Here is a 55,949-nt window from a genome sequence, read left to right on the forward strand (position 1 = left end):
GTGATGAAGTAAAATGGTTTTATTTCACGAATCCATGAGCGGAAATCATCTGAATGCTTGAGCGCATCCATCTCAGCATCGTCCAGCAGGTCGAAAAGCAGGGCTCTTTGACGGCCGCCGCTGGCGTGCTGAGCCTGACCCAGTCGGCCCTGAGCCACAGCATGAAGAAGCTCGAGCAGCAGTTGGGCACCGACGTCTGGCTGCGCGAAGGCCGCAGCCTGCGCCTGACGCAGGCCGGCCAATACCTGCTGGCGGTGGCCAACCGCGTGCTGCCGCAACTGGATCTGGCCGAAGAGCGGCTGGGCCAGTTCGCGCAGGGCGAGCGCGGCGCGCTGCGCATCGGCATGGAATGCCACCCTTGCTACCAGTGGCTGCTGAAAGTGGTTTCGCCTTATCTGGCCGCGTGGCCCGACGTGGATGTGGACGTCAAGCAGAAGTTCCAGTTCGGCGGCATCGGCGCGTTGTTCGGTTACGAGATCGACCTGCTGGTCACGCCGGACCCGCTGTTCAAGCCGGGCCTGAAGTTCGAGCCGGTGTTCGACTACGAGCAGGTGCTGGTGGTGGCCAAGGGCCATCCCCTGGCGTCGGCGGCCCATGTGAAGCCGCAGCAACTGACCCAGGAAGTGCTGATCAGCTATCCGGTGGATATCGAGCGCCTGGACATCTACAACCAGTTCCTGTTGCCCGCTGGCGTCACGCCCAGGCGCCACAAGGCCATCGAAACCACCGACATCATGGTGCAGATGGTGGCCAGCGGGCGCGGCGTGGCCGCTTTGCCGCGCTGGCTGGTCGAGGAGTACGCGGCCCGGATGGATGTGGTGCCGGTGCGGCTGGGCGCGCGCGGCATCGCCAAGCAGATCTTCCTGGGCGCGCGCGAGGCCGACACCGCGATCGACTACGTGCGGGCCTTCATCGACCTGGCCCGCCAGCCGGCCGCCGTGGCCGCCATTGCGCAATAAGTCTCCCCCCTGTCGTACGCAATCCGCTGGCCGGGCCGGTTGCGGGGTTCCTCATCGATGTCCTTGATTCATTCCCGCATGCTCCCGTCTCCCGGCAACATCACCGACGCCTGTTCGTTGGAGGTCGGCGCGAAGGACATTGCCGCGCTGGGCGCGGCGGCGTCGCGGCTGCCGCCCGGATCGACCCTTGCCATTCCCTACCTGCCGGGCCAGGACGACGAGGCGCGACTGGCCGCGGCGCGGGCCGTGCGTGGGCTGGGCTTCGAGCCCATGCCGCACCTTTCCGCGCGCCGTATCGCTTCGCTTGCCGAATTGGAGGCGTTCGTACGGCGCGCGGTTGCCGAAGCCGGCGTCGAGCGCTGTTTCGTGATCGCCGGAGACCCGTCGACGCCGAAAGGGCCGTTTGCCGACAGCGCCTCGCTGATCGAGACCGGCGTCTTCGAGCGCGCCGGCATCAAGGGGGTCGGCGTGGGCGGCCACCCGCAGGGCCACCCGGTCATGAGCGCGGCCGAGTGCTGGGAAGTGCTTGAACGCAAGTGCCAAGGCATTGCCATGCGCGGCATGGCGCCCTTGATCATCACGCAGTTCGGATTCGACGCCGACATCGTGCTGGCGTGGTTGCAAGCGCTGCGCGAGCGCGGCATCGATCATCCCGTGCGCGTCGGCGTGCCAGGCCCCGCGGGAATAGCGGTGCTGGCGCGCTATGCCGCCTTGTGCGGCGTCGGCGCCTGCGCTTCGATGTGGTCCAAGTACGGCATTTCGCTCGGCAAGCTGTTCGGCACGGCGGGGCCGGATGCGTTTGTGGATCGCCTGGCCGCGGGGTTGACGCAGGCGCATGGCGAGGTGAGCCTGCATGTCTTTCCGTTTGGAGGCATCGCGCAGTCGGCGGCATGGATCGAGCAATACCGCGCTCGGGACCCGGTGGGCATTGCGTTACCATCTTAGATCTCGCCATGTCCCCCTTTTACGCCAAAGCCGCTCGTACGCGGGGGCGAAGGGCAAGGCAGGCGTCCCTCACGCTGAATGAATCGAGAAGACGGAGAAACCGAATGCACGTAAAGGCGCTTGCACTGTGTTTGATGACGGGATTCGCGGCCACGGCCGCTGCCCAGGACAGTACCCAAACCCTGCAACAAGCCTTCAAGCAGATCCCCCAGCTTGTGCTGACGGCTCCGGATGCGATGCAGGTCGTCTTCATCGACGTCCAGGCCTGGCGTGGCCTGGAGCCAGCCGGACCGTCCGCCGACGGCATGCGCCGGCTGGCCATGGCGTCGTGGATCAGCCCGCTCGAAGCCATCGGCTATGGCCTGGAGCAATGGTCGACGAATGCAAAGGTGCCGTTCGACGAGCTTTCCTATTTCGCCGCGTTCGGCCGCGCGCCCGCCAATATCACGTATTGGGGGCTGAAGGACCCGCAAGCCGTGGGCCGGTTCGTCGACCGTCTCAAGCTGGCCGATTTTGCCGCGGTCGATGCCGGCGGCGTTGCCGGTGTGCTGGCCAACGGCGAGGCCCACAAGCAGGATCTGAAAAAGTCCAATCCACGCGATCCGTGGCGCGGCATGATGGGCAAGACCAGCTTCGTGATGCCGCTGGGTGCGGCGCTGATCCAGGCGCCGGCCCCCGATGGCATGAAGCTCCTGTCGCAACCCACGCCGTCGGTGGCCGACAGCGAGGTCGTCGCCGCGTCGATGGCGGGGTTGAAGCAGGCGGTGCCCGCGGACCGTGGCCGCATTGTGCAAGCGGCCCTTGTCTCGCCGGTCCTGGGCTTGTCGGCGGTCGACCCGGCGAAGGTCCTGCTGTCGCCGCGCGCGGATGCCGACACGGCCAAGCATAACTTCGAGGCGGCGGCCGCTTCCAGCGCGCGCGGTATTCCGCCTTACTTCGGCGGCTTGCTCGCGGACGTCCAGCTCGACCAGGCGCCAGCCGTGGTGATTTCTCTGTCGTACGCGGATTGCGCCACGGCCAGCCGGGCGGTGGATGGCATCGATGCGGCTTGGAAACAGAGCATGGCCGGCGCGGTGCAAGCCAAGTTCTCCGGGCGTACCGTCGAGGCCGGCAAGCTGTGCGCGGCGGTGGTCAGCCTGGTGTCGCCCACGGCCGAAAATGCCGGCAATCCAATCCTGTCGCAGGTGATGAGTCGCTATATGCGGCGCGAATTCACATTGCTGCAGATTGGCGCGGCGCGCTGACCGAGGTCGCGCCAGGCGGTTCTACAGAGGGCGTTTTGCCAGCGCCTCGGCGCCGGTGATCAGATCCAGCAGTTCGGACGTGATTTCGGTTTGGCGCGCTTGCTGCGCGTCCTTTTGCAAGCCGGCAAGCTTTTTCTCCAGATTGTCGTGCGCGGATTCCATGGCCGCGAAGCGGGCGGCGTTTTCGCTGGCGATGGACTCCACCGCGGCCTCCATGAGCCGCGCGAAGACCTGTTCGGCGATCAGCTTTTCCAGCAGGGGGCGCGGCGCCAGGTTATGCATGGGCGCCTGAGGCATGGGGTTGGCCGCGTGCCGGGAGGTATCGAGCGGAAGCAGCGCATGGCGTTCGATCGTGGTCGCGGCGCCTTGCCGATAGCGGCCGAACATGACGTCGACGCGCGCGACCTCGCCGCGGGCGATGCGGCCGTAAAGCTCGTTGGTCAGGCGGCTGACGGCGTCGGGAGCGCCGGTCAGGCGTGTCGCCATCGGTATGGTCCAGGCGACTTCGCGGCCGCGCTCGAAGGCGAGCGCGGCGCCGCGGCTGCCCAGCACGAACAGCAGGTCGGTGGGTTCGAGCGCGGCTGCGCCGGCCTCCAGCAGATGCTCGTTGAAGCCGCCAACGAAGCCATGTTCGGACGTGCACAGGATGAGCACGCGGCGCCCGCGGCCCGTTGCCGCGGCGCTGACCGGCATGAGCAGGAGCACGCCGCCGATGGCGTCGGCCATGGAATCGGCGTAGCGGCGAATGCCGGCAAGCGCGCGCTGGGATTCCTGCACGCGCACGCCGGCCAGCGAGCGCATCGCGCCCATGATGTCGCGCAATTCGCCCATGGCGGCCAGGTGGCGCTGGATTTGCGCGAGGCGTGTCACGCTGGGCTCTCTGGCGCGCTGACGGCGCCGACCGTTTGCGCCAGTTCGACGAGGCTCGCCGTCAGGCGCGCGCGCAGGGCGTCGGGCAGCGGCTTCGCGTCGTCGCCGAGAGCGAGGATTTCGGGGCATTGGTCCTTGAGCCACCCGGCAAGGGCGGCGCGAAAGGCGCCGATGCGATCCAGGGGCACGGGGTCGAGAACGCCATCGGCGACGGCGCACAGCAGCGCGACTTGTTCCCCCAGCGACAAGGGCGCGAACTGCTGCTGCGCCAGGACGGCGCGGATGCGCCGTCCATGTTCGATCAGCTTGCGGGTGCGCGCGTCGACCATGGTCCCGAAGCGCGTGAACACTTCCAATTCCAGGAATTGCGCATACTCGAGCCGCAGGCTTTCCGCAAGGACCTTGAGCACCGGCGCCTGGGCCTTGCCGCCCACGCGCGATACGCTCTTGCCGACATCGACGGCCGGCTTCTGGTTTTCATAGAAGAGGCGCGGGTCGAGATAGACTTGCCCGTCCGTGATCGAGATCAGGTTGGTGGGGATGAAGGCGCTGAGGTTGCCGGCCTGGGTTTCGGCGATGGGCAAGGCCGTGAGCGAGCCGCCGCCGCGTTCGGGCGCCAGTTTCGCCGCGCGCTCCAGCAGTCGCGAGTGCACATAGAAGATGTCCCCCGGATAGGCTTCCCGTCCGGGCGGACGGCGCAGCAGTAGCGAGACCTGACGGTAGCAGGCGGCATGTTTGGTCAGGTCATCGAGAACGAGCAGCACGTCGCGACCGCGCATCATGAAGTACTCCGCCATGGCGCAGGCGGAGTAGGGCGCGAGCCACTGCAGGCCGGGCGCGGCATCGGCCTCGCCGATGACAAAGATGCAGCGTTGCGGCGCGCCATGCGTGCGGATCGCGTCGATGGCGCGCGCGACCGATGAGGATTTCTGACCGATCGCTGCGTAGACGCAAATGGTGTCGCTGGATTTCTGGTTGATGATGGCGTCGATCGCGATGGCGGTCTTGCCGGTTTCGCGGTCGCCGATAATGAGTTCGCGTTGACCCCGGCCGAGCGGAATCATCGCATCGATGACCAGCAGCCCGGTGGCCAGCGGCTTGGCCACCAGCGCCCGGTCGACGATGATAGGCGCGGCCTGCTCCACCGGCGCGAGTTGCGTGGCGCCGGGCGCACCCTTGCCGTCGAGGGGCGCGCCGAGCGCGTCGACCACGCGGCCAAGCAAGCCTTCGCCGACCGGAACGCGCGCCACTTCGCCGGTGCTGAAAACCATGCTGCCGGCGGCAATGCCCTCGCTGCCGCCGAGCAGGACACAGCCGATCACCTCGTCGCCGAGGTCGACGGCAAGCCCGCGCACGCCGCCTTGAAAGATCAGCAACTCATCCAGGCGCGCTTGCGGCAGCCCCGCGACCATCGCGACGCCATCGCCAACCTGCACAACGCGACCGATATGCTCGAGCCGCGGCGCCATCGGCAGCGCGGTCAGGACCTGCCGGCGCTGTTGGGCCCAGCCCCTGAGTTCATCCACCAGGCGGGTCATCGGCAATTGCCTCGGTTCGCGCGGCCAGGAGCACGCTTTGCCAGGAGAAGCGCAGGATCGCGGTTGGAAAGTGCAGTTCGGCTCCTGCGATCAAGGCCGGATCGACTTCGAATGTCATGTCGGCCGACAGGCCGAGCGCTTGCTGCAGGCGGGTCTTCCATTGTGCGGCGGCGGCCGCGGGCAACGCGCAGGCGGTGACGATCTTCAGGTCAGCGTCGCCGGCGACCTGGCGGGCCAGGGCTTCGCGTTCGGCGGCAGGCAGGGTCTTCAGATGCGCTTCGATGTGTTCGATCCAGGCTTGGGCGCGGTATTGCGCCGGCATTTCGGCGAGCAATTTCTGGGCAAAGTCGGCGCCAAGATCGAGCGCGATCCGACGTGCCTCGTTCAAGGCCTCGGCGCGCTCGGACGCCAATGCCTCGCGCGTGGTGGAGATCAGCGCCTGCGCGTCGCGTTCGGCCTGCGTGCGGCGCGTTTCGGCCAGTTCCTGCGCCTGTTTCGCCGCGGCCTTGAGCGCCGCCTCGCGCTCGGCGGCGATGCCGGCGCGCTCGGCTTCGATGGCGGCCAGTTGGGCTTGGGCTTTCGCTTCGAGTTCGCGCGCGGCATCGAATTGCCGGCTCGCCTGGGCCTTGCGCGCGTCGATCAGCGAGAGCACCGGCTTGTACAGAAACCGGTGCAGCAACCAGACCAGGATGCCAAAGTTGATGGTCTGTAGAGCGATGGTCCACCAGTCGAGCGGCATCATTCAATGGGTGTATGGGTTGGCGAAGAGCAGCAAGAGCGCCACGACGAGACAGTAGATGGCCATTGTCTCGATCATGGCCAGGCCGACGAACAGCGTGCGCGAGATCGTTCCGGCGGCCTCGGGCTGGCGCGCGATGGCGTCCATGGCGGCCGCCACCGAGCGGCCCTCGGCCAACGCCGGTCCGATCGATCCGATCGAGACCGCGATGACCGCGCCGATGATGGATATGAGCTTGGGGTCCATGCAATCTCCTTATGCCTTGGCGGCGTCGCCGACCGCGGCGCCGATGAAGACGGTTGCGAGCACGGTGAAGATGTATGCCTGGACCAGGCTGACCAGGATCTCCAGCGCCATCAACGGAATCGGGACGAACAGCCCCGCCAACGCCACGACCAGGGCGATCACGAATTCGCCGCTCATCACGTTGCCGAACAACCGGACCATCAGTGAAAAAGTGCGCGTGATTTCCGAGAGCACGTTTAGCGGCAGCATGATCAGCCGGGGCTCGGCAAAGCTGGCGAGGTAGCCGCGTAGCCCGCGCGCCCGTATCCCGAAATAATGCACCGAGAAGAACACGATGAGCGCGAGTGCGGCGGGCGTCTCGATTTTGCTGGTGGGGGCCTGCACGCCTGGCAGCACACCGGAGAGGTTGGCGGCCACCAGGAAGATGAACAGCGTGCCGACCAGAGGCAGGAATGGCCGGGCGTCTTTGTGCATGACATCCTCGATCTGGCCGGCGATGCCCGTGACAATGCCTTCCAGCACGGCCTGCCGCCCATCGGGCTGCAAGGCCAGGCGGCGTGTGACGATCCGGCAGCCGAGCGTCAGGACCGCCATGATGACCCATGTCGTCACGACCGGGCGGGTGACGGCCACCGGGCCGATGTGGAAAAGCAGCGTGCTCGTGAGCGGCGAGGCTTGCATCAGAGGCCTCCTTTGTGCCGGCGCAATGTCAGCGTCCGCGCCGCCAGAAACCCGGCCGAGGCGGCCAAGAGCGACGCGGCGCCCTGTTGCGCCGCGAAGAACAGCAAGCCGGCGGCCGCGCCGATGCGTACCGATGCCAGCGCGACTGGCGCCAGCCAGCCTTTGCCGCCAACGATATGCGCCACGCCGCGCCTGAGCGCCGCGAAGTACGCCAGCCCGACTGCCAGGCCCGCGGCGACCATCACGATGGCAAGCGCCGGATGAGAGATCAGATCTGCCGTGGTCATTCGCTGTGCATCCTTTTCCAGGCAAGGTAGCAACCCGCGGCCAGGCCCGCCACGAGCAGGCCCAGTGTCCAGAAGATGCCGCTGTTGCAGATCCGGTCGAGCCAACGGCCGGCAAGGATGCCGAGCAGCGTTGGCGCGACGATGGTCCAGCCGAGCGCGCCGATCATGGCGATGTTCTGCCCCAATGAGCGCTCGCCCTCGCGCTGCCAGTGGTTGCGGCGCTCCCGGCGCGTCTGCACCGCCTGCCTGAGGCGGTCGTGATTGTCGGGCGCCGTCATGATTCGAGTCCGGCATGCGTCATCGGCCGGCCCAGGCGCTGAGCCGGGGCAGGGCGGTCGGTGCTCGACAAGCGGTAGATCTGCCGGATCGCCGCGAGATAAAGGCGTTGTGCGTCGGTACGCGCCGTGATCTCCGCTTCGTTGCGGCGCTGCAAGCTCGCCAGCACTTCGGTTTCGAGCCGCTGCAGATCGTCGCCGGCAATGGCTTCGCGGGTCGCGATGGTGATCGTGGCGCCGCCGCTCACCGACAGCATGCCGCCACGAACCGCCATGTGATGCTCGATTCCGTCCACGTCGCGCCAGCTCACCACGGAAATCGCCAGCGCGGTGAGGAAATCGGCATGGCCATGCAGAACGCCGAAGGCGCCCGTGTCGTCCTCCGCCCGCAGGTGCGTGACGTTGGCCACGTCGGCGATGATCGCCAGCGGCGTGGTGACGGTCAGGCGCATGAGTGCGGCGGGGTTCATACGCTTCCCCCCGCGGCGGCATGTTCTCGTGCCCTGGCCTCCTCGATGCCGCCGATCATATAGAGCGAACTTTCGGCCCATGTGTCCGCTTCGCCGTCCAGGATGGCGCAGCATCCGTCCAAGGTATCGGCAACCTCGACGGTTCGGCCCTCCTTGCCGGTAAACGCGACAGTCACCATGAACGGCTGGGTCAGGAATCGCATGAGTCGCCGGGCCCGCTGGACGGCCTGGCGGTCCGCGGCGCTCAGTTCTTCCACGCCGAGCAGCGCAATGATTTCCTGCAGCTCGCGGTAGTGCGCGATGGTCTGTCGCACGGACTGGGCCACGCGGTAGTGCCGTTCGCCGACCAGCCGCGGATCGAGCAGGGTCGAGGTCGACGCCAGCGGGTCGACAGCCGGATACATGGCCTCGCTGGCCATGTCGCGCGACAGCACGATCGACGCGTCCAGGTGGCTGAAGATCTCTGCGACCGCGGGGTCGGTGAAGTCGTCGGCCGGCACGTAGACGGCCTGGATCGACGTAATCGCCGCGCCGGCGACCGATGTGATGCGTTCTTCCAGTTCGGCGATTTCGCTGGCGAGCGTGGGTTGGTAGCCCACACGCGACGGCAGGCGCCCAAGCAGGCCGGAGACTTCGCCGCCGGCCTGGACCAGCCGATAGACGTTGTCGATCAGCAGCAGCACGTTTTCGTGCCTCTCGTCTCGAAAATGCTCGGCGATCGTCAGCGCCGTCAAGCCGGCGCGCCAGCGCGCGCCCGGCGGCTCATTCATTTGTCCGAAAACCAGGGCGGTGCGCGCCAAGACCCCCGAGGCTTTGAGTTCCAGCAGAAGCTCATGTCCTTCGCGGGAGCGCTCGCCGATACCGGCGAACACCGAGATGCCCGCATGGCGCTCGACCGTAGTGCGGATCAACTCCATGATCAGCACGGTCTTGCCAACCCCGGCGCCGCCGAACATGGCGGCTTTCCCGCCCTTGGTGAGCGGCGCAAGCAGGTCGATGACCTTGATGCCGGTATGGAATATTTCCTGGGCCGGGCCGACCCGCTCCAGTGCGGGCGCCGGCGCGTGTATCGGGCGATAGGGCGTGTCGGCGGGCAGGGGCTGGGCGCGATCGGCAGGCTCGCCGACCGCGTTCAACAAGCGGCCCAGCACGGCATCGCCGACCGGCACCCGGATCGGCGAACCCAGCGCCCGCGCCCTCGCGCCTCGGCACAGGCCCGCGCTGTTGCCCAATACGACGGCGCGCACAGTGGCGCAGTCCAGGTGCTGATGCACTTCCGCAAGCAGCGCCTGCCCGTCATCGCGCTCGATGGCGATACCTTCGTTGATCGCCGGCAGCGCGTCGGTGGCGAAGCGGATGTCGATGATCGAGCCATGGACCGCGGTCAACAGCCCAGGCGGCGTATCACGCGATTCGTGCGGCATGCGTGGCGCAAGGCGTTCGATCGATTTCAACATGCCTGCTTTCCAATACGAGTTACGATTGGCGCGTAACGTACGGCTCGGCGCTTAATGCAATTGATTCAAGCATGGGCGGGGCCTGCCGCAGTTGACTTGCGTCAAGGCTGCGCGATGTCGGCGGCGCCCTGCGGCAGGACGCTCGCGCCCCATCGATGACTCCCGTTGATCCCGTGACCGCCCTCTGATATGCCCCGTTCCTTCTACCGAGTCGCTCTTTGCGCCGTTGGCCTGCTCCCGGCCACCGGCGGCGCGGCGCCGATGGCGTGATGCCGCTGCTGGTGACCGCCGGCGCGGGGGCGGGCATGGCGTTCTTCGGGCGGCGACTGCTGCGGGTGCCGCGCGCCTGGCGCCGGGTCGCGCGCGCGCTCAAGGGACGCGCATGCAAGCAGATCCTGTCGGGTCACCTGACCGGTTTCGGGCCGGGCGAGCTGCCGGGCATCACTTATGTGTTCGGCGAACGGCGCGTGGATGTGGCGCTGCCATTCTGGAACGAAGCCACTGGCGATACCCGCGGCGGCGCCCGGCCGGCAGGCGCGATGAATCTTCAAGATGAAAAGGAGTGAGGCGTGTCCGAACCTACCGATGTCTCCGGCGAACCCGCGGGTTCGGTGACGCGCGATGGCCGTTTCCGGCTGGGCCTGACCGGGCCGGTCAGCCACGTGCTGGTCAGGCAGGCCGGGCGCGGGGACGTGATCCTCGGGCCTGCCGGCATGGACCGGAAGGCGGATCTGCGGGTGGCGCCTGATGACGCGATTCATTGGCCGGCGTTCGATCCGTTCGCCACGCCGGCCGGGTCGCCGTGGCCGCGCCACCTCTACTACCATGGCAATGACAGTGGCTTTCTGGGCTGGTCCGAACGGCGCCGCATCGAGCAGTTCACCTGGGCGCCGGCGTTTGCCGATGCGCGCCGCATCGACGCCCGCGCGGCCGATATCCAGACGCTGCAGATCCGGCTCGATGCGGTGGCGGGGCATCTGGACATCACGCTGCCCGGCGGCATGCGCCTGGGCCTGCTGGGCGATCTTTCCCGGATCGCCGTCACGGGGACGGCGCCGGACATGCTGTCGCTGCATCCCGCGTTCGGCCGGCGCGCCAGCCTGGCGCCGTATGTGCTGCCTGACCTGGGCATGCTGCGGACGGTGACGGCGCTGGCGCTGTATGGCGAGCCCTTGGCGCAGCCGATATCGTTGCGGGGGCTCGAGCGTTTTGCCGCATTGGAACACCTGTCGCTGTGGGGCGGATTTACCGACTGGGACGCGTTGGCCCGCCTGCCGCGCCTGAAGAGCCTGGAGATCCGCTTCGCGCCGGACCTGGCGGGCCTGCCGCCGCTGGACCACTGGCCGTCGTTGGAGCGCTTCATCGGTTTCAACGTCGAGGACGGCGCGGGCAAGCGGTTGAAGGCGCAACTGAAGGCGCGGGAAAAGGTCCGGGCGTGGGCGGACTACACCTCGGTCAGCAAGCTGCGCAAGCCGCAGTGGTGGCAAAGCGAGTATGGGCGGCCGTTTTCAGGGTGGAGCGGCCGCATGGCGAAGTCGGCCAACACGGCCTATGACATCGCCCTCGATGCCTTGCGGGGCGCTCGCCACGTCGATGCGGCGCAGGCCGCCATCCAGGCGTTCGCCGGCCATTTCAACGACATGAAGGGCATCGAGACCGCCGAACGCGAAGACATCGGCGAGGCCGTGTGGCAGCTCAGCCAGCTCGCGCGCGTGACCGAACTGGGCGTGACTGAAGATCACGCCCAGCGTTGGTTCGATGAAGTCCGGGACTATTGATGGCGCTGCCGCCTCGTGTCGGCCACGCCGGGGCCTCGTCGATGCGGGGCGCTTTGCCCCTCGAGGCGGGTTCCATGGCGTGTCCAGGTCTGGTACAACTGGATTCGTCAAATGGCGCCGGCGCGCCGTCGGGGTGGGCATCGATCTGAACGAATCTCTGGCGGGGAGCCGCGCGGTCTCCTGAGCCAGGCGTGCAAGGAGGAGCATGGACGCTGGGCGTGGCTGTAACCATGTATGGACCAGACTCTATACGTTCGTGGTAGAGCCCATGATTTGGCTGGCCGGCATGGCCGGCGTGCTGGCGATGCTGCTGGCCATGCGCTCACGGACCGAACCGGTCGCGGCGGTGCTGTTTATCGCGTTTTTCCTCTCGATCATCGTCCTTGTTCGCCGGTATGGCCGACGCTTGCGCTGGCGTTGCCGGAACCTGCCGCTGGCCAGGCCGCCTGAGGTCCTGCGCATACCCGACGCGCGCCTGGCGGCATGGGAGATGCTGGGCTGCGGCAGTTTCCTGGTTCTCGCGCTGCTGCTTGCGGCGGCTTTGCCCTTTATGAACGGTGCGGCCCGGGCCAACTGGGTGTGGCTCTTGATTGCGCCGGCGTCGGGGGCGCTCGCCTTGTGCTTCGTGGTGTGGGGCGCGCGTATGGCCTGGCGGCGCTGGCGCGGCCTCGACAAACCTTCCGACCTTGTCGCCGACGAACGCGGCCTGACGCTTCAAGGAGTCCGGCAGGTCTTCGTGCCTTGGTCGGCGATTCGGAAGATCGATCTTGTCAAGGTGAGGGTACGCAACTGGCATATCCCCGTACTGGCGTTGCAGGTCGAGCAGCCCGAACGCTACGGCCTTCAGGCCAGCGCCTTCCAGCGCCTTCTGTTGCGAGGCGCAGCGAGCGGGGGCGGCATGAATGTCGGCCTGGCCGACTTGTCGCAATACATGCCGGCGCCCGCGGACTCGGTGGCGGCATTGCGGGTCTATTGGTCGCGCGCCGTAACGTTGCGTTAGGTCAATAAGCGCGTCGAACCGGGGGGTAGAGTGAACACGGTGCCGCGCCGATGGCGCGATCGAGCCCTGTCATGACCCTGGAAGAACCATCATGAAAAAGACCACTATCGCGGCGGCGCTGGCCGCCCTGACGCTGAGCGCAGGTCCGTTGTTGGCCCAGCCGGCCAAGCCGGCCCCGGATTCGCCGCCGGCGCGTGCAAGTCAGGATAAGGATTCCGTTGCCGAATTCGACAAGCAGATGAGCGCGGCCGAAGCCAACATGCGGAAAATGCAGGACCAGATGGACGCGCTGCGTAAGACCCAGGACCCCGAAGCGCGCCAGCGTCTGCTGCAGGAGCACTGGGAAACCATGCAAGGCACGATGCGGCTGATGCAGTCGATCCGCGGCGCGGAAGATGGCGGCTGTTGTCTGTACGGACCGCGCCGTGGCGGCCCGATGATGGGCAATGGCCCGGGTAATGGTGGAGGTGGGCCGGGCAACCGGGGCAACATGCGGCGCTTTTATTCCGGCATGACGGACCGCCAGTTGAAGGAACACCAATACATGATGGACCAGTACATGGGCATGCAGCAGTCGCTGATGCAGCAGTTCATGTGGCATCAGATGATGCAGCGCGACCGGACGGGCGCTCCGGCGGCTGGCAACTGAACCGGGCCGCGCATGGGGCGCCTGGCGGGCGCCGCGCCGCCGCGCCCGGCGGGAGCGGCCAAAGGCGGCCATGATCCGCATGGCGCTGGCGTCGGTCGCGGTGTGGGCGGCGGGTCTGGGACGCGGCAGTGCCGCCGGCCATCCGCGGGATAATGGCGGACAAGGTCTTTCTCAATGCCGGGAGAACGCATGACCGCCGACAACCAGGCCGCCACGCTGGCTTTCCTGACCAGCCCGCACGTCCAGGGCGTGCCGGCGGATGACATCTCGACGGTGCGCACGCATCTGTCCACCATCGTGCTGGCAGGATCGCGCGCCTGCAAACTCAAGCGCGCGGTTCGCCTTCCCTATGTCGATCTGTCGACGCCGGCGTTGCGCCTGCGGGCCTGCGAGCGCGAGCTGGCCCTGAACCGCCGCACCGCGCCCGCCTTGTATCTGGCGGTGCGGCGCATCACCCGCCAGGACGATGGCGGATTGTCGTTCGACGGGCCGGGCGAATTGGTTGACGCGGTGGTGGAGATGCGGCGCTTCGCCGACGATGCGCTATTGGAAACCGTGGCGGCCCGCGATGGCCTGTCCCCGGCGCTGGCGGACCGCCTGGCGTGCGTGATCGCCGATTTCCATGACCGCGCGCAAGTGGCGCGGGAGGTGGACACCCGGGCGCAGTTGGCCGGCGTGGTCGACACCAATGCGCAGGTATTCGCCGGGCTGCCATCGCTGCCCGCCGACAAGACCGCCGCGCTGGAGGCGGCGTTGCGGCGCGAGCTGACGCATCACGCGCCGCTGTTGCGGGCGCGGGCAGGTGCCGGCAAAGTGCGGCATTGCCACGGCGACCTGCACCTGGCCAATATCTGCCTGATCGACGGCGAGCCCACCTTGTTCGACTGCCTGGAGTTCGACACGTCGCTGGCCACCATCGACGTGCTGTACGACCTGGCGTTCCTGCTGATGGACCTGTGGTGCAGGGGGCTGGCGCCGCAGGCCAACCAGGTGCTCAATCGTTACCTGGATCGGCGCGATGACGACGATGGCCTGCCGCTGATGCCGGCCTTCATGGCGTTGCGCGCGGCGATCCGCGCCCATGTCGTCGCCACCCAGGCCGCCGCCGCGACGGGGACGGCGCGTGCGCGCCTGCAAGCGCGGGCCCTGCGCTACCTGGACACCGGGCTGGCCTGCCTGGCGCCGCGTGCCGCGCGGCTGGTCGCGGTGGGCGGCCTGAGCGGCTCCGGCAAATCGGTGCTGGCCGCGGCGATCGCGCCCGCGGTCGGCGCGCCGCCGGGCGCGCGGGTACTGTCCAGCGATCGCATCCGCAAGGCGCTGCACGGCGTGGACGCGCAGGCGCGGCTGCCGGCGCGGGCCTATGGCGGGGATGTGTCGGAACAGGTCTATGCGGCGCAGGCCGAGCGCGCCCGTGGGCTATTGGCTGCCGGTTGTTGTGTGATTGCCGATGCCGTGTTCGACCGGCCGGGCGACCGCGAGCGCATCGCGCAGGCCGCCGCGCTGGCGCGGGCGGGCTTTGCCGGCTTCTGGTTGCAAGCGCCGCCCGCGACCCTGGTGGCGCGCGTCAAGGCTCGCATGAATGATCCGTCCGACGCCGATGAAACCATCGTGCAGAGGCAGTTGGCACGCTCGCCAGCCGCGCAAACCTGGCTGCAGGTGGATGCCGGCGGGACGGCACAGGCGACGGCGCAGCACGTGCTGCGGCAGTTGGATTTGGACTCCGCCGCCCGCGGCGCGGCCATGCCGGCGAGCGACCCGCCGCGCTGACCGCTGGCCGCGTTCCTGGGCCGCGGCGGCGACGGCTAGCTCCCGAGGCGATTTGTGCCGGGCCAGCTCGTCGTGCCCGGCGTGGCTGAGGCCGAATTCGATACCGGCCTGGCCATTTTGGGTATGCACCAGATCATCGAGACCAGCCATTGGACGTTCCTGATCTGCGCGGCTCGCAGGTGATTCCGGGGGCGCGCATTGGCTGCGCACAGTCCGATTTTGCTGTCCCACTCAAGGCCGCTTCGGGCGTTTACGGTGCGCCCCGGAACGGTGTGCCGGCGCAGTGAAAAGCGGTCGCCGCGCGGCAATGTTCCAACGGCCGCAACTGCACTCGCGGTTGCTGTCTCATTGTTGACATCGTCGGGCCGATTCACATAATCGAGAACGATTCTCGTGTTAATTGTGGGTTGTCTTCGAATGCTTGAACTCATGGCCATGCACGCGCAAGCGTCTTCTTTCATCCAGACGCGCCGGCTTCGGTCCGGCGAGGGCGGCCGACGCCGGGGAGCGGGACAGAACCGGACCTGTTCGTTTCTTTCCCATTCCCTGGAGCATTCCATGAAGAAGACCCTATACCTGGCTATCGCGGCCTTGTGCCTGTCGGCCACCGCGCAAGCCCATCAAGTCTGGATCGAGCAGCCGGGCGGCAAGTCCGCCATCGCGCGCTTCGGCGAATTCGCCGAGAACCTGCGCGAGGCGTCACCGGGCTACCTGGACGGTTTCGGGAGAATGTCGGCGACGCTGGTGACGGCCAAGGGCGAATCGCCAGTGACCGCCACCAAGGCCGCCGACGGCTTCAAGCTGTCGGGCAAGGCCAGCGGCAACGAAAGCCTGTTGGTGGAAAGCCCCATGGAGACCGTGCGCAAATTCAAGCACGGCGACGAAAGCATCAACGCCTGGTTTCACATGGGCGCGCGCTACGTGGCCAATCCGTCCGTGGCTGTGCCGCCCAAGCTGACGCTGGACATCGTGCCGACCGGGCAGGCCGGCGAATTCCAGGTGGTGCTGAAAGGACAACCCCTGCCCAAGGCCAAGCTCGTCGCCATGGTGGATTCCGGCTGGGAAAAGGTGGCCTACACCGATGACCAGGGCAAGGCCCGCTTCGATCTGCCTTGGAAGACGCAGTATGTCCTGCGTACCATGCACATCGACAAGACACCGGGCGAGCGGCCGGGCGCGGCGGGCCCCGAGCCGTACGACGCCATCGGGTATGTCGCGACTCTCGCTTTCGTCAAGCCCGACGGCGCGGCGCCGCTGCCCGCTGGCCCGGTGCGACCGCCCAACAAGCCGCCGGTCGCCGCGCCGTCTTCCCCGGCCGTCAAGTAGGCCGACAGCGTGGTGCGCGCCCGCGCCTGGCGCAGCCGCCGATGTGGCGCGGGCCGCGTTGACGAGACTGACCGCCGCGGGCTTCATTGATCGTTACCAGGAAGGACTGCCACATGGATATCGGGGAATTGGCCAAACGCAGCGGGCTGACCCCGTCGCGTATCCGCTTCTACGAGAGCGCCGGCTTGCTGCAGGCCGTGGCGCGCCGACCCAATGGTTACCGCAGCTATACCCCGGAGGCGGTCCTTGCGCTGGCTTTGATCACCACCGCGCAGCAGGTCGGGTTCCGCTTGGAGGAAATCCGGGGGCTGTTGCCTGCAGGCGCCGAGGATTGGAACCACGAGGCGTTGGTGGCGGCCCTGCGGCGCAAGGTGGTCGAAATCGAATCGCTGCAAGCGCGGCTGACCCGCAGCAAGACCCAGGTGATGGCCTTGATGCGCGACGTCGAGACCAGGCCCGACTACCTGCAGAGCGTGGCGGACGCCAAACGCGTGCTGTCGCGCGTGCTGAGCAATATCGAGTAGGCCGCGCGCCTCGTCGGCCGCGGCGGCCGGGCGCGCCTGCTATAGATCCATCACCATCTCGTGCCACGCCATGCCGCCATGGTCGGAAGGGGAGGGCCGCACGTAGCGGTAGCCAAGCTTGCGGTAGAGCTCGACGTGGCGTTCCTTGCACATCAGGTGGATGGTGCGCTTGCCCTGGCGGCGGCAGTCGTCGATGAAGCGGTGCATCAGGCGCGCGGCATGGCCTTTGCCCTGGTGGGCCGGATCGACCACTACCGACATGATCACCACGTTGGGCGCGGCCGGGTCATGCCCGACCAATTCCTTGAACGCCTCGTCGGCCATGGCAACCTGGTGCGCGCAGCCGCTGTTGATGAAGCCGACGATGACGCCATCGTCCTCCAGCAGTAAGAAACCTTGCGGATACTCGGCGATGCGGGTGGCGATCTTGGCGTGGGTGGCGGCTTCGTCGCCTTCGTAGGCGGCGCTTTCGATCTCGAAGCAGCGGTCGGCGTCGGCGGGCGTGGGGGAACGGAAAATCGGCAAGGACATGGCAAGGCGGCAGAGCCGGGTGTGACAACGAAGCCCGTATGGTAGCGGTTCCACGCGCGCTGCCGCGCTCAGGGCGCGCAAATCCGCCATACGCAATCGCGCAGCCAGCGGTGCGCGGGGTCGGCGTCCATGCGCGGATGCCACAGCATCGACACGGTGACGAGGGGCGGCTGGACCGGCAGCGTGAAGCTGTGCATGCCGGCGCGCAGGTTGGTGGTGTGGCGCTCGGGCACGCTGGCGATCAGGTCGGAAGCGCGCGCCAGGGCGATCGCGTCGGAAAAGCCGCTGACGATGACGGCGACCTGGCGTGTCATGCCGAGCGCTTGCAGTGCCTCGTCGATGGGGCCTTTGTCCAGGCCTCGCCGGGACACCAGCGCATGCTGGCCGGCGGCATAGCGCGCCGCGCTCATGCGCCCCTTGGCCAGCGGGTGGCCGGCGCGCACCACGCCGATGAAGCGGTCCCGAAACAAGGCGCGGGTACGGATCTCGGGACTGCTTGCGGCGCCGACCACGCCAATTTCCAGGTCGACGCTGCCCTCGCGCAGCGGCGTGCTGTCTTTGTCGGGTTTTTGCATGAAGCGTAGCCGCACGCCTGGCGCCTCATGGCCGGTGAGGGCGAGCAGCGCCGGGCCGAAGTATTCCACGAAGCCGTCACTGGCCCGCAGCGTGAAGCCGCGCGCCAACCGAGACGGGTCAAGCAGTTCGGCCGGGCGCAGCACGCCCTGGGCCTCTTGCACCAGGCGGCTGACTTGTTCGCGCAGTTCCTGGGCGCGCGGTGTCGGCACCAGGCCGCGGCCGGCGCGCACCAGCAGGGGATCGCCGGTGGTTTCGCGCAGGCGCGCCAGCGCCCGGCTCATGGCCGAAGGGCTCAGGTGCAGCCGGCGCGCGGCGCGCGCGACGTTGCCTTCGGTCAGCAGGACGTCGAGCGTGAGCAGCAGGTTCAGGTCAGGGCGGGACATCGGCCGACCTTATCACGGCCGCGTCGGTAATGGCGTTGTATGCACGAATAAAGTGCAAATGGTGCGTCTTCCGCCATGGTCGGCGCGGGCTTACGCTGGCATTGCCTCGGGCTTGGACGGCCCGGTGTCCGGGCACTGCGTGTATCGCCAGCGGCCCGGTTCCCGCTTCTCTTCGCTACGGACCATCATGTTTCCATCTTCGCCGAATGCCGCGCCAGCCTCTCGAGCGCCACTCAATCCCGCGCCACCCGACCCCGCGCCCGTTGCCACCGCCAATCGTCATGCTGCCTGGGGACTGGCTGCCCTGGCGCTGTCCATGCTGCTGTCGTCGCTGGGCACCAGCAGCGCCAATGTCGGCCTGCCGTCGCTGGCGCTGGCGTTGCACGCGCCGTTCTCGCAGGTGCAATGGATCGTGCTGGCGTATCTGCTGGCGATCACGTCCTGCGTGGTCGGGGCGGGGCGCCTGGGCGACATGGCGGGCCGGCGGCGCCTGCTGCTGGCCGGTATTGCCGTGTTCACGCTGGCGTCGGCCGCCTGCGGCATGGCCGCCACGCTGTCGCAACTGGTGGCGGCGCGGGTGGCGCAGGGGATGGGCGCGGCGGTCATGATGGCGTTGACGATGGCCTTCGTCGGCGATCTGCTGCCAAAGGACAGGGCCGGCAGCGCCATGGGATTGCTGGGCACGATGTCGGCGGTGGGCACGGCGCTCGGGCCGACGCTGGGCGGCGCCTTGATCGCCGGGCCGGGTTGGCGCGCCATTTTCCTGCTGAACCTGCCGCTGGGAATGATGGCGATGGGCCTGGCGTACCGTTATCTGCCGGCCGACCGGCCGCGCCCGTCACGGCCAGCGCCGTTCGATGTCGCCGGCACGGCGCTGCTGGCGGCGCTGTTGATGGCGTATGCGCTGGCCATGACGCTGGGGCGCGGCCATTTCGGCGCGCTCAATGCCGGCCTGCTGCTGGCTGCGGCCGCTGGCGGCTGGTTGTTCCTGCGGGTCGAGGCGCGGGCGGCGGCGCCGCTACTGCAACCGGCCTTGTTGCGGCGGCCGGACCTGCGCACCGGGTTGGCCACCAACGCGCTGGTGTCGACGGTCATCATGGCGACCTTCGTGGTGGGGCCTTTCTACCTGACGCAGGCGTTGGGGCTGGGGGCGGCGGCGGTCGGGCTGGTGATGTCGGCGGGGCCGGTGGTCAGCGCCGTGTGCGGCGTGCCGGCGGGCCGCTTGGTGGACCGCTTCGGTGCGGGCCGTGTCAGTCGCGCCGGATTGGCCGGCGTTGCCCTGGGCGCGGCACTGCTGGCGGCCGCGCCAGCCACGCTGGGCGTGGCCGGTTACGTCGGGCCGATCGTGCTGCTGACGGCCGGCTATGCCTCGTTCCAGGCCGCCAACAATACCGGCGTCATGGCCAGCATCGGCGCCGAGCAGCGCGGCCTGGTGGCGGGCATGCTCAACCTGTCGCGCAATCTTGGCCTGGTGACAGGAGCGTCGGTGCTGGGGGCGCTGTTTGTCCGGGGCGCGGGGGCGACGGATCTGGCCGCCGCCGCGCCCGCCGCGGTGGCGCGGGGCATGACCGCGACGTTCGCCGTGGCGGCGCTGTTGGGCGCGGGTGGATTCGTCATCGCATGGCGAAACCGTGGCGCCCATTGAACGGCCGGCTGTGGCGGGGCCGTAGTCGCGAAGGCTCAGATCGCGCCGGTCAGTCGCAGCCCCGCCCAGGCCAGGCCCAGCGCCACGGCCACCAGCACGATGCGGCGCAGGCTGCCGCTTTGCGGCACGGCGCCCGGGGCCGCGGCGTCCGTGTCGCGTGCGGCGGACGGCGGCGCCGCTTGACCGGTCGTGGCCGCATCGCGCACGTCGGGGCTTTCCGTTTCCATGACGAATTCGGGCCTGGCCGAAGCGTGGCGGCCGGCCGTTCCGGTTACCACGCGGGCGTCCACGCCGGCCTGCCGCAACAGGTTCACCAGACCGTCGCCGGACAGGCTCTCGCGCACCGCCTCGATGCGTTCGCGCTCGGCGCGCGGCACCGCATCCAGGCTGTCGTAGTGGCGACCGTTCACCGTGACCGCGCCGTTGTTGATCTCGACCGAGAAAGGGCCGTCTTCGTCGTCGGTTTCGTAGCGCCACTTCTCGCTGATGCCGATCAGGCTGTCGGTGGCGGCAGGGCGCGCCGTCGTGATCGCGTCAGGTTGGCCTGGCGTGCCGCGCGATACCGACCAGGTGCGGGTGGTGGCTTGCCATGTCTTGCTTGATTGCGTCATCGAATGGTTTCCATGGGTAACGTTTGTTATCGGGCGCGGTGAGGGCCGGCGGCGGCCGCAAGCATGCCTGCGCACTATACCGGCGTGGTCCGAAGCTGGCCTCTTCTGACAGAGTCCTTAATGCAAAAGTAAATCCCGAGTCAAGAAAATCGATCTGATACGGTCGGAAGGGCAGATCAGTTGGTCTGAAAAGCGCATAATGGGGGCCACCTTTCCTTATGTCCCTTTTCAAGGATCGGTCCGTTTTTCTGTAACCAAGAAGAGCGCGTTGTCACCAGGGCGCGGCCCGGCAGTTCGTGTTTCCAGGGGTGCATGTTCGGCCGTGCGCTAGGACGACTTGGAATTTTCACGGAGATGTCTATGACAGAAGACGCAAAGCCGCGCAGGCGGTTTCTGCAGGCGTTGGCCATCGTGCCAGCCTCGACGCTGGCGGTGGGCGTGGCCGCCACGGGCTGTAGCAATGGCGCCGACAGCGGCGCGGCGCGCGCGGCCAAGGCCTACACGCCCACCTATTTCACCCAACCCGAATGGAACTTCATCGTGGCCGCGGTCGATCACCTGATCCCTGCGGACCAGTACGGCCCCGGCGCCATCGAGGCCGGCGTGCCCGAGTTCATCGACCGCCAGATGGAAACGCCGTATGGCCATGGCAAGCTCTGGTACATGCAGGGGCCGTTCCATCCCGACGTGGCGCCCGAGCTGGGCTACCAGATCAACCAGAACCCGCGCGAGGTCTACCGCCACGGCATCGAGGCCTGTGACGCCTGGTGCAGGAAAACCCACGGCAAGGTCTACGCTGAACTGGACAAACCCTTGCAGGAACAGATCCTGAAGGACCTGCAGGGCGGCAAGATCGAGTTCGACACCGTGCCCGCCAGGACCTTCTTCAGTTTCCTGCTGGCCAACACCAAGGAGGGCTTCTTCGCCGACCCGATGTATGGCGGCAACAAGAACATGGTGGGCTGGAAGATGGTGGGGTTTCCGGGCGCGCGCGGCGACTTCATGGATTGGGCCGACCAGCCCAACGTCAAGTATCCCTACGGCCCCGTGTCGATTTCCGGCGAAAGGGGGTAGGCCATGGCGATCAAGAAAGACAAAGTCGATGCGGTGCTGGTGGGCTTCGGCTGGACCGGCGCCATCCTGGGCCAGGAGCTGACCGAGGCCGGCCTGCACGTGCTGGCGCTGGAGCGCGGCGCCATGCAGGACACCCCCAAGGAAGCGGAATATCCCAAGGTGCTGGACGAGCTGGCGTATTCGGTGCGCGGCAAGCTGTTCCAGGATCTGTCCAAGGAGACCGTGACGATCCGGCATGGCGTGGACGACGTGGCGGTGCCTTATCGCCAGAATGGCTCGTTCCTGCTGGGCACCGGCGTGGGCGGCGCGGGCTTTCACTGGAATGGCATGCACTATCGCGTGCTGCCCGAGGAACTGGAGCTGCGCACCCGCTACGAAACCCGCTACGGCAAGAGCTTCATCCCCGAAGGCATGACCATCCAGGACTTCGGCGTGACCTATGACGAACTGGAGCCCTGTTTCACCAAGTTCGAATACGTGTGCGGCACCTCGGGCAAGGCCGGCAACCTCGATGGCAAGATCGTCGAGGGCGGCAACCCGCTGGAAGGCAAGCGCAGCAAGGAATATCCTTTGCCGCCGCTGACCACCACCTACGGCGCGCAGCTGTTCGAGAAGGCCGCGCGCGAAGTGGGCTTTCATCCGTATCCGGCCCCCGCGGCCAATGCCTCCGCCCCTTATACCAACCCGTACGGCGTGCGCCTGGGCCCCTGTAATTTCTGCGGGTTCTGCGAGAACTACGGCTGCTACATGTATTCGAAGGCCTCGCCGCAGACCACCATCCTGCCGGTGCTGCTGAAAAAGCCCAACTTTGAATTGCGCACCCATTCGCACGTGATCAAGGTCAACCTCGATTCGACCGGCAAGAAGGCCGTCGGCGTGACCTATATCGACGCCCAGGGCCGCGAGATCGAGCAGCCCGCCGACCTGGTGATCCTGTCGGCCTACCAGATGCACAACGTGCGCCTGCTGCTGCTGTCGGGCATCGGCAAGCCCTACGATCCCAAGACCAACGAAGGCGTGGTCGGCAAGAACTACGCTTACCAGATGAATGGCGCCATCAACGTGCTGTTGCCCAAGGGCACGCAGCTCAATCCGTTCGTGGGCACGGGCGCCGGCGGCGTGAGCATGGACGATCTGAACGGCGACCAGTTCGACCACGGCCCGCTCGGCTTCATCGGCGGCGCCAGTATCCGCCACGTGCGCTATGGCGGCCGCCCCATCAAGCAGACGCCCACCACGCCGGGCACGCCCAGTTGGGGCACGGCCTGGAAGGCCGGGGTGCAGGATGCCTACCAGCGCTACATGACGATCGGCATGTCCGGTTCGGTCATGTCGTACCGCGACGCCTACCTGTCGCTCGACCCGACCTACAAGGACAGCTTCGGCCAACCGCTGCTGCGCATGACCTTCGATTGGCACGACAACGAATTCGACATGCTCGGCTACATGGGCAAGCGCATGGAGGACGTGGCCAAGGCCATGAAGCCCGAAAAGCACTTCGTGGCCGTGCGCAAGAAAGGCTCCCACTACGACACGCGGGTCTATCAGAGCACGCACAACACGGGCGGCGCCATCATGGGCTCCAATCCCAGGGAAAGCGTGGTCAACAAGTATCTGCAGAGCTGGGACGTGCCCAACGTGTTCGTGATGGGCGCCTGCGTGTTTCCGCAGAACATGGGCTACAACCCGACCGGACTGGTGGGGGCCCTGGCGTACTGGGCCGCGCAGGCGATCCGCGAGCAGTACCTGAAGAACCCGGGCCCGCTGGTGCAGGCATAAGGAGCCGACAATGATGAAAAAGACCATTGTTGCCGCGCTCTCGGTCCTGGCCTGGGGCAGTGCCTGGGCCGCCGACGGCACGCCCGCCGGCGCCGATGCGCAACTGATCAAGCAGGGCGAGTACCTGTCGCGCGCCGGCGACTGTATCGCCTGCCACACGGCCAAGGGCGGCAAGCCTTTTGCCGGCGGCCTGGGCATTGAGTCGCCGCTGGGCACGATCTATTCCACCAACATCACGCCCGACAAGGACACGGGCATCGGCAACTACACGCAGGAGGACTTCGACCGCGCCGTGCGCCATGGCGTGGCCAAGGACGGCCATTCGCTGTATCCGGCCATGCCGTACACCGCCTACGCCAAGGTCACGCCGGATGACGTCAAGGCCCTGTATGCCTACTTCATGCACGGCGTCGAGCCGGTCAAGCAGGCCAACAAGGACACCGACATCACCTGGCCGCTGTCGATGCGCTGGCCGCTGGGCGTGTGGCGCTGGATGTTCGCGCCCGACGTGGCCACCGCGCCGGTCACCGCCACCCCCGCCAACGACGCCGACAAGCAGGCGCTGCTGCGCGGCCAATACCTGGTCGAAGGGCTGGGCCACTGCAGCACCTGCCACACCCCGCGCGGCTTCGCGCTGCAGGAAAAGGCGCTGACCGACGCTGACGGCTCGGCCTTCCTGTCAGGCGGCGTGGTCGAAGGCTGGCTCGCCAAGAACCTGCGCGGCGACATGGCCGACGGCCTGGGCAGCTGGAGCAAGGAAGACATCGCCGCTTTCCTCAAGTCCGGCCGCAACGGCCATTCGGCCGCGTTCGGCGGCATGGCGCAGGTGGTGCAGGACAGCACCCAGCACCTGACCGACGCCGACGTCAACGCCATCGCGGTCTACCTGAAGAGCCTGCCGCCGGTGAACAAGGACGCGACCAGGCCGCTCGCCTACAACGACACCGTGGCGCAGGCCCTGCGCAGCGGCAAGGATACGAGCGACGGCGCGATGACGTTCCTGAACAACTGCGCGGCCTGCCACCGCAGCACCGGCAAGGGCTACGCGGAGACCTTCCCGCAGTTGGCGCTGAGTTCCACGGTGAACTCGGCCGATCCCGCGTCGCTGATCCACATCGTGCTCAAGGGCGCGCAGATGCCGGGCACCACGGCGGCGCCCACCGCCTATGCGATGCCGGGCTTCGATTGGCGCCTGACGGACAAGGAAGTCGCCGACGTGGTGACCTTCGTACGCTCCAGTTGGGGTAACGAAGGCGCGGCGGTCAGCGCGTCGGACGTGGCCAAGGTGCGCAAGGACGTGGGCGCGGCCAAGGCGCCGGCGCGATAATCGCGCTGCCGCGGGCTGGCCGGCCCGCGGCGCCCCGATGGGATTCGCCCGCTTCGTCGGGCGAATTTTTTTGGCCTGGGGGAAGGGCGGGCGCGTTGGCGCGACGGTCCGTGCCCCGCGCGTCGCGTGCTGGCGTTATAGCGTAGACTCCAGGCCGCACCATTGGCCATGCCGGCGCCGCGAATTTGTCCGACGTCGCCGGGGGTGGCGAACCTTTACACCTCCTGGAGAATTTCCCACCATGATGCGTCCTCTGCTCTTGGCGGCATCGCTGGCCGTGGCCGGCAGCGCCACGGCGGCACCTTCCTTCAACTGCGCCAAGGCCGCCACGCCGGTCGAGAAAGCGATTTGCGCCAACCCGGCGCTGGCGGACCAGGATGCGGCGATCGCGCGGCAATACAAGGATGTGCGGGACAAGCTGGATGCCGAAGCGGCCAAGTCGCTGACCGCCGATCAACGCTATTTCCTGGGCATGCGGGACAGGGTCTATGAGCAGCCTTTCACGCACAGCACGCCCGCCAAGGAAATGGCCACCTTCATGCGGGCGCGCCTGGCTTTGTTGAAGGCCATCGATCCGCATCCGGCCGCCGGCTTCGTCGGCAAGTGGCGCAACATCGAGGGCGAGATCGAGATCACGCAGGGCGCCAACGGCGAGCTGGCCGTGGCGGTCAATTCGTGGATGCCTTACTACGGCAACTGGGTCTGCGACCTGAGCGGCAATGCGGTGGTTGATGGCGACAGCCTGAAAGTGACCTACCAGGACGGTCCGCCCTGGGTCGTGACGCTGACGCGGCGCGGCGCCGTGCTGGTGGCGCGCCAAACGGCGCCTGCTGGCACCCCCGACGACGGCTCGGGTCCGCCTTTCTGCGGCCGCAATGGCGGCGTGGCCGGCGACTGGTTCGCGGCGCGCTGACGCGCCCCGCCAGGCTCACTGGCGATTGATCAGGTTCTGCGTGTCCTGGATGAACCAGGGCAGGTTCAGGCGTTCTCCCTCGCCGGTCTGGATGTTCAGGCGTTGGCCCGGGGCGCTGGTCGCGCCCTGCGTGGCCGCGGGCGGGCGGCTGCGATAGTCCAGGTCCGTGCCGCGCGCCGGCGGATTGGCGCAGGCGGCGAGCGATGCGCACGTGATCGCGGCCAGGATCGGGCGCAGTGCCAGGCGAAGGGTAGTCATGATGCGGGTTCCTGCGAGTGGCACGGGCCGGCGTGCCGGACGATGAAGGCCTCTGGGGCATACCTTACTCGCAAACCGCGCGGCATGTGGTTACACCGGCCGCTCGTAGCGGCGCGCCTGCACCTCGATACCGCCGATCCGGTCGCTTTCGGTGCCGGTGTTGCGCCAGCCTTGCCGCTCGTAGAAGTCGATGGCGCGGGTGTTGCCTTCGAGCGCGTACAGATACAGCCGCGCTGCGCCGCGGGCGCGGGCCCAGGCCTCGGCGCGCGCCACCATCAGCTTGCCGGCGCCGGTGCCCTGGTAGGGCGGCAGCACGTGCAGGTTGTCCAGCAGCACCTCGCCGGGATGGTCGCGTTCCTGCTTGACACAGACAAAGCCGATCGGCTGGCCGTCCTGCTCGGCGATGAACACGGCCTGCGCATCGGTGTCGGCGTCGCGCATCCGGTCCTGCCAGTGGATCATGCGGTCGTCGGCCAGGCCGGCGTCGAGAAAGCCGTCGGGCAACAGGCCGCGATAGGTGACGGCCCAACTGGCCGCGTGCATGGCGGCGATGGCGTCGGCATCGCGGGCGGCGGCCTGGCGCAGGGTGACGGGAGGGCGGGACATGGTTCCTTTGCCGCGGCAGTGTGGGAGGCGGCCCGGCGCCGCGACAAATCGTTCGCCGCAGTTTGACAGGTTTGGCGCCGTCCAGCATCATCGTGCCATGAACCGGCCGCAGCGCTCTTTCGCCCTGATTATTACCCCCGTTGGGACCACGGTGGGTTAGCGCGCGTCGGATCATCGCGACATCAACCCGCCACTGGCGGGTTTTTTGTTGGCCCGCCGGCTGGCTCTTTCCCGAGGCAGCCCAATGCAATCGCACCCGTCCAACCCACCCCCCTTTCCCCCGCCGCTGCTGCACTTCCTGTGCGGCAAGATCGGCGCCGGCAAATCCACCCTGGCGGCCCGGCTGGCCGCGCAACCCGGCACGCTGCTGATCAGCGAGGATGCCTGGCTGGCGGCGCTGTATCCGGGCGAGATCCGCGAGGTGGCGGACTACGCGCGCTGCGCCGCACGCTTGCGCGATGCCATGGGCGCGCACGTCGCCGCGCTGGTCGGGGCGGGGCTGTCGGTGGTGCTGGACTTTCCGGCCAACACCCGCGCCAGCCGCGCCTGGCTGCGCCAGCTGGCCGAGGCCGCCGGCTGCCGCCACCAATTGCATTTCCTGGACCTGCCCGACGCGGTATGCAAGGCGCGGCTGCGCGCCCGCAACGAATCCGGCGCCCATCCGTTCACCACCAGCGACGCGCAGTACGACGCCATCACGGCGTACTTCGTGGCGCCGCAGGACGATGAGGGCTTCGAGATCGTGCGCCACGGATAGGTACTTGCCGAGGCTTCCACAGGCGGGGCGGCCTGCTATGATTACTGGATAAATACCCAGCTATTCGTTCCGGCCGATGTTGCCCCCGCACCGCTACTACTACCTGCATAACTTCCAGCGCGCCCTGGCGTGGGTCGGCGAACGCTACGCCGACCTGCTGGACGAATGCGAACGCCGCTTCATGGCGGATTTCGCCGGCTTGCCGCTGGCCTCGCAGGCGCTGCTGGTGCGCATGCTGATGCGGCGCGGGCCGTGGTTCCGCGCCAGCCGCCTGGCGTACGAGGAAATCCCCGACTCGGTCGAGGCTGCCGCGCCCTTGCTGGCGCTGGGCTGGCTGGATGCCGACACGCCCATGACGCTGGACGAACTGTTCGCGCTGCATACGCGCCCCGAGCTGGACCGCCTGTTCGCCGCTACGCCGGCCAAGGGGGCGGGGCGCAAGGCGGACCTGCTGGCCGCGCTGCGCGCGCGCTATCCGGACACGCGGCCGCATGCGGCCTGGATGGCGCTGGCGCCAGGCGCCGACGCCATCCAGGCCGTGCGCGTTGCGGCGCCAGCGTGCGCGCCCGTCGGCAATCCACCGGCGGAGCCACGCTCTTCGGCCACGGCGGGCCGAGCAGTTTCCGCCGATCCGGCCTGGCGGGTCGCGGTCGCGGACTTGTGCGAGCGGCTGCGCCTGATGTTCTTCGGCAATTTGCACCAGGGCTGGTCAGAGTTCGTGCTGGCCGACCTGGGCGTGTTCCAGTACGAGGCGGTGCCGTTCGATTCCTCCTCGCGGGCTTTCCAGGCGCGGGCGGACGTCGACCGCTACCTGGCGCTGCACGCCTGCCGCCAGGCACTGGACGACGCCCCGGATGTCGACGCGTTGTTGCGCGCGGTGGCCGATTGCGCCAGCGACAACGCCTGGCTGGAAAAGCGCCGTGCCAAGGTGCTGCTGCGCCTGGGCCAGGCCTGCGAGCGGGCACACGACTGGCATGCGGCCGAGCGCGTCTACGCGCTGTGCGCCTATCCGGGGGCGCGCCATCGCCGCATCCGCGTGTACGAACGCATGGCGCGCTTCGACGACGCGCTGGCGCTGGCCCTGCGGGCCCAGGCCGCGCCCGAAAGCGAGGAAGAAACGCAACGCCTGGCGCGCATGCTGCCGCGCCTGCGCCGCAAGCTGGGGCAGGCGGTGGCGCGGCGCGTGACGGCGCCGGTGGCCCGCTTCGATCTCGAACTGGAACGGCGCGCGGCGCCGACGGCGGTGGAATTCGCCGCCCGCGACCACCTGCACCGCGACGACGCGCCGGTGCACTACGTCGAGAACACCCTGATCAATTCGCTGTTCGGCCTGTTGTGCTGGCCGGCGGTGTTCGCGCCCTTGCCGGGCGCCTTCTTCCATCCGTTCCAGCGGGGGCCGGCCGACCTTGACGCGCCGGATTTCCACGCGCGGCGCGAGGCGCTGTTCGCCGCCTGCCTGGCGCAACTGGACTCCGGCGAATATCGCGACACCATCCGCCGCCGCTACGTCGACAAGCAGGGGGTGCAGTCGCCCTTCGTGTTCTGGGGGGCGCTTGATGAACCCTTGCTGGAACGCGCGCTCGAACACCTGCCGCCGGCGCACCTGAAACGGTTCTTCACGCGGCTGCTGCGCGACGTCAAGGCCAACCGTTCCGGCCTGCCCGACCTGATCCGTTTCCACGCCGGGGCGCCCGGCTACGAACTGATCGAGATCAAGGGCCCGGGCGACAAGCTGCAGGACAACCAGATCCGCTGGCTGGCGTATTGCGCCGAGCACGGCATGCCGGTGCGGGTCTGCCATGTCAACTGGCGGGAGCCGGCGCCATGACGTACGCGGTGGCGGTACGCGCGCTGTGCGAATTCACGGCCCGCGCCGGCGACCTTGACCTGCGCTTCACGCCCGCGCCCAGCGGCCTGGAAGGCATGGCGGGGCACACGGCGGTCACGGCCCGGCGCGGGTCCGCCTACGAAACCGAGGTGGCGCTGAGCGGCCAATACCAGAACCTGCTGGTACGCGGCCGCGCCGACGGCTACGACCCGGCGGCCAACCAGCTCGAAGAGATCAAGACCTACCGCGGCCGGCTCGACAGCGTGCGCGACAACCACCGCGCCGCGCATTGGGCCCAGGCGCGGGTCTATGCGCACCTGTTGTGCCTGGCGCGCGGGCTGGCGCAGGTCCGCGTGGCGCTGGTGTACTTCAACGTCGCCACCGAAGAAGAAACCGTGCTGACCGAGACCCGGGACGCGGCCTGGCTGGCGGCGTTTTTCGCCGAGCAATGCGATCGCTTCCTGGCCTGGTCGCGCACCGAACTGGCGCACCGGCAGGCGCGCGATGCGGCGCTGCAACGGCTGGCGTTTCCGCATGGCGAATTCCGCAGCGGCCAGCGCGAACTGGCCGTCTCGGTTTACCGCGCGGCGCGCGATGGCCGCTGCCTGATGGCGCAGGCGCCCACCGGCATCGGCAAGACGCTGGGCACGCTGTTTCCGCTGCTCAAGGCCGCGCCGGGCAGCGGGCTGGACAAGGTCTTCTTCCTGGCGGCCAAGGGCTCCGGGCGCGGGCTGGCGCTGGCGGCGCTCGACACGCTGAACGCCCAGCCGGCGCAACCGGCGCTGCGGGTGCTGGACCTGCAGGCGCGCGACAAGGCCTGCGAGCATCCGGACAAGGCCTGCCACGGCGAGTCCTGCCCGCTGGCGCAGGGCTTCTACGACCGCCTGCCAGCCGCGCGCGAGGCCGCCCTGGTCCAGGGCCGGCTGGACGCGCCGGCGGTGCGCGCCGCTGCCCGCGAACATCAAGTGTGTCCGTACTACCTGTCGCAGGAACTGATCCGCTGGAGCGACGTGGTGGTGGGCGACTACAACTACTACTACGACGCCACCGCCATGCTGCACGCGCTGACGCAGGCGCACCAATGGAAGGTGGCGGTGCTGGTGGACGAGGCCCACAACCTGGTCGATCGCGCCCGCCGCATGTATACCGGCGAACTGAACCAGCTCGGGCTGGCTGCGGCGCGCCAGGCCGCGCCCAAGGCACTGAAGAAGCCGCTGGACGGCCTGCAGCGTTCCTGGACCGCGTTCAACAAGAAGCAGGCCGAGGCCTACCAGGCCTACGACGAGGCGCCGGCTGGCGTGCTGGCCGCGGTGCAGAAGGCGGTGGCCGCCATCACCGACTACCTGGGCGAGTCACCGCTGGCACAGGACGATCCGGTGCTGGCGTTCTATTTCGAGGCGCTGCATTTCATGCGGCTGGCCGAGCAGTTCGGCCCGCATGCGCTGTTCGACGTGACCCGGGCCGATGCCCGCGCGCAAGGCGCCAAGACGCCGCCATCCACGCTGTGCGTGCGCAATGTGGTGCCGGCCCCGTACCTGGCGGCCCGGCACGCGGCGGCCCATGCCTCGGTGCTGTTTTCCGGCACGCTGAGCCCGCAGCAGTTCTACCGCGACACGCTGGGCCTGCCGCCGGACACGGCCTGGATCGACGTGGCCGCGCCTTTCCAGGCGGAGCAACTGGCGGTGAAGGTGGTGGGCAACGTGTCCACCCGCTATCGCGACCGCGAGCGCTCGCTGGCGCCCATCGCCGACCTGATCGCCGAGCAGTACGCGCGCCGCCCCGGCAACTACCTGGGCTTCCTGAGCAGCTTCGACTACCTGCGGCAGGTCGCCGAGCAGATGCGGCTGCGCCATCCGCAGGTGCCGATCTGGCTGCAGACGCCGGGCATGGATGAGGCCAGCCGGGCGGCCTTCCTGGGGCGCTTCACCGAAAGCGGGCAGGGGGTGGGCTTCGCGGTGCTGGGCGGGGCCTTTTCCGAGGGCGTGGACCTGCCGGGCAAGCGCCTGATCGGCGCCTTCATCGCCACGCTGGGACTGCCGCAGGTCAACGCCGTCAACGAGAACATCAAGCGCGCCATGGAGCGGCGCTACGGCGAGGCGCAGGGCTACGACTACACCTACCTCTATCCCGGCATGCAGAAGGTGGTGCAGGCCGCCGGCCGCGTGATCCGCACCGAACAGGACGTGGGCACGGTGCATCTCATCGACGACCGCTACCGTCGCGCCAAGGTGCGCAATCTGTTGCCCGGCTGGTGGCGAGTGGATTAGCGCGATGCTCCGTGGCCATCGCCTTCGGCCCCGCGCGGGGGGGCAGGCGAGGTCGAGAGATCCCGGGCTGGCGATGCCGGACGCAGCTCGGTCGGCGGCTGGTTCGGATCGCGGCTGAGCTGGTAGCCGTACCACAGGCTGCGCGCCATGCGCTTGGCCATTTCGCCGGCCGCGTCGGCCAGCGCGCGGTTCGGCAGCGCCGCCAGGGTTTCGCCCCACAGCGCCAGCCAGCGCTCGAACAGCGCGGCGCTCAGGTTCGGCATCGCCACGTGCTTGGGCATGGGCATGCCGGTGAAGCGCCGGGTGCCCAGCAGCACCGCCGACCAGAAGTCCGACAGTGTCGACAGGTGCTCGTCCCAATCGTGTACCTGGGCCTCGAACACGGGGCCCAGTGCGTCGTCGGCGCGCGCCTTGGCATAGAACGTATGCACCAGGTCGCGGATCTCGGCTTCGGTGCAGATGTCGGGTTCGGACAAAAAAGTCTCCTGGCGGCATGTAACGGCAGCGCGAATAGTAGGGCGCGCCGGCGCGGGGATGGATTGATCTTGCGCAAACCCCCGCCGGTCCAGGCGTGCGCGCGCCGGCCGCCCCGTGACGGGCGTTCAGTGCGCCTGGGGCCGCACCCGCGCCATCGGCGCCGCCTCGGGCCGCGCCAGCAAGGCATGGACCAGCAGCGCCAGCAACAGCGCGAATCCAGCCAGGGCGTACAGCACCTGCCCGAAGGCTGCATCGTAGGCCTGGTGCAGCAGGCCATGGGCGCCGGGCAGCAGCGCGCCGGCCTCGTCCAACTGGCCCAGCGCCGCGCGGTTGGCGGCCTGCAGCAGTACCTGGGCGCCGGCGTCCGGCAGGGCGAGCGCGACCTGGGCGTGGATCAGCGTGGCCAGCAGGGCGCTGATGACCGCGATGGCGACGCCGTCAGCCGACACGCGCACGGTGTTGAAGATGCCGGTGGCCATGCCGACGCGCTCCGGCGGCACCACGCTCACCGCCATCGCGTCCATCAGGCCCCAGGGCAGGCCGATGCCGATGCCGATCAGGCTCATGGGCAGCCACAGGCGGCCGGCATCGCCGCCCAGGTCGCGGGCCAGCCAGGCCAGGCCGGCGGCGGCCAGCACCAGGCCGGTGCTGGACAGGGCGGCGGGACTGAAGCGGCGCGTCAGCAGCGCGGCCAGGAACGGCACCACCAGCAGCGGCGTGGCCAGGCCCATCATCAACTGGCCGGCGCGCAGCGCGCTGTGCCCGTCGATGCCGATGAAGCGGCCGGGCAGGATGGCGATCAGCGCGATGAACAGAAAAGCCGGCGAGGCCGCCAGGACCTGCACGCCGACAAAGCGCGGGCTGCGAAACAACGATAGGTCCAGCATCGGATGCGAGGCGCGCATCTCGGTGATGATGAAGGCGCTGCCCAGCAGCGCCGAGGCCAGCAGCGAGCCGGCCACGGCGGCGTCGCGCCAGCCGTTTTCGGGCGCCAGCAGCATGCCGTAGGTGAACAGCCCCAGCGCGCCGGTGAAGCTGAGCGCGCCGCGCCAGTCGAACCGGCCGCCGGCCGCGCCCGCCGTGGCGCGCACGCTGGCGGCCACCAGCGCCAGGCCGAGCAGGCCCACCAGGCCGGTGCCGTGGAAGACCCAGCGCCAGCCGGCCGTCTGCACCAGCCAGCCGGAGACCAGCGGCCCGAACGACAGGCCGATGCCGAAGGTGGTGCCCAGCAGGCTGAAGGCGCGGGCCCGGGCGGCGCCATGGAACAGCGGCGCCAGCGACGACATGGCCGCGGCAAAGGCCGCCGCGCCGCCCACGCCCTGCATCAGCCGCAGGAAGTCGATCCAGCCGGCCGACGGCGCCCAGGCGATCGGAAAGGTGAAGGCGCAGAACCAGGCCAGCCCGCCCAGCCAGACGCGGCGCGGGCCGTACCGGTCGGTGAGGCTGCCCGACACCATGATGACGCTGCCGTAGGCCAGGATGTAGCCGTTGAGGATCCAGTTCAATTGCACCGGCGTGCCGCCCAGCGCCTGGCTGATCGAGGGCAGCACCACCGCGGGGCCGGTGAAGCACAGCGGAATGAGCACGGCGGTGAGGCAGGCGGCGAGCAATTGCAGCCAGCGGTTGGGGGCGGGGGAAGGAGGCAGTGAGGTCATGTCGATAACGGTGTCGATAATGGGAGTCAAGGCTGTAGCCGCCCCGGTTCGGCAGACGAGGCCGACAAACAAGCGAATAGCGCCGGCGCCCGGCGGGCGCGGCGTCCGGGAACGCGATGCCGGCAGGATAGGCAGCCGTCGATAAAAGAAAAATAGGCTAGGATTCCGAATATTCCGGACATGAAAGTCCGCATTGAAGGAATCTGGCGATGGACAGCCTCAGCGGCATCGGTGTTTTCGTGCTGGTGGCGGACACCCGCAGCTTCGCGGAAGCGGGGCGGACGCTGGGCGTGTCGCCGTCGGCGGTCGGCAAGAGCGTGGCGCGGATGGAGGCGCACCTGAAGGTGCGGTTGTTCCACCGCAGCACGCGCCACATCGCCTTGACGCCGGAAGGCGAGAAGTTCCTGGAGCGGTGCCGCCGCATCCTGTGCGAAGTGGAAGCGGCCGAGCTGGAACTGTCCGAGGCTGCCGGCACGCCCAGCGGCCGGCTGCGTGTCAGCTTGCCGCGCTACAGCCGCCTGTTCGAGCCGGCCATCGCCACGTTCATGAAGCAGTATCCGCAGGTGCGGCTGGACCTGGATTTCACCGACCGGATGGTCGACGTGATCGGCGAGGGCTACGACGTGGTGGTGCGTTCCGGCGAGATGCAGGATTCCGGCCTGAAGCGCCGCCGCCTGGGGCAGTTCCGCCGCATCCTGGCGGCCTCGCCTGACTACCTGGCGCAGCAGGGCACGCCGCGCCGTGCCAGCGACCTGTTGCGCCATTGCTGCCTGCATTACCGCTATCCGAGTACCGGCAAGCTGGAGCAATGGCCCTTGAAAACGGCGGCCGGCGCGCCCGCGCCCGAATTGCCGCTGACGCTGGTCTGCAACAGCGTCGAGACCCGCATCTTCCTGGCGCTGGGCGGGCTGGGCATCGTCTGCCTGCCGGACTTCACCATCAAGGAAGAACTGGCCTCGGGCCGGCTGGTGACGGTGATGGACGAACGCACGCGCGGCAACGCCACCATGTGGGCGCTGTGGCCGGCCAGTCGCCACCCATCGCCCAAACTGCGGGTGTTCGTGGACCATCTGGCCCGGCACATGTTCGCCTGAGGCGCGGACGCTTTGCGCAACGGGGTGGGGCGCGACGCGGCCCCTGCCGCTTTCGGGCAATGAGAATACGCATTTCGTCGTCTGCCGATGCGCGTTGGTGTGCGCGGCATTGGCGTAGTATCGTCGGCCTGCCACAAAAATAGCGGAGACAACACCATGAATGCAGCCACCCCGGCGGCCGCCGGCCGCCTGAACGATATCGTCGCCATGCCCGCGCATGCGCTGTCGGATGCGATCCGCCAGCGCCGGGTGTCGTGCCGCGAGGTCATGACCGCCTACCTGGACCATATCGATGCGGTCAACCCGGCGCTCAATGCGCTGGTGGCGCGGCGCGAGCGGGATGAACTGCTGCGCGAGGCCGACGCGCGCGACGCGCAGTTGGCGGCGGGGCAATGGCTGGGCTGGCTGCATGGCATGCCGCAGGCGCCCAAGGATCTGACCGCCGTTCGCGGCATGGTCACGTCGATGGGGTCGCTGGTGTACAAGGACTACGTGAGCCAGCAGGATTCCATTCTGGTCGAGCGGATGCGGGCGGCGGGGGCGATTTTCGTGGGCCGCAGCAACGTGCCCGAGTTCGGCCTGGGCTCGCACACCTACAACCCGGTCTACGGCACCACGGTCAATCCCTACGACGTCTCCAAGAGTGCGGGCGGCAGCAGCGGCGGCGCGGCGGCGGCCCTGGCGGCGCGCATGCTGCCGGTGGCCGATGGCAGCGACTTCGGCGGGTCGCTGCGCAATCCGGCGGCTTTCTGCAACGTCTATGGCATGCGGCCGTCGGCCGGGCGGGTGCCCAACGGGCCGTCCAGCGAGGTGTTCCTCAAGCAACTGTCGTACGAAGGCCCGATGGGCCGATCGCCGCGCGACATGGCCTGCTTGCTGTCGGTCATCGCCGGGCACGATGCGCGCGCGCCGCTGTCGCTGGGCGACGATCCGGCCGTTTTCGCGCAGCCGCTGGATGCCGATCTGCGCGGCAAGCGCATCGGCTGGCTGGGTGACTGGAACGGCTATCTGCCGATGGAGCCGGGCATCCTGGACCTGTGCGCGCAGGCGCTGGCCGACCTGGAAGCTGCCGGTTGCCGGGTCGACGATTACCGCGTGCCGTTCGCGGGCGAGCGCCTGTGGCGCATCTGGCTGGCCCACCGCCACTTGATGGTGGGCGGCCAGTATCACGACCTGGTGCGCGATCCCGAGACCCGCAAACTGGTCAAGCCGGCGCTGATCTGGGAGGTCGAGGGGCTGGACGGCATGACCGCGCGCGAGGTCTACCAGGCCACCGAAGAGCGCAGCGCTTGGTACCAGACCGTCTTGCGGATGTTCGACGAGGTTGATTACCTGGCGGTGCCGTCGGCGCAGGTGTTTCCGTTCGATGCCACGCTGGATTGGCCCAAGGAGATCGCCGGGCGGCCCATGGACACCTACCACCGCTGGATGGAAACCGTGACGCCCTGGACGCTGGCCGGCTGCCCGGTGGCCAGCGTGCCGGTGGGGTTTGGCGCCGCCGGCCTGCCGATGGGCATGCAACTGATCGGTCCGCCGCGTGGCGACCTGGCGGTGCTGCAATTGGCGCATGCCCACGAGCGGATACGCGACTGGGCGCAAGCCCGGCCGCCGCAAGGGTTGTGGCGCCAGGGCCTGTGAACGGCCCGTCCGGTGGGTGTCTACCGGTCCCGGGGGCGCGACGGCTTGCGCGCACCTCCGGCCCCGGGCGGCGCCCGCCTGGCGTCCGCGGCCGTGAGGAAATGTCCGCAGGCTTGCGGGCTTTCGTACGCGTTGTCACACCAAAAGACAAGTTTCTTGTAAGTGGGCTTTGCTTTTTCCCGACGCAGACCGTGCGAAAGGGGGGCTTTCCCCTGTTTTTCCGTAGCTGATCGCGCGCGCCTTTGCAATAATTGCTGACTATTCGCACATTCCGTCAACCATGGACGACGCGCGGGCCGGGACGGCCGCCCATAACGTCAACGGCGCTGGCATGGGTGTGGGCGAGCCGATATTGCACAAGGGCCCCGGTATGAAGAATCTGACACTACGCGAGCGCATCATCGCCAGCTTCCTGGTGATCCTGGCCATCATGGCCCTGATGGTGGTGGTCGACTACCAGCGGCTGCTGCAAGTCGAGGCCGAAGCCAAGGCGATCAATAGCGACGCTGTGCCGGGTATCTACTACAGCACGTCGATCCGGGGTTCGTGGTTTGCCGGCTTCGTCGTGGTGCAGGACGCGTTTCACAGCGACACCGAACAGGAGCGCCAGGCCGGCCTGGCGGCGTTGCCGAAGAACGATCAGAAGCTCAAGGACGACATCGAACAGTATCGCCGCACCGTGGTGCGGCCCGAAGACCAGCGCATGTTCGCGGAATTCGAGAAGACGCTGCAGACCTACATGCGCATTCGCGCCGAGATCCTGGATCCGGCGATGCAGTCCGATCCGCTGCGGGTCCAGGCCAAGATCAAGTCCGACCTGCGGCCGGCCTTCTATGCCGGGCGCGACGTGCTGGCCGACATGGTGGCCTCCAACAAGCAATTGGCCGATGAGTCGGCCATCGGCATCCAGAAGGCGGTCGACAAGGCCGAGGCAGCCATGCTGCTATCGCTGGCGCTGGCGATCGTGGCGGCGATCATATGCGGCGTGCTGCTGATGCGCGCCATCGTCAATCCCATGAGCAGCATTGTGAAGACGCTGGAAGCCACCGGCAGCGGCGACCTGACGCGCCGCCTGACGCTGGCGCGCAAGGACGAGTTCAACGCCATCGAGAGCGGTTTCAACGGCATGGTCGACGAGCTGACCGGCCTGGTCGCCAAGACCCAGCGCTCGGCGGTGCAGGTGGCCACGTCGGTGACCGAAATCGCGGCCACGTCCAAGCAGCAGCAGGCCACCGCGTCGGAAGTGGCGGCCACCACCACCGAGATCGGCGCAACCTCGCGCGAGATCTCGGCGACCTCGCGCGAACTGGTGCGCACCATGACGGAAGTGTCGGGCGCGGCCGAGCAGACCGCGTCGCTGGCGGGCAGCGGCCAGGTGGGCCTGGCGCGCATGGAAGACACGATGCGCAATGTGGTCGGGGCGGCTGGCTCGGTCAACGCCAAGCTCGCCATCCTGAACGAGAAAGCCGGAAATATCACGCAAGTGGTCACGACCATCACGAAAGTCGCTGACCAGACCAACCTGCTGTCGCTGAACGCCGCCATCGAGGCCGAGAAGGCCGGCGAGTATGGCCGCGGCTTCGTGGTGGTGGCGACCGAGATCCGGCGCCTGGCCGACCAGACCGCCGTGGCGACCTATGACATCGAGCAGATGGTGCGCGAGATCCAGTCGTCGGTGTCGGCCGGGGTCATGGGCATGGACAAGTTCTCGGAAGAGGTGCGGCGCGGCATGGCCGACATGCAGCAGGTGGGCGACCAGCTCTCGCAGATCATCCAGCAGGTGCAGACGCTGGCGCCGCGCGTGCAGATGGTCAACGAAGGCATGCAGGCGCAGGCCACCGGCGCCGAGCAGATCAACCAGGCCTTGCAACAGCTCAGCGACGCGGCCCAGCAGACGGTGGAATCGCTGCGCCAGTCGAGCGCGGCGATAGAGGATCTGACGCTGGTGGCCAACGACCTGCGCAGCGGTGTGTCGCGCTTCAAGGTTTGACGCGCCATGGCCGATCTTGCCCCGCTTGCGCCCGCGGCGTCCGCCGCCACCGGCCGGCGCCGGCTGTATCTGCTGTTCCGCATCGGCGCCGACCGCTACGCGCTGGATGCGGCGGACGTGGTCGAAGTGCTGGGCATGCGCGCGTTCAAGCAGGTGCCGGGCACGCCGCCGTGGGTGGCGGGCATGTTCGATTGCCGCGGCGCGGCCGTGCCGGTGATCGACCTGAGCGCGCTGGCGGGCGCCGGCGCGGCGGCCCGGGTCACCAGCACGCGCCTGGCGCTGGCGCGTTACCGGCCGGCGCAGGAACCGCGCGAGCGCCTGCTGGGCCTGGTGTTGGAACAGGCCACCGAAACCGCGCACTATGATCCGGCGGCTTTCCGGCCGCTGGGACTTGAGACGCCGCAGGCCCGCTATCTCGGGCCGGTGCTGAGCGATGCGCGCGGCATGGTGCAGGCGGTCGAGGTGGCCGATCTGCTGCCCGAGCCGGTGCGCGCGCTGTTGTTCGCGGCCGAGCCGGCGGCGGCCGGAGGCGGCCGGCCATGATGATGGTGGAAGACTTCAGCGCGGCGCTCAAGCGCAAGATGGGGCTGGACAGCGGCTCCATCGGCGCCGCCGCCGTCGAGCGGGCGGTGCGCCATCGCATGCAGGCGGTGGGCGTCGACGACGAGCAGGATTACCTGATGCAGGTACAGACCTCGCCGGCCGAGATGCAGCAGTTGATCGAGGCGGTGATCGTGCCGGAAACCTGGTTCTTCCGTTATCCGGAATCCCAGGAGGCGATGGCGACGCTGGCGCGCGAACGCCTGTTCGCGCCGGGCGCCGAGGCCCGCGTGCTGCGCGTGCTGAGCGTGCCCTGTTCGAGCGGCGAGGAACCGTATTCCATCGCCATGGCCCTGCTGGACGCGGGGGTGCCCGCCGCGCGCTTCCAGGTCGACGCCGTCGACATCAGCGAACGCATGGTCGAATTCGCGCGGCGCGCCCGCTATGGCCGCAATTCGTTTCGCGGCGCGAACCTGTCATACCGTGACCGTTATTTCACCGAGACTCCCGACGGCCATCAACTGGCGGATGGGGTCAAGGCGCGGGTGCGGTTCCTGGCGGGCAACCTGTTCGATGCCCAGTTGCTGGCCAACGTCCAGCCCTACGATTTCGTTTTCTGCCGCAATTTGCTGATCTATTTCGACGCGGCCACGCAGGAGCGCGCGGTCGCCATCCTGAGGCGTTTCGCGCGCCGCGACGGCGTGCTGTTCGTGGGACCGGCCGAAACCAGCTTGATGACGGCACGGCGCCTGGTGGCGGTGCCGCTGGCGCGCGCCTTCGCCTTCCGCGCGGAACCGGCTGTGCGGGAAGAGGCCGCCAATCCCGCTTCCTGGACGCCTCGGCCGCCGCCGGGCCGCGCGCGCGTTGATACCCTGATACCGCGCGCCGTGCCGCCGCGGCCTGTCGTGGCCGCGACACCCGCCTGGCTCGGACGGCCGTCGGGCGCCGCGCCGGCTGTGGCCTTGGCGCCCGCCGCCGCCATGAGCCCCGTCCCGGCCGCCGTGGCCGCCGCCACGATCGAGACCGACCTGCGCGCCATCGCCATGCTGGCCGACCAGGGGCGGGTGGACGAGGCGATGGCGCGCTGCCGCGCGCACCTCGATCAGCACGGCGCCAGCGCCGAGGCTTTGTACCTGCTGGGCCTGCTGCAGGACGCCAGCGGCGACACGCGCCAGGCCGAAGCCGCCTACCGCAAGGCCCTGTACCTCGATCCGACGCATCACGAAGCGTTGCTGCATCTGGCCGCGCTGATCGCGGCCGATGGCGACCAGGAAGGCGCCCGCCGCCTGCAGGCGCGCGCCGCGCGCCAGGAGGGCCGCCGTGGGTAACGCGCTCGATTCCCTGGCCCGCCTGGCGGAAGTGGACGATTGCTGGAACCGCATCGGCATTCGCGGCGACAAAAGCTGCGAGCACCTGCCCGCGCATGTGCATTGCCGCAATTGCCCGGTCTATGCGGGGGCGGCCAAGCGCATCCTGGACCGCCTGCCGCCGCAAAGCGGCGTCGAGGCTGCCGCGGCCGGCCCGGACGACGCGCCGCAGGCGCGGCTGTCGTCGCTGCTGGTGTTCCGCCTGGGCGGGGAATGGCTCGGCCTGCCGACCCGGGCGCTGGATGAAGTGGCCGCGACCCGCGCGATCCTGCCGTTGCCGCATCGGCGCGACCCGGCGGTGCTGGGCGTGACCAACGTGCGCGGCACGCTGACCGTCTGCGTGTCGCTGGGGCGCCTGCTGGGCCTGGATGGCGCCACCGCCGACAGCGGCCGCGAGCGGCCGGCCACCGCGCGCATGCTGATCTTCGGCGGCGCCGGGCGGGCGGTGGTGTTGCCCGTGGACGAGGTCGAAGGCATCGATGGCGTCGATCTGGAGGCGTTGCTGCCGCTGCCGGCCACGGTCGAGGGCGCCAGCCTGAAATACTCGCGTGGCATGGCGCGCCGCGGCTCGCGCAGCGTCGGCGTGCTGGATGAGACCCTGTTGATGCAAGCCTTGGAACGGAGCCTGGCGTGAACCCGGACCAGATGCGCGATGCCTCGTTGCTGGAACTGTTCCAGTTGGAAACCCGCAATCAGGTGCAGGTGCTGAACAACGGCCTGTTGGCGCTGGAGCACGATCCGACGTCGGCGCAGCACCTGGAGGCCTGCATGCGCGCGGCGCACTCGCTCAAGGGCGCCGCGCGCATCGTCGACCTGCACCCGGCGGTGCGCATCGCGCACGCCATGGAGGACTGCCTGGTGGCGGCGCAGGAAGGGCGGCTGCGCCTGCAGGCCGCCGATATCGACGCGCTGCTGCTGGGCGCGGACCTGCTGCAGCGGGTGGCCATGCCCGGTGCGGAGCTCGGCGAGGAAATCGACGGACTGATTGCCCGGTTGTCGAATGCGCCCAATGCGCCACCGGCCGCGCCAGCGGTGGAGCGGCCCCCCAAGCCTTCGGACTTCCTGCCGCCGATCCATCAGCCGGACGCCGCGCCTGCGCCCGCGCGCCGCAGTTCCGACCAGGCCCTGAGCGAGGGGGAGCGGGTGCTGCGGGTCACGGCCGACACGCTCAACAAACTGCTCGGCCTGTCCAGCGAAACCCTGGTGGAGTCGCACTGGATCGCGCCCTTCAGCGCTTCCATGCTGCGCTTGCGTCGGATGCAGGCGGGCGCCGGCCAGGCGCTGGACAGCCTGCGCGCCTCGCTCGCGGGCGAGTCTGTCGACGCCCGCAGCCGGGCGGCGCTGGACGATGCCCAGCGCATTGTCGAGGCCTGCCAGCAGGAATTGGCGCTGCGCGCCAGCGAAGTCGACCAATTCGGCTGGCGCATGGGCCACCTGGCGCAGCGCCTGTACGACACCGCGCTGGCCTGCCGCATGCGCCCGTTCGGCGACGGCCTGGGCGGCATGGCGCGCATGGTGCGGGACCTGGGACGGTCGCTGGGCAAACAGGTGCGGCTGGAAATCGAAGGGGATTCGACCCAGGTCGACCGCGACATCCTGGACAAGCTGGATGCGCCGCTGATGCACCTGCTGCGCAACGCGGTCGACCACGGCATCGAGATGCCGATGGACCGGTTGGAGGCGGGCAAGCCGGCCGAGGGCCTGATTCGCCTGTCGGCGCGCCACGCGGCCGGCATGCTGCTGATCGAACTGAGCGATGATGGCGGCGGCATTTCGCTGGACCGCCTGCGGCTCGAAGTGGTGCAGCGCAAGCTGACCAACGCCGAGACGGCCGCGCGCCTGAGCGAGGCCGAACTGCTGGAGTTCCTGTTCCTGTCCGGTTTCAGCACGCGCGGCGAGGTCACCGAGATCTCGGGCCGCGGCGTCGGCCTGGACGTGGTGCAGACCATGGTGCGCCAACTGCGCGGCGCCGTGCGCATCCACCAGCAGACTGGGCAGGGCACGCGCTTCGTGCTGGAGATGCCGCTGTCGCTGTCGGTGGTGCGCAGCCTGCTGGTCGAGGTGCAGGGCGAGATCTACGCGTTTCCGCTGGCCTACGTCAGCCATGCCTTGCAGGTGCGGGCGCAGGACATCGAGCAGCTCGAGGGACACCAGCATTTCCGTTTCATGGACCGCCAGATCGGCCTGGTGTCGGCGCGCCAGATCCTGCGCGGCGGCGAACCGGCGCCGGCAGCCGAGACGCTGCCGGTGGTGGTGGTGGGCGACCATGACAAGCAGTACGGCATCGCCGTGGACCGTTACGTTGGCGAGCGCACGCTGGTGGTGCAGCCGCTCGACCCGCGCCTGGGCAAGGTGCAGGATGTGATGGCGGGCTCGCTGATGGACGACGGCACGCCACTGCTGATCCTGGATGTCGAGGACATGCTGCTGTCGGTGCAGAAACTGGTGGAGGGCGGGCGCCTGGCGCGGGTCGATGGCGGCGGTCCGGCGGCGCAGGCGCGCCGCCGCAAGCGCGTGCTGGTGGTGGACGATTCGTTGACGGTACGCGAACTGGAACGCAAGCTGTTGCTGAACCGCGGTTTCGAGGTGGCGGTGGCGGTGGATGGCATGGACGGCTGGAACATGCTGCGCAACGAGGCCTTCGACCTGGTGGTGACCGATGTGGACATGCCGCGCATGGATGGCATCGAGCTGGTCTCGCGCATCAAGGCCGATCCCAAGTTGCAAAGCCTGCCGGTGATGGTAGTGTCTTACAAGGATCGCGAAGAGGACCGCCGGCGCGGGCTGGATGCCGGCGCCGACTATTATCTGGCCAAGGGCAGTTTCCACGACGACGCCTTGCTGGACGCCGTGGAAGACCTCATCGGAAAGGCGCGGACGTGAGAATCGGTATCGTCAACGATCTGCAGATGGCGGTGGAAACCCTCAGGCGCGTCATTGCGCTGGAGCCGGGGCTGGAGGTCGCCTGGGTCGCTTCCAACGGCCAGCAGGCGGTCGAGCAATGCGCCCTCGACCGGCCCGACGTGGTGCTGATGGATCTCATCATGCCGGTCATGGATGGTGTCGAGGCCACCCGCCGCATCATGGCCGAAACGCCTTGCGCCATTGTGGTGGTCACGGTGGACGTGGCGCGCCACACCGCGCGCGTGTTCGACGCCATGGGCCATGGCGCGCTGGACGCGGTCGACACCCCGGTGGTCGGGGGCGGCGACCTGCGCACCGCCGCCGCGCCGTTGCTGCGCAAGATCCGCAATATCGGCTGGCTGATCGGCCGCTACGGCAGCAACCGCGCGGCCCTCACGCCGGTGGTCCGCGACACCGTCCAACCTGGCGCCTCGCAGGGCCTGCTGGTGATCGGCGCATCCGCCGGCGGGCCGGCCACCCTGGCACAGTTGTTACGTGATATTCCGGTGACGTTTCCCGCCGGCATCGTGCTGGTGCAGCACGTCGATGCCTCGTTCGCCGCCGGCATGGCGGACTGGCTCAACGACCAGGTCGACTTGCCGGTGCGCCTGGTGCGCGAGGGCGAACGGCCGACGGCCGGGCAGGTGCTGCTGGCCGGCACCGACGACCATCTGCACCTGCTGGCCGATGGTACGCTGCGTTACACCGAGAATCCGAAGGAAAGCCTGTACCGTCCCTCTATCGATGTATTTTTCCATAGCGTTGCGCAGCACTGGCGGGGCCGGGCCGTGGGCGTGCTGCTGACCGGCATGGGGCAGGATGGCGCGCGCGGCCTGAAGGCGCTGCGCGATCGCGGCTGCCTGACCATTGCCCAGGACCAGGCCACCAGCGCGGTCTACGGCATGCCCAAGGCGGCCGCCATGATGCAGGCCGCCGTTGAAATCAGCCCGCTGCACAAGATCGCTCCCCGGCTGGTCCAGGCGTTTGCCTGAACCGGCTGGCATAGCCAGAAAATCAAGGAAAGACACTATGCATCCTCCCATCGACAGCCCGATCTCTGCCGACCTGAATTCGCATGCGGCCATGGTGCTGCTGGTCGATGACCAGGTCATGGTCGGCGAGGCCATCCGCAGGGCCCTGGCCACGGAGGGCAACATCGACTTCCACTATTGTTCGGACCCCTACAGGGCGCTGACCGTCGCGGTGCAGACGCGGCCCACCGTGATCCTGCAGGACCTGGTGCTGCCGGGCGTGGACGGCCTGAGCCTGGTGCAGGAGTACCGCAACCATCCGGTCACGCGCGACATTCCCATCATCGTGCTGTCGACCAAAGAGGACCCGGCCATCAAGAGCGCCGCGTTCGCCGCCGGCGCCAACGACTACCTGGTGAAGCTGCCTGATTCCATCGAGCTGGTCGCGCGCATCCGCTACCACTCGCGCTCGTACCTGGCGCTGGTGCAGCGCGACGAGGCCTACCAGGCGCTGCGCCAGAGCCAGCAGCAATTGCTGGAAAGCAATATGGAGCTGCGCCGCCTGACCAATTCCGACGGCCTGACCGGGCTGGGCAACCGCCGCTATTTCGACGAATACCTCAATGCCGAATGGCTGCGCGCGCGCCGCGATGGCCGCGAAATCAGCATGCTGATGATCGACGTGGACCATTTCAAGTCCTACAACGATACCTACGGCCACATCGCCGGCGACGAGGCGCTCAAGCGCGTCGCCAACACCATTTTCGCCAGTTGCGACCGCTCCACCGACCTGGCCGCGCGCTTCGGTGGCGAGGAATTCGCGCTGGTGCTGCCGGGCACGCCGGCCGGCAGCGCCCGACTGGCCGCGGAGAAGCTGCGGCGCGCGGTCGAGGCGATGCAGATTCCACGCAAGGACGTGGGGGGCGGCCCGTGGCTGACCGTCAGCATCGGCTCGGCCACTGCCGTGCCAATGGCCGATAGGCCCTGCACCGACCTGATCCAGGTTGCCGATCGCGGCCTCTACCAGGCCAAGCACCAGGGCCGCAACCGCGTGGTGCAGGGCGAAATGCCCGCGTCCGGCGAGGCGCCCGCGCCGGCCTGAGGCGGTGCCCGGGCGCAGCCGCGGCGCGTATCAGGCGCGCGCGTCGCGCCGCATCGCAGTGGCCGCCAGCATCAGCGCCAGGCTGACGCCGACTGCCACCGCGGCCATGGCCATGCCTTCGCCGACCGAACCCTGCTCGAACTGCCGCCACACGAACACCGATACCGTCTGCACGCCGGCCGGCGCCAGCAGTAGCGAGGTGACCAGTTCGCGCGAAGCCACCGCGAACACCATCAGCATGGATGCCGCCAGGCCCGGCATTACCAGCGGCAGCACCACCCGGCGCAGCGCCGCGGCGGCGCTGGCGCCGTGCACGCGCGCGGCCGCTTCGAGGTTGGTGCCGATCTGCGCCAGCGCCGCGCTGACATAGCGCACCGGATACGGCAGCAGCAGGCAGGTGTATGCCAGCAGCAGGATGCCCCAGGTGCCATACGGCGAGGCCGGCCAGAACGGCTGGTTCCAGGCCAGGATCAGGCCGACCCCGACCACCACGCCGGGCAGCGCCGCGGGCAGCAGCGCCAGCGCGTCGATGAGGGCCGCGCCCGGCACATGGCGGCCCGCCACGCACCAGGCCGCCAGCAGGCCCACGGCGCCCGCCGCCAGCGCGGTGCCGGTGGCCAGCAGCAGGCTGGTCGAGAGCGCCTGCCAGGCCTCGCCGCCGGCCTGGAACAGGGCCGCGAAATTGGCCAGGGTCAGGTTGTCCGGCGACAGCCCGGCCGAGACGTGGCGCGTCAGGGCCGCGGCCAGCATCGACGCCAGCGGCGCCGCCACCGCCACCAGCGCCACCGCCGCGAACAGGCCCAACACCGGCCAGCGCCAGGCGCCCAGCCGGCCGCGCGCCAGCGGCGCCGGTTTGCCAGTGGCGGTCTCGAAGCCGCGTCCGGCGACCAGCGCGCGCTGCACCGCGTAGGCCGTCAGCGCCAGCGCCACCAGCACCAGCGACAGCAGCGCCGCGCCCGGCAGGTCGATGGGCCAGTCGGCCAGGCGCCGCTCGATGGCGGTGGTCATGACGGCCACGCCGGCCTGGGCGCCGAGTGCCGCGGGCACGCCGTATTCCTCGATCGCCAGCGTGAAGGCCAGCAGCAGGCTGGCGCCGATGGCCGGCAGGGCCAGCGGCAGGGTCACGCGCAGGAAGGCGCGCCAGGGGCCCGCGCCGAACACCCGCGCCACCTCGGCCAGCCGGGCGCCGCTGGCGGCCATGCTGCGCGAGACGGCGAAATACACCACCGGAAAGATCGCCAGGCCCATTGCCAGCGTTACGCCGGCGGGTGAGAACAGCAGCGGCCCGAGGTTGAAGCCAGCCAGTTGTTGCAGGTAGCCGCGCGGCTGCAGCGCCATGGTCCAGGACAGCGCCGCGATATACGGCGGCAGCAGGAACGGCACCAGGAACAGCAGGTCCCACAGCCGCGCCAGCGGCACCTGGAACAGGCCGCGCAGCGCGCCCAGCGGAATGCCGATCGCGGCGCTGACGGCGGCCACGCCCAGGCCCAGCTTGAGCGTGCCGCCCAGCAGGGTCAACGCGGCCGGCGTGGCCAGGGTGGCGGCCCAGGCACCGAAGGGGTCGCGCAGCGAGCCTTCGGCCAGGTGGGGAAACACGGCTTGCAATGCGACAAAGGCCATTGGCAGGGCGACGAGCACGCCCAGGGCGGCCACGGTGATGGCCGCCAGGAGGAAAACGCTTTTCATGGTCGGAGGAAGGGGGCCGGGCGTGCCGGCCCCCCGGCCTGTCAGTGTTGGCCGAACAGGCGCGCGAAACGCGCCAGCACCTCGGCGCGCGAGGCGCCGGGCGCGGTCTCGGGCAGCAGGGTCAGGTCCTTGAACAGCGGCCGCTTGCCGGCCACGTCCTGGCGCGCCGGCATCAGCCAGGCGTCCGCGACGGCGCGCTGGCCGTCCTCGGACAGCACGTAGTCGATGAACTGACGGGCCTGCTCGGGCACCTTGGTGGTCTTCAGGATCATCATCGGGCGCGGCGCGATGGCGGTGCCGCTGGACGGGAAGATCACCTTGATCGACTCGCCTTTCTCGACGCTGGCGTACGACACGTAGTCGACCGCGCCGAACACAGCCGCCTTGGCGCCTTGCAGCACCGGCGTCAGCGCCTGGGCGTTGGGGCCGGAGATGGTCATGCCGTTGTCGCGCAGCGTCTCGAACAGCTTCCAGGCCGCCTCGCCCTGGGCGCTCTGCAGGCCCAGCAGCAGGTCGAGCGAGGCGCCCGACAGGGCCGGGTCGGGCGTGGTGACCTGTTGCCTGAACTGCGGGCCGGTCAGGTCGGCCCAGTCGCGCGGCTCGGGCGTGCCGCTGCGCGTGTTCCAGACGATGCCCAGCGCCGAGATGCCCTGCGCCACGTAGGTCGGGGTCTTGAAGCGGGCCGGCACCTGGGCCGCGTTGGGGCTGTCATGGGCCAGCAGCCAGCCGCGCTGGTCCAGGTCCTGGGCGGTGTCCCAGGACGCCGAGATCAGCACGTCGGCGCGGGGGTTGGCGGACTCGGCCTCGAGCCGCGCCATGACCTTGCCGGTGGTGGCCTGGAACACGTCGACCTTGATGCCGGTCTTCGCGTGGAAGCCGGCGGCCAATTGCTTGATCAGGGCGCCGGGGCCCGCGGTGTAAACGGTCAGCGCCTTGGCCTGGCCGGCGGCCAATCCGAACGAAAGCGTCATAAAGAACGTGGCAAGTAGTTTGGAAAAGGGTGCGTGGGACATTTTAGGCAGAGTCCTGGGGGTTGGACACCGCGAGGTCGGCGATGCGGCCGTGCGCCATGCGGGCAATCGTGTGCGCCAGGGCATGGGCTTCCTCGTGGTCGTGGGTGACATAGACGGCGGTGGTGCCGAGCCGGCGCAGCAGCGCGCCGATTTCGACGCAGAGCGATTCGCGCAAGGCGCGGTCCAGGTTGGACAACGGTTCATCGAACAGCAGCACGCGCGGCCGCGCCACGATGGCGCGGGCCAGCGCGACGCGCTGCTGTTGGCCGCCGGACAGTTCGGAGGGCCGGCGCGTGGCGTGCGCGTCCAGCCCGACCAGGGCCAGGGCTTCCCGCACCCGCGCCGGCCGCTCGCGCCGGGCGACGCCGCGCATTTCCAGCGGAAAGGCGACGTTGCCGGCCACGCTCAGGTGCGGCCACAGCGCGTAGTCCTGGAACACCATGCCGAGGCCGCGGCGTTCCGGCGGCTCGTGGCGCCGCGCGTCGCAGACGACGGCATCGCCGAAAGCGATGCTGCCGGCCTGCGGCCGCAGCAGCCCGGCGAGCGACTTGAGCAGGGTGCTCTTGCCGCAGCCCGACGGGCCCAGCAGCGCCAGGACGGTGCCCGCGGGCACGTCCAGGTCGACGCCGTCCAGCACGGTGTGGCCGTTGAAGGCGTGGCGCAGGCCGCGCACGGCGATCGCCGTGCCGCCCGCGCTTGGGGCGGGCGCGTTCAAAACCGGTGCCGCAGGCCGAGGTTCAGGCCGAACTGGTTCTTGCCCGGCTCGACGTTGGCGCCGTACTTGCCACCGATCACGCTCTGCGCCGATTTGTCGTCGTTGACCGCATAGGCCGCGACGGCATAGACCGTGGTGCGCTTGGACAGGTCATACTCGTTGCCCAGGACGAACATGGTGGACTTCTGGCCGGTGCCGGCGGCCTGCGCGGCCGGGCACACGGCATTGTTCATGTCGTCGCAGACCGAGTCGTTCAGGTGATACACCGCGAACGACAGGCGGTTGTTCTGCACCGGCCGGTAGGCCACGCCCAGCCACGTCAGGTTGTTCCTGTAGGTGCGCTGCGTCAGCTTCTGTTCCAGCCAGCGGTAGCCGGCGTAGACCTTGACGTCCTCGAAGTCGTACGACAGGCCGGCCACGATGCGGTCTTCGCGGTTGTCGCTGTTGGCGCCCTTGGCGGGTTTGTCGGCGTGCTTGGCGTGGTACAGCAGGGCGGCGCTGAGGCCGCCGGACTGGTAGCGCGCGCCGCCGCCAAACATGCGGCCCAGGGTCTTGTCGTTGAACGACTGTTCGTTGTTCCAGCCGAAGCTGTAGTAGCCGCCGACGGACACGGGCCCGAACTTGCCGACATACATCACCGCGTTGTCGGTGCGATCGGAGAAGGCCGGGTCGGGGCGCTTGATCGAGAAATTGGCGTTGTCCAACGGGTTGTACTTGCTCATCCAGTCGATCATCAGCGTGTTGTGGCGGCCCAGCGTCAGGCGGCCCAGCGTCTTGCTCGACAGGCCGACATAAGCCTGGCGGCCGAACAGGCGGCCGCCCTGCAAGGTGCCGCCGTTGCCTGAGTTGAAGCCGTTTTCCAGCACGAACACCGTCGCCAGGCCATTGCCCAGGTCTTCGGTGCCGCGCAGCCCCCAGCGCGACCCGTTCAGGTTGCCGGCGCTCATGCCCGTCTTGCTGTTGCCGCTGGGGCCATTGCTGAGATATTGCAGGCCGGTGTCGATCAGGCCGTAGAGCCGGACCGTGCTGGAGGCGGCCGTCGCCGCGAGGGCGGGAGAGAGTGTGCAGACGGACAGGCAGGCGCCAGCCGCCGCGATGCGGAGAGTCGATTTCATGACAGGAAGTCCTCTTTGGGATTCAATCGGAATCGACACTCTAGGGGCGGGTCGCTACAGCTTCGTGACACGCCGCGATGCGCGGCGGCAGGGGACCGGCGGCGCGCGGCCGCCCGGGATGGTGTTGGCGGCTTTCGTTGCGGCCCCGGGGCCGCCGGCCATTCAGAAATGCAGTTTGGTCGACGACTTCACTTCGTGCATCGACAGGGTGCTGAGCAGTTCCTTCACGCCGGGCAGGGTGCGCAGCCGGTTGCGCACGAACTCGGAATAGGCGTCGAAGTCGCGCGCCACGATGTGCAGCAGGTAGTCGTGTTGGCCGGTGGTGTTGTGGCAGGCCAGCACTTCGGGCATGGCGGCCACCGCCGCTTCAAAGGCGTGGCAGGTTTTCTCGGTGTGGTTTTCCAGCGAGATGCTGACGAACGCCACCACGCCCATGCCGAGCGCGCGGCGGTCGAGAATGGCCTGATAGCCGCGGATGACACCAGAGGTTTCCAGGCGCTTGAGGCGCTTCCAGCAGGGCGAGGCCGACAGCGACACGCGCTCGGCCAGTTCGGCGTTGGAGAGCCGGCCATCTTCTTGAAGGATTTTCATGATTTTCCAATCGATCGCGTCAAGTTGATGTAACAAGGCAGTCTCTTTCATGGTTTTCTATATATGGGAAACAATGTTTCCAATTATGCTTTTTAAGAAGCATAAATGGAAAGAACATTGTGGCCGGACAAGCCCATACTCGCTGCATCGCCCGGCCGGCGGCGCTATCGTGTCCCTACCCGTGATACGTCCCGCCCGGTAGGCCCGCAATTCCCCCAGAGAGGCACGCCATGAGTTATTCCAGCTATCACAAGAAAGACATTTCCGGCCGTCCGCTGCATGCCGAAACGCAGATGATGTCGTACGGCTTCGATCCTTTCCTGTCCGAAGGCGCGGTCAAGCCGCCGGTATTTCTCACGTCCACCTTCGCCTTCCGCTCGGCCGAGGACGGCGCCGAGTTCTTCGACCTGGTGGCGGGCCGCAAGCCGCTGCCGCAGGGCGAGTCGGCCGGGCTGGTGTACAGCCGCTTCAACCATCCCAATCTGGAAATCGTCGAAGACCGCCTGTCGCTGCTGGATGGCTCGGAGGACGCGGCGGTGACTTCCAGTGGCATGTCGGCGATCAGCGCGGTGTTCCTGGCGTTCCTGCGGCCTGGCGATCAACTGGTGCAGTCGGTGCCGCTGTATGGCGGCACCGAAACCCTGATCTCCAGGATCTTCCCGGAATGGGGCATCGGCTCGCATCCGATCCACGATGGCCTGTCGGCGCAGAGCATGCGCGACGCGCTCGAAGCGGCCGCGGCCAAGGGGCCGGTCAAGCTGTTCTACGTGGAAACGCCGGCCAATCCGACCAACGCGCTGATCGACTTCCAGGCCATGAAGGCCGAGCTGGACGCGTTCGCCGCGCGCCACGGCTACCGGCCGATCTCGGTGTGCGACAACACGCTGCTGGGTCCGATCTTCCAGAAGCCGGTCGAGCATGGCGTGGACCTTTGCGTGTATTCGCTGACCAAGTACGTGGGCGGCCACAGCGACCTGGTGGCCGGCGCGGTCACCGGCAGCAAGGACCTGATCAAGAAGGTGCGGGCCATCCGCAGCGCGTTCGGTTCGCAGTTGGACCCGCATTCGTGCTGGATGATCACGCGCTCGATGGAAACCGTGGTGCTGCGCATGAAGCAGGCCGCGCGCAGCGCCACCCGGGTGGCGCAATGGCTGGCGGGCAACCCGCACGAGAAGGTGCGCATCTACCACCCCGAGACCATCGCCGACGCAGCCTACCAGGCGGTCTACAAGCGCCAGTGCACCGGACCGGGCTCGACCTTCGCCTTTGTGCTGGATGGCGGCCGCGCCAAGGCGTTCCGCTTCATCAACGCGCTGCGGCTGTTCAAGTCGGCGGTGAGCCTGGGCGGCACCGAATCGCTGGTGTGCCATCCGGCCTCGACCACGCACTCCGGCGTGCCGGCGGCCGAGCGCGACGCGGCTGGCGTGTCCGAGGGGCTGATCCGCGTTTCCATCGGCCTGGAGCATGAGGAAGACCTGATCGCCGACATGGACCAGGCATTCCGAAGCCTGGGCTGAGCCGCGGGCGCGCGAGGCCGCGCGGGCAGGGCCGGCGCGGCCCGGCGATGGCTGGCATCGCCCGGGGCGCGGCCGCGCCCGGCGGCCGGATCAGGTGCGGCAGGCATCGGCCGTCATTGCCGCATCGGCCCGGCCGCGCGCCTTGCCGGCGGCTACGCTTTCCAGCCGTTCCGGCGCCACGCCGTTCTTGGCGGCGACGATCTCGGCCATGATCGACAGCGCGATTTCGGCAGGCGTCTTGCTGCCGATGTAGACCCCGGCGGGGCCGCGCAGCCGGCGCAAGGCCTCATCATCCAAGCCGAAATGCTCGCGCAGCCGCGCGCGGCGCGTGTCGCTGTTGCGGCGCGAGCCGATCGCGCCCACGTAGAACGCTTGCGACTGCAAGGCGTCGATCAGCGCCAGGTCGTCGAGCTTGGGATCGTGGCTCAGCGCAATGATGGCGGTGCGGCGGTCGGGCCGCAGGCGCAGGATCAGGTCATCGGGCATCTCGCGGCTGTGGACCGCGCCCGGTATCGTCCAGGCCGGAGATTGGGTGTCGCGCGGATCGCAGACGATGATCTCGAAGCCCAGTGTCTGTGCGATCTGGCATAGATAGCCGCTGGTGTCGCCCGCGCCGATCACGATCAGCCGCACCGACGGGCCGAAGTGCGAAGTGAAGGTGGCGGCCGTCAGGCGCGGCAGGGCGTCGGCGGGCCCGCGGCGCAGGCTGACAGCGCCGGATGCCAGGTCCAGCTCGCGTTCGATGCAATCGCGGCGCAGGCAGTGTTCCAGCAGCGCAGGCAACTGGCTGGCGGGGCCGATGCCTTCCATCACCAGTTCCAGGGTGCCGCCGCAGGGCAGGCCGAACTGGCGCGCCTGGTCGGCCTGCACGCCGTAGCGCAAAACCTCGGGCCGCGCCGGCAGGACCGCGCCGGCGCGCACGCGTTCGACCAGGTCGTCCTCGATACAGCCGCCCGACACGGAGCCGGCCACTTCGCCGCGGCAGTTCAGGGCCATCAACGCGCCCGGCGGCCGGGGCGACGAGCCCCAGGTGCGCGCCACGGTGACCAGCCATGCGGGAATGCCGTCGCGCTGCCATTGCGCGGCCTGTTGCAGCACCTGGGTGTCGATATCAAGCATGCGGACCTCGGCCGGGGAGGGATTGGGCGAGCGTGGCGCGCACCGTGTCTGGCGTGAACGGCGCCTGGTAAAAGCGCCGTCCGGTGGCGTCGAACAGGGCGTTGGCCAGGGCCGCCGGCCCCGGGATCGAGGCCGACTCGCCCGCGCCCATGGGCGCTTCGTCCTGGCGCGGCATCAGCAGCACGTCGATGGGCGGCAGGTCCTTGAAGCCGATGATGGGGTAGCCGCCCCATTCGCGGCTGGCCACGCCGGCCGCGTCGAATTGCACGCGCTCGAGCAGGCAGCGGCTCAGGGTCTGGTTGACGTTGCCGTGGATCTGGTGGCGCACGCCGTCGGGGTTGACGATCATGCCGGTGTCCTGGCCAACCACCACGCGCGTGATGGCGATGCGGCCGCTGGCGGGGTCCACGCTCAGGTCAACGGCCCAGGCCGCCCAGGCGGCGCCGAAGCCGGGGAACTTGCTGTGCACGTAGCGCGCGTAGGCCACGCCGCGCCCATGCAGGCGGCCGTCGGCGCCGGGCTGGCCACGGCTGCCCGCCACGCCGGCCTGCCAGCCGGCGCGCGCCGCCGTCGCCTCCAGCAGCGCGATGGCGCGCGCATCGTCCAGGTGCTTGAGCCGGAAGGCGACCGGGTCGGCGCCCGCCGCCTCGGCCAGCTCGTCGATCATGCAGTCGTGCGCGAACGAACTGGGCAGCGCCGAGACGCCGCGCAGCCACGAGGCGCGCACCAGCGGCGCGGTGTCGTGGCAGACGATGCGGCGGCTGGGGTAGCGATAGGGCGGCACGGAGGTACGGTCGCCCATTTCCAGCACGCGCGGCTCGCCCGGCACGGCGCCGGTCAGCAGCAGCGCCAGCAGCGGCGCGTCGTTGGACGGATAGCGCACCTCGAAGTCATAGGCCAGCAGCCGGCCGTCGTCGTCCAGCGCGGCGGCCACGTCCATCAACTGGCCGGTGCCCTTGGGTTCCCACTGGTGTTCCTGGTCGCGCATCAGTTGCACCCGCACCGGCGCGCCGACGGCGGCCGACAGCAGCGCGGCGTCGGCGCAGACGTCGTCGGCGCAGTTGCGGCCATAGCAGCCGGCGGCCTCCATGCGGATGATCTCGATGCGGTCCTCGCCCAGCTTGAGCAGGCGGTTCAGGTCCGCGCGCAGCATGTGCGGATTCTGGGTGCCGGCCCACACGGTGAGGCGGCCGTCGCGATGGTCGGCCACCGCGCAGGACGGCCCGATGGACGCATGCATCTGGTAGGGCCAGACGTAGGTGCGGCGCAGGCGCACTGGGGCGGCGTCGCAGGCGGCCTTGACGTCGCCTTCTTCCAGCAGCAGCCGGCGGCGCGCGGGGTTGGCGCGGATGGCGCTGGCCAGGTCGTCCAGCACGGGCGCGGGCGGCACCGGTTTCCAGCGCACCTTGAGCGCGCGCATGGCGGCTTCGGCCTGTTCCTCGCGGTCGGCCACCACGCCGATGAAATCGCCTTGTACCACCACCTGGACGCGGCCCGGCAGGTGCGCGACGGAATCGCTGTCGACGCTGATCAGGCAGCGGCCGATGAAGTCGCCGGCGTCGCGGCCGGGGTGCGGCGGGCGCACCACGCGGCCATGGCGCATGCCGGGCACGCGCACGTCGTGCACGAAGCTCAGTTCGCCGGTGGCCTTGGCCGGAATGTCGACGCGCGCGACGGCGCTGCCGACCACGGTGTAGTCGCGGGCCGGCTTGAGCCGCACCTGGGAATCATCGGTGGCCAGCTCCAGCCGGGTGTGCCGGCCCTGCACCAGTTGACCGTAGTGCAGGGCGCGTTCGTCGCCCGCATCGGCGGGACGCACGATGCCGTCGCGCAGGCGCAGCGTGTCCGCCGCCACGCCCCATTGCCGCGCGGCCCGCGCCAGCAGGCGCTCGCGCGCCTGGGCGGCGGCGCGGCGCAACGGGGCGGCCGAGATCTGGATGCTGGCGCTGGCGATGGTGGGCCCCTGGTTGGGGGTGGCGTTGGTGTGGCCCAGCACCATTTCCAGCCGCGCCATCGGCACGTGCAGTTCCTCGGCCACGATCTGCGCCAGCGCGGTGCGGATGCCGGTGCCCAGGTCGACGTGACCGTTGAAGGCCAGCGCGCGCCAGCCGCCCGGCGCGGCCTCATCGGCCAGCACCGCCACGAAGACCTCGGGCGTGTCCTGCACGTAATCCGAGACCACGCCCGGCTGCCCGGGCGCCGGGCGCGGCGGCGCGGTGGGGGCGCGCACGACCAGCAGCGCGCCGGGGTGGCTCAGCAGCGCGTCGTGCAGCGCGCGGGGATGGGGCAGGTTCATGGGCGAAGGCGATCCGGGCCGATCAAGGATTATGCCGCCAGCGCGCCGATGTCGGCCAGGGCCTGCTCCAGCGGCATGACGGCGGCGTACTTCTGCGCCATGTCGAACAGGTTGGCCTCGTGCGGTCCGAGCGCGCGGTCGCCGCAGCAGTCGGACACCACCAGCGGCCGCAAGCCGGCCTGCATGGCGTCGACCACGCTGGCGCGCACGCAGCCGCTGGTGACGCAGCCGGCCACCACCAGCGTCTGCACGCCGCGCTGCGCCAGCCACGGGGCCAGCATGGTGCCGTAGAACGCTGACGGCGTGCTCTTGCGCACCACGTATTCGCCGGGCGCGGGGGCCAGCTGCGGCACGATGGCGCTGTTGTGGCTGTCTTCCTTCAGAGTCAGCATGCCCGGCACCTTGAGGCAGAAAATGTTGCTGTCGGCGTCGTCGTCCGAGAACACGATGCGGCTGTGCGCCACCGGCCAGCCCTGTTGGCGTGCGTGCGCCAGCAAGGCGCGGGTGCGCTCGATGGCCTGCGGGATGTTGCCGCCGCCGAACACGGCGGGGTCGGCGAAGCCGTTGACGAAGTCGATGATCAGCAGGCCGAACGGCGCCTTCAGCGGCAGCGGCGTGCCAAAGCCCTGGCGGGCGTAAGCCGAGATATCCCCGGCGGGAACGGTGGTGGTCATGCCAGCTCCTTGCGGCGGGCGGCGCGCGCCAGCCCGGGTTCGTCCTGCACCACGCCGTCGATGACGACGGCGCGATCATCCAGCATCACCGTGCAGTGGCGCATCGGGATGTCGATGTGGCAGGCGGTGGTGCGTTGGCCGCCGGCCTCGTTGTTCGGCCCCATGGACCAAAGGA

52 protein-coding genes and 1 pseudogene (1 of these 53 cut by a window edge) are annotated in these 55,949 nt (G+C 68.9%); 28 read left to right on the forward strand and 25 right to left on the reverse strand.

Features of this window, described 5'->3' with window-relative positions; translation table 11 throughout:
• The first annotated feature begins 53 nt into the window (after positions 1-53).
• The 3 genes from AC6LKG_RS05490 (at position 54) to AC6LKG_RS05500 (ending at position 3,148) form a co-directional block, all read left to right on the forward strand.
• The gene (locus AC6LKG_RS05490; protein WP_498163336.1) at positions 54-959 is read left to right on the forward strand and encodes a LysR family transcriptional regulator; all 906 of its coding nucleotides are present in this window, start codon (positions 54-56) and stop codon (positions 957-959) included.
• A gap of 78 nt (positions 960-1,037) precedes the next feature.
• On the forward strand, positions 1,038-1,904 hold the full coding sequence (locus tag AC6LKG_RS05495) for a methylenetetrahydrofolate reductase (protein WP_498163338.1): 867 nt from the start codon (positions 1,038-1,040) through the stop codon (positions 1,902-1,904).
• Between the two features lie 8 nt (positions 1,905-1,912).
• Positions 1,913-3,148 carry a hypothetical protein gene (locus tag AC6LKG_RS05500; RefSeq protein WP_498163339.1) on the forward strand — a complete coding sequence of 412 codons (1,236 nt, stop codon included), beginning with the start codon at positions 1,913-1,915 and terminating at the stop codon, positions 3,146-3,148.
• A 21-nt stretch (positions 3,149-3,169) separates the two neighbouring features.
• Here the strand turns inward: AC6LKG_RS05500 and AC6LKG_RS05505 are convergent, their stop codons facing one another.
• Genes AC6LKG_RS05505 through atpD form a run of 9 tightly spaced genes read right to left on the reverse strand, consistent with a single transcriptional unit; the run spans position 3,170 to position 9,711 of the window.
• Positions 3,170-4,018, reverse strand: coding sequence for a F0F1 ATP synthase subunit gamma (locus AC6LKG_RS05505; RefSeq protein WP_498163341.1), 849 nt, complete (start codon positions 4,016-4,018; stop codon positions 3,170-3,172).
• Positions 4,015-5,556 (reverse strand): F0F1 ATP synthase subunit alpha, encoded by a 1,542-nt coding sequence (locus AC6LKG_RS05510; protein WP_498163342.1) that lies wholly within the window; start codon positions 5,554-5,556, stop codon positions 4,015-4,017. Before AC6LKG_RS05510 ends, AC6LKG_RS05505 begins: the two co-directional genes overlap by 4 nt.
• The gene (locus tag AC6LKG_RS05515; protein WP_498163344.1) at positions 5,537-6,298 is read right to left on the reverse strand and encodes a F0F1 ATP synthase subunit B family protein; all 762 of its coding nucleotides are present in this window, start codon (positions 6,296-6,298) and stop codon (positions 5,537-5,539) included. The genes AC6LKG_RS05510 and AC6LKG_RS05515 overlap by 20 nt, the downstream gene beginning before the upstream one ends.
• A complete protein-coding gene (locus tag AC6LKG_RS05520; protein ID WP_175135318.1) occupies positions 6,299-6,541 on the reverse strand; it encodes a F0F1 ATP synthase subunit C in 243 nt (80 codons plus the stop codon). It abuts the gene before it with no gap.
• 9 nt (positions 6,542-6,550) lie between these two features.
• Positions 6,551-7,222, reverse strand: coding sequence for a F0F1 ATP synthase subunit A (locus AC6LKG_RS05525; protein WP_498163346.1), 672 nt, complete (start codon positions 7,220-7,222; stop codon positions 6,551-6,553).
• Positions 7,222-7,509 carry an N-ATPase subunit AtpR gene (locus tag AC6LKG_RS05530; RefSeq protein WP_498163348.1) on the reverse strand — a complete coding sequence of 96 codons (288 nt, stop codon included), beginning with the start codon at positions 7,507-7,509 and terminating at the stop codon, positions 7,222-7,224. The genes AC6LKG_RS05525 and AC6LKG_RS05530 overlap by 1 nt, the downstream gene beginning before the upstream one ends.
• Complete coding sequence (locus AC6LKG_RS05535; protein ID WP_498163350.1) at positions 7,506-7,787, reverse strand: AtpZ/AtpI family protein; 282 nt, start codon at positions 7,785-7,787, stop codon at positions 7,506-7,508. Before AC6LKG_RS05535 ends, AC6LKG_RS05530 begins: the two co-directional genes overlap by 4 nt.
• On the reverse strand, positions 7,784-8,254 hold the full coding sequence (locus AC6LKG_RS05540; protein ID WP_498163351.1) for a F0F1 ATP synthase subunit epsilon: 471 nt from the start codon (positions 8,252-8,254) through the stop codon (positions 7,784-7,786). Before AC6LKG_RS05540 ends, AC6LKG_RS05535 begins: the two co-directional genes overlap by 4 nt.
• A complete protein-coding gene (gene atpD, locus AC6LKG_RS05545; RefSeq protein ID WP_498163353.1) occupies positions 8,251-9,711 on the reverse strand; it encodes a F0F1 ATP synthase subunit beta in 1,461 nt (486 codons plus the stop codon). The genes AC6LKG_RS05540 and atpD overlap by 4 nt, the downstream gene beginning before the upstream one ends.
• A gap of 218 nt (positions 9,712-9,929) precedes the next feature.
• On the opposite strand from atpD, the gene AC6LKG_RS05550 reads away from it, so the two are divergent.
• From AC6LKG_RS05550 to AC6LKG_RS05580, 7 genes are all read left to right on the forward strand, one after another.
• Positions 9,930-10,277 carry a hypothetical protein gene (locus AC6LKG_RS05550; RefSeq protein WP_498163355.1) on the forward strand — a complete coding sequence of 116 codons (348 nt, stop codon included), beginning with the start codon at positions 9,930-9,932 and terminating at the stop codon, positions 10,275-10,277.
• 3 nt (positions 10,278-10,280) lie between these two features.
• Complete coding sequence (locus AC6LKG_RS05555) at positions 10,281-11,489, forward strand: hypothetical protein (RefSeq protein WP_498163357.1); 1,209 nt, start codon at positions 10,281-10,283, stop codon at positions 11,487-11,489.
• 268 nt (positions 11,490-11,757) lie between these two features.
• Complete coding sequence (locus tag AC6LKG_RS05560) at positions 11,758-12,489, forward strand: hypothetical protein (protein ID WP_498163358.1); 732 nt, start codon at positions 11,758-11,760, stop codon at positions 12,487-12,489.
• 91 nt (positions 12,490-12,580) lie between these two features.
• Positions 12,581-13,138, forward strand: coding sequence for a hypothetical protein (locus tag AC6LKG_RS05565; RefSeq protein ID WP_498163360.1), 558 nt, complete (start codon positions 12,581-12,583; stop codon positions 13,136-13,138).
• 189 nt (positions 13,139-13,327) lie between these two features.
• On the forward strand, positions 13,328-14,905 hold the full coding sequence (locus AC6LKG_RS05570) for a bifunctional aminoglycoside phosphotransferase/ATP-binding protein (RefSeq protein WP_498163361.1): 1,578 nt from the start codon (positions 13,328-13,330) through the stop codon (positions 14,903-14,905).
• 558 nt (positions 14,906-15,463) lie between these two features.
• Positions 15,464-16,231, forward strand: a complete 768-nt coding sequence (locus tag AC6LKG_RS05575) for a cobalt ABC transporter substrate-binding protein (protein WP_498163363.1) — start codon at positions 15,464-15,466, stop codon at positions 16,229-16,231.
• 113 nt (positions 16,232-16,344) lie between these two features.
• Positions 16,345-16,755 (forward strand): MerR family transcriptional regulator, encoded by a 411-nt coding sequence (locus AC6LKG_RS05580; RefSeq protein ID WP_498163364.1) that lies wholly within the window; start codon positions 16,345-16,347, stop codon positions 16,753-16,755.
• A 39-nt stretch (positions 16,756-16,794) separates the two neighbouring features.
• Here AC6LKG_RS05580 and AC6LKG_RS05585 read toward each other — a convergent pair whose 3' ends face one another.
• Positions 16,795-17,286 (reverse strand): GNAT family N-acetyltransferase, encoded by a 492-nt coding sequence (locus AC6LKG_RS05585; protein ID WP_498163365.1) that lies wholly within the window; start codon positions 17,284-17,286, stop codon positions 16,795-16,797.
• Positions 17,287-17,354: 68 nt separating this feature from the next.
• The gene (locus AC6LKG_RS05590; RefSeq protein WP_498163367.1) at positions 17,355-18,245 is read right to left on the reverse strand and encodes a LysR family transcriptional regulator; all 891 of its coding nucleotides are present in this window, start codon (positions 18,243-18,245) and stop codon (positions 17,355-17,357) included.
• A 187-nt stretch (positions 18,246-18,432) separates the two neighbouring features.
• Between AC6LKG_RS05590 and AC6LKG_RS05595 the strand changes: the two genes are divergently transcribed.
• Positions 18,433-19,890: an MFS transporter gene (locus tag AC6LKG_RS05595; RefSeq protein WP_498163368.1), complete on the forward strand. Its 1,458-nt coding sequence runs from the start codon at positions 18,433-18,435 to the stop codon at positions 19,888-19,890.
• A 35-nt stretch (positions 19,891-19,925) separates the two neighbouring features.
• Here the strand turns inward: AC6LKG_RS05595 and AC6LKG_RS05600 are convergent, their stop codons facing one another.
• Positions 19,926-20,501 carry a hypothetical protein gene (locus AC6LKG_RS05600; protein WP_498163369.1) on the reverse strand — a complete coding sequence of 192 codons (576 nt, stop codon included), beginning with the start codon at positions 20,499-20,501 and terminating at the stop codon, positions 19,926-19,928.
• A gap of 360 nt (positions 20,502-20,861) precedes the next feature.
• Between AC6LKG_RS05600 and AC6LKG_RS05605 the strand changes: the two genes are divergently transcribed.
• The 4 genes from AC6LKG_RS05605 (at position 20,862) to AC6LKG_RS05620 (ending at position 25,594) form a co-directional block, all read left to right on the forward strand.
• A complete protein-coding gene (locus tag AC6LKG_RS05605) occupies positions 20,862-21,575 on the forward strand; it encodes a gluconate 2-dehydrogenase subunit 3 family protein (RefSeq protein ID WP_498163371.1) in 714 nt (237 codons plus the stop codon).
• 3 nt (positions 21,576-21,578) lie between these two features.
• The gene (locus AC6LKG_RS05610; protein WP_498163372.1) at positions 21,579-23,354 is read left to right on the forward strand and encodes a GMC family oxidoreductase; all 1,776 of its coding nucleotides are present in this window, start codon (positions 21,579-21,581) and stop codon (positions 23,352-23,354) included.
• Between the two features lie 10 nt (positions 23,355-23,364).
• Positions 23,365-24,681, forward strand: a complete 1,317-nt coding sequence (locus AC6LKG_RS05615; RefSeq protein ID WP_498163374.1) for a c-type cytochrome — start codon at positions 23,365-23,367, stop codon at positions 24,679-24,681.
• Positions 24,682-24,922: 241 nt separating this feature from the next.
• Positions 24,923-25,594 carry a lysozyme inhibitor LprI family protein gene (locus AC6LKG_RS05620; RefSeq protein WP_498163376.1) on the forward strand — a complete coding sequence of 224 codons (672 nt, stop codon included), beginning with the start codon at positions 24,923-24,925 and terminating at the stop codon, positions 25,592-25,594.
• A 15-nt stretch (positions 25,595-25,609) separates the two neighbouring features.
• On the opposite strand, the gene AC6LKG_RS05625 is transcribed toward AC6LKG_RS05620, so the two are convergent.
• Positions 25,610-25,852: a hypothetical protein gene (locus AC6LKG_RS05625; RefSeq protein WP_498163378.1), complete on the reverse strand. Its 243-nt coding sequence runs from the start codon at positions 25,850-25,852 to the stop codon at positions 25,610-25,612.
• Positions 25,853-25,942: 90 nt separating this feature from the next.
• Positions 25,943-26,458 carry a GNAT family N-acetyltransferase gene (locus tag AC6LKG_RS05630; RefSeq protein ID WP_498163380.1) on the reverse strand — a complete coding sequence of 172 codons (516 nt, stop codon included), beginning with the start codon at positions 26,456-26,458 and terminating at the stop codon, positions 25,943-25,945.
• 244 nt (positions 26,459-26,702) lie between these two features.
• On the opposite strand from AC6LKG_RS05630, the gene AC6LKG_RS05635 reads away from it, so the two are divergent.
• The 3 genes from AC6LKG_RS05635 (at position 26,703) to AC6LKG_RS05645 (ending at position 31,310) form a co-directional block, all read left to right on the forward strand.
• Positions 26,703-27,215 carry a P-loop nucleotide/nucleoside kinase family protein gene (locus AC6LKG_RS05635; protein ID WP_498163382.1) on the forward strand — a complete coding sequence of 171 codons (513 nt, stop codon included), beginning with the start codon at positions 26,703-26,705 and terminating at the stop codon, positions 27,213-27,215.
• A gap of 76 nt (positions 27,216-27,291) precedes the next feature.
• The gene (locus tag AC6LKG_RS05640) at positions 27,292-29,043 is read left to right on the forward strand and encodes a VRR-NUC domain-containing protein (protein WP_498163383.1); all 1,752 of its coding nucleotides are present in this window, start codon (positions 27,292-27,294) and stop codon (positions 29,041-29,043) included.
• Positions 29,040-31,310, forward strand: coding sequence for a helicase C-terminal domain-containing protein (locus tag AC6LKG_RS05645; RefSeq protein ID WP_498163384.1), 2,271 nt, complete (start codon positions 29,040-29,042; stop codon positions 31,308-31,310). Before AC6LKG_RS05640 ends, AC6LKG_RS05645 begins: the two co-directional genes overlap by 4 nt.
• 83 nt (positions 31,311-31,393) lie before the next feature.
• Here AC6LKG_RS05645 and AC6LKG_RS05650 read toward each other — a convergent pair.
• Both AC6LKG_RS05650 and AC6LKG_RS05655 read right to left on the reverse strand, forming a co-directional pair.
• A pseudogene (locus tag AC6LKG_RS05650) lies at positions 31,394-31,786 on the reverse strand (group III truncated hemoglobin); the annotation flags it as partial.
• A 126-nt stretch (positions 31,787-31,912) separates the two neighbouring features.
• Positions 31,913-33,472 (reverse strand): MFS transporter, encoded by a 1,560-nt coding sequence (locus tag AC6LKG_RS05655; RefSeq protein ID WP_498163386.1) that lies wholly within the window; start codon positions 33,470-33,472, stop codon positions 31,913-31,915.
• Positions 33,473-33,651: 179 nt separating this feature from the next.
• Between AC6LKG_RS05655 and AC6LKG_RS05660 the strand changes: the two genes are divergently transcribed.
• From AC6LKG_RS05660 to AC6LKG_RS05700, 9 genes are all read left to right on the forward strand, one after another.
• Complete coding sequence (locus tag AC6LKG_RS05660) at positions 33,652-34,536, forward strand: LysR family transcriptional regulator (protein ID WP_498163388.1); 885 nt, start codon at positions 33,652-33,654, stop codon at positions 34,534-34,536.
• Positions 34,537-34,692: 156 nt separating this feature from the next.
• Positions 34,693-36,174 carry an amidase gene (locus tag AC6LKG_RS05665; protein WP_498163390.1) on the forward strand — a complete coding sequence of 494 codons (1,482 nt, stop codon included), beginning with the start codon at positions 34,693-34,695 and terminating at the stop codon, positions 36,172-36,174.
• Between the two features lie 370 nt (positions 36,175-36,544).
• Positions 36,545-38,164 carry a methyl-accepting chemotaxis protein gene (locus tag AC6LKG_RS05670; protein ID WP_498163391.1) on the forward strand — a complete coding sequence of 540 codons (1,620 nt, stop codon included), beginning with the start codon at positions 36,545-36,547 and terminating at the stop codon, positions 38,162-38,164.
• Between the two features lie 6 nt (positions 38,165-38,170).
• Positions 38,171-38,707, forward strand: a complete 537-nt coding sequence (locus AC6LKG_RS05675) for a chemotaxis protein CheW (protein WP_498163393.1) — start codon at positions 38,171-38,173, stop codon at positions 38,705-38,707.
• The gene (locus AC6LKG_RS05680) at positions 38,704-40,032 is read left to right on the forward strand and encodes a CheR family methyltransferase (protein ID WP_498163394.1); all 1,329 of its coding nucleotides are present in this window, start codon (positions 38,704-38,706) and stop codon (positions 40,030-40,032) included. The genes AC6LKG_RS05675 and AC6LKG_RS05680 overlap by 4 nt, the downstream gene beginning before the upstream one ends.
• The gene (locus AC6LKG_RS05685) at positions 40,025-40,705 is read left to right on the forward strand and encodes a chemotaxis protein CheW (RefSeq protein ID WP_498163395.1); all 681 of its coding nucleotides are present in this window, start codon (positions 40,025-40,027) and stop codon (positions 40,703-40,705) included. Before AC6LKG_RS05680 ends, AC6LKG_RS05685 begins: the two co-directional genes overlap by 8 nt.
• On the forward strand, positions 40,702-42,954 hold the full coding sequence (locus AC6LKG_RS05690; protein WP_498163397.1) for a hybrid sensor histidine kinase/response regulator: 2,253 nt from the start codon (positions 40,702-40,704) through the stop codon (positions 42,952-42,954). The genes AC6LKG_RS05685 and AC6LKG_RS05690 overlap by 4 nt, the downstream gene beginning before the upstream one ends.
• Complete coding sequence (locus AC6LKG_RS05695) at positions 42,951-43,967, forward strand: chemotaxis response regulator protein-glutamate methylesterase (RefSeq protein ID WP_498163399.1); 1,017 nt, start codon at positions 42,951-42,953, stop codon at positions 43,965-43,967. The genes AC6LKG_RS05690 and AC6LKG_RS05695 overlap by 4 nt, the downstream gene beginning before the upstream one ends.
• A 37-nt stretch (positions 43,968-44,004) precedes the next feature.
• Positions 44,005-45,048, forward strand: coding sequence for a diguanylate cyclase (locus AC6LKG_RS05700; RefSeq protein ID WP_498163401.1), 1,044 nt, complete (start codon positions 44,005-44,007; stop codon positions 45,046-45,048).
• Positions 45,049-45,078: 30 nt separating this feature from the next.
• Here AC6LKG_RS05700 and AC6LKG_RS05705 read toward each other — a convergent pair whose 3' ends face one another.
• From AC6LKG_RS05705 to AC6LKG_RS05725, 5 genes are all read right to left on the reverse strand, one after another.
• Complete coding sequence (locus AC6LKG_RS05705) at positions 45,079-46,734, reverse strand: ABC transporter permease (RefSeq protein ID WP_498163403.1); 1,656 nt, start codon at positions 46,732-46,734, stop codon at positions 45,079-45,081.
• A 41-nt stretch (positions 46,735-46,775) separates the two neighbouring features.
• A complete protein-coding gene (locus tag AC6LKG_RS05710) occupies positions 46,776-47,747 on the reverse strand; it encodes an ABC transporter substrate-binding protein (RefSeq protein WP_498163404.1) in 972 nt (323 codons plus the stop codon).
• 1 nt (position 47,748) lies between these two features.
• Positions 47,749-48,462: an ABC transporter ATP-binding protein gene (locus AC6LKG_RS05715; RefSeq protein ID WP_498163405.1), complete on the reverse strand. Its 714-nt coding sequence runs from the start codon at positions 48,460-48,462 to the stop codon at positions 47,749-47,751.
• Entirely contained in the window at positions 48,459-49,577 is a 1,119-nt protein-coding gene (locus AC6LKG_RS05720) for a porin (RefSeq protein WP_498163407.1), read from the reverse strand. Before AC6LKG_RS05720 ends, AC6LKG_RS05715 begins: the two co-directional genes overlap by 4 nt.
• Before the next feature lie 162 nt (positions 49,578-49,739).
• Positions 49,740-50,219: an Lrp/AsnC family transcriptional regulator gene (locus AC6LKG_RS05725; protein WP_498163409.1), complete on the reverse strand. Its 480-nt coding sequence runs from the start codon at positions 50,217-50,219 to the stop codon at positions 49,740-49,742.
• A gap of 179 nt (positions 50,220-50,398) precedes the next feature.
• On the opposite strand from AC6LKG_RS05725, the gene AC6LKG_RS05730 reads away from it, so the two are divergent.
• Positions 50,399-51,685: a cystathionine gamma-synthase family protein gene (locus AC6LKG_RS05730; RefSeq protein ID WP_498163411.1), complete on the forward strand. Its 1,287-nt coding sequence runs from the start codon at positions 50,399-50,401 to the stop codon at positions 51,683-51,685.
• A gap of 90 nt (positions 51,686-51,775) precedes the next feature.
• On the opposite strand, the gene AC6LKG_RS05735 is transcribed toward AC6LKG_RS05730, so the two are convergent.
• The 4 genes in view from AC6LKG_RS05735 to AC6LKG_RS05750 are tightly spaced (at most 29 nt apart) and all read right to left on the reverse strand, a layout consistent with a single transcriptional unit that may run on beyond the window.
• Positions 51,776-52,804, reverse strand: coding sequence for an XdhC family protein (locus AC6LKG_RS05735; protein ID WP_498163412.1), 1,029 nt, complete (start codon positions 52,802-52,804; stop codon positions 51,776-51,778).
• The gene (locus AC6LKG_RS05740; RefSeq protein ID WP_498163414.1) at positions 52,797-55,100 is read right to left on the reverse strand and encodes a xanthine dehydrogenase family protein molybdopterin-binding subunit; all 2,304 of its coding nucleotides are present in this window, start codon (positions 55,098-55,100) and stop codon (positions 52,797-52,799) included. The genes AC6LKG_RS05735 and AC6LKG_RS05740 overlap by 8 nt, the downstream gene beginning before the upstream one ends.
• Before the next feature lie 29 nt (positions 55,101-55,129).
• Positions 55,130-55,774, reverse strand: a complete 645-nt coding sequence (locus AC6LKG_RS05745; RefSeq protein WP_498163415.1) for an isochorismatase family protein — start codon at positions 55,772-55,774, stop codon at positions 55,130-55,132.
• Positions 55,771-55,949, reverse strand: the end of a protein-coding gene (locus tag AC6LKG_RS05750) for a 2,5-dihydroxypyridine 5,6-dioxygenase NicX family protein (protein WP_059271050.1). Its footprint extends 895 nt past the window's final position; only the last 179 of its 1,074 coding nucleotides appear in the window; the start codon falls outside the window, past its right edge — the gene reads right to left on this strand; the stop codon is at positions 55,771-55,773. Before AC6LKG_RS05750 ends, AC6LKG_RS05745 begins: the two co-directional genes overlap by 4 nt.

Source organism: Achromobacter sp. 46006, assembly GCF_059761975.1.

Coding starts and splice junctions, on each gene's coding strand:
- AC6LKG_RS05490 (WP_498163336.1), top strand. CDS start 54: ATGCTTGAGCGCATCCATCTCAGCATCGTCCAGCAGGTCGAAAAGCAG.
- AC6LKG_RS05495 (WP_498163338.1), top strand. CDS start 1,038: ATGCTCCCGTCTCCCGGCAACATCACCGACGCCTGTTCGTTGGAGGTC.
- AC6LKG_RS05500 (WP_498163339.1), top strand. CDS start 1,913: ATGTCCCCCTTTTACGCCAAAGCCGCTCGTACGCGGGGGCGAAGGGCA.
- AC6LKG_RS05510 (WP_498163342.1), bottom strand. CDS start 5,556: ATGACCCGCCTGGTGGATGAACTCAGGGGCTGGGCCCAACAGCGCCGG.
- AC6LKG_RS05515 (WP_498163344.1), bottom strand. CDS start 6,298: ATGATGCCGCTCGACTGGTGGACCATCGCTCTACAGACCATCAACTTT.
- AC6LKG_RS05520 (WP_175135318.1), bottom strand. CDS start 6,541: ATGGACCCCAAGCTCATATCCATCATCGGCGCGGTCATCGCGGTCTCG.
- AC6LKG_RS05525 (WP_498163346.1), bottom strand. CDS start 7,222: ATGCAAGCCTCGCCGCTCACGAGCACGCTGCTTTTCCACATCGGCCCG.
- AC6LKG_RS05530 (WP_498163348.1), bottom strand. CDS start 7,509: ATGACCACGGCAGATCTGATCTCTCATCCGGCGCTTGCCATCGTGATG.
- AC6LKG_RS05535 (WP_498163350.1), bottom strand. CDS start 7,787: ATGACGGCGCCCGACAATCACGACCGCCTCAGGCAGGCGGTGCAGACG.
- AC6LKG_RS05540 (WP_498163351.1), bottom strand. CDS start 8,254: ATGAACCCCGCCGCACTCATGCGCCTGACCGTCACCACGCCGCTGGCG.
- atpD (WP_498163353.1), bottom strand. CDS start 9,711: ATGTTGAAATCGATCGAACGCCTTGCGCCACGCATGCCGCACGAATCG.
- AC6LKG_RS05560 (WP_498163358.1), top strand. CDS start 11,758: ATGATTTGGCTGGCCGGCATGGCCGGCGTGCTGGCGATGCTGCTGGCC.
- AC6LKG_RS05565 (WP_498163360.1), top strand. CDS start 12,581: ATGAAAAAGACCACTATCGCGGCGGCGCTGGCCGCCCTGACGCTGAGC.
- AC6LKG_RS05570 (WP_498163361.1), top strand. CDS start 13,328: ATGACCGCCGACAACCAGGCCGCCACGCTGGCTTTCCTGACCAGCCCG.
- AC6LKG_RS05575 (WP_498163363.1), top strand. CDS start 15,464: ATGAAGAAGACCCTATACCTGGCTATCGCGGCCTTGTGCCTGTCGGCC.
- AC6LKG_RS05580 (WP_498163364.1), top strand. CDS start 16,345: ATGGATATCGGGGAATTGGCCAAACGCAGCGGGCTGACCCCGTCGCGT.
- AC6LKG_RS05585 (WP_498163365.1), bottom strand. CDS start 17,286: ATGTCCTTGCCGATTTTCCGTTCCCCCACGCCCGCCGACGCCGACCGC.
- AC6LKG_RS05590 (WP_498163367.1), bottom strand. CDS start 18,245: ATGTCCCGCCCTGACCTGAACCTGCTGCTCACGCTCGACGTCCTGCTG.
- AC6LKG_RS05595 (WP_498163368.1), top strand. CDS start 18,433: ATGTTTCCATCTTCGCCGAATGCCGCGCCAGCCTCTCGAGCGCCACTC.
- AC6LKG_RS05600 (WP_498163369.1), bottom strand. CDS start 20,501: ATGACGCAATCAAGCAAGACATGGCAAGCCACCACCCGCACCTGGTCG.
- AC6LKG_RS05605 (WP_498163371.1), top strand. CDS start 20,862: ATGACAGAAGACGCAAAGCCGCGCAGGCGGTTTCTGCAGGCGTTGGCC.
- AC6LKG_RS05610 (WP_498163372.1), top strand. CDS start 21,579: ATGGCGATCAAGAAAGACAAAGTCGATGCGGTGCTGGTGGGCTTCGGC.
- AC6LKG_RS05615 (WP_498163374.1), top strand. CDS start 23,365: ATGATGAAAAAGACCATTGTTGCCGCGCTCTCGGTCCTGGCCTGGGGC.
- AC6LKG_RS05620 (WP_498163376.1), top strand. CDS start 24,923: ATGATGCGTCCTCTGCTCTTGGCGGCATCGCTGGCCGTGGCCGGCAGC.
- AC6LKG_RS05625 (WP_498163378.1), bottom strand. CDS start 25,852: ATGACTACCCTTCGCCTGGCACTGCGCCCGATCCTGGCCGCGATCACG.
- AC6LKG_RS05630 (WP_498163380.1), bottom strand. CDS start 26,458: ATGTCCCGCCCTCCCGTCACCCTGCGCCAGGCCGCCGCCCGCGATGCC.
- AC6LKG_RS05635 (WP_498163382.1), top strand. CDS start 26,703: ATGCAATCGCACCCGTCCAACCCACCCCCCTTTCCCCCGCCGCTGCTG.
- AC6LKG_RS05640 (WP_498163383.1), top strand. CDS start 27,292: ATGTTGCCCCCGCACCGCTACTACTACCTGCATAACTTCCAGCGCGCC.
- AC6LKG_RS05645 (WP_498163384.1), top strand. CDS start 29,040: ATGACGTACGCGGTGGCGGTACGCGCGCTGTGCGAATTCACGGCCCGC.
- AC6LKG_RS05660 (WP_498163388.1), top strand. CDS start 33,652: ATGGACAGCCTCAGCGGCATCGGTGTTTTCGTGCTGGTGGCGGACACC.
- AC6LKG_RS05665 (WP_498163390.1), top strand. CDS start 34,693: ATGAATGCAGCCACCCCGGCGGCCGCCGGCCGCCTGAACGATATCGTC.
- AC6LKG_RS05670 (WP_498163391.1), top strand. CDS start 36,545: ATGAAGAATCTGACACTACGCGAGCGCATCATCGCCAGCTTCCTGGTG.
- AC6LKG_RS05675 (WP_498163393.1), top strand. CDS start 38,171: ATGGCCGATCTTGCCCCGCTTGCGCCCGCGGCGTCCGCCGCCACCGGC.
- AC6LKG_RS05680 (WP_498163394.1), top strand. CDS start 38,704: ATGATGATGGTGGAAGACTTCAGCGCGGCGCTCAAGCGCAAGATGGGG.
- AC6LKG_RS05700 (WP_498163401.1), top strand. CDS start 44,005: ATGCATCCTCCCATCGACAGCCCGATCTCTGCCGACCTGAATTCGCAT.
- AC6LKG_RS05705 (WP_498163403.1), bottom strand. CDS start 46,734: ATGAAAAGCGTTTTCCTCCTGGCGGCCATCACCGTGGCCGCCCTGGGC.
- AC6LKG_RS05710 (WP_498163404.1), bottom strand. CDS start 47,747: ATGTCCCACGCACCCTTTTCCAAACTACTTGCCACGTTCTTTATGACG.
- AC6LKG_RS05720 (WP_498163407.1), bottom strand. CDS start 49,577: ATGAAATCGACTCTCCGCATCGCGGCGGCTGGCGCCTGCCTGTCCGTC.
- AC6LKG_RS05725 (WP_498163409.1), bottom strand. CDS start 50,219: ATGAAAGAGACTGCCTTGTTACATCAACTTGACGCGATCGATTGGAAA.
- AC6LKG_RS05730 (WP_498163411.1), top strand. CDS start 50,399: ATGAGTTATTCCAGCTATCACAAGAAAGACATTTCCGGCCGTCCGCTG.
- AC6LKG_RS05735 (WP_498163412.1), bottom strand. CDS start 52,804: ATGCTTGATATCGACACCCAGGTGCTGCAACAGGCCGCGCAATGGCAG.
- AC6LKG_RS05740 (WP_498163414.1), bottom strand. CDS start 55,100: ATGAACCTGCCCCATCCCCGCGCGCTGCACGACGCGCTGCTGAGCCAC.
- AC6LKG_RS05745 (WP_498163415.1), bottom strand. CDS start 55,774: ATGACCACCACCGTTCCCGCCGGGGATATCTCGGCTTACGCCCGCCAG.